67 protein-coding genes and 1 riboswitch (2 of these 68 cut by a window edge) are annotated in these 55,780 nt (G+C 38.0%); of the genes, 22 read left to right on the top strand and 45 right to left on the bottom strand.

Going from position 1 to position 55,780, the window contains the following annotated elements:
• Positions 1 to 1,103 carry the 5' portion of a glucose-6-phosphate isomerase gene (locus MKY06_RS25125; RefSeq protein ID WP_013059589.1) on the bottom strand. Its footprint begins 247 nt before the window's first position, so 1,103 of the gene's 1,350 nt are visible here — the first part of the coding sequence; it begins with the start codon at positions 1,101 to 1,103; its stop codon lies off the left edge, out of view.
• A 245-nt stretch (positions 1,104 to 1,348) separates the two neighbouring features.
• Entirely contained in the window at positions 1,349 to 1,597 is a 249-nt protein-coding gene (locus MKY06_RS25130; RefSeq protein ID WP_223269018.1) for a hypothetical protein, read from the bottom strand.
• 214 nt (positions 1,598 to 1,811) lie between these two features.
• Here MKY06_RS25130 and MKY06_RS25135 point away from each other — a divergent pair, with 214 nt between their 5' ends.
• Genes MKY06_RS25135 through mnhG form a run of 7 tightly spaced genes read left to right on the top strand, consistent with a single transcriptional unit; the run spans position 1,812 to position 7,565 of the window.
• Positions 1,812 to 4,217 carry a Na+/H+ antiporter subunit A gene (locus tag MKY06_RS25135; protein WP_025601276.1) on the top strand — a complete coding sequence of 802 codons (2,406 nt, stop codon included), beginning with the start codon at positions 1,812 to 1,814 and terminating at the stop codon, positions 4,215 to 4,217.
• Positions 4,214 to 4,636 carry a Na(+)/H(+) antiporter subunit B gene (locus MKY06_RS25140; protein ID WP_025601274.1) on the top strand — a complete coding sequence of 141 codons (423 nt, stop codon included), beginning with the start codon at positions 4,214 to 4,216 and terminating at the stop codon, positions 4,634 to 4,636. The genes MKY06_RS25135 and MKY06_RS25140 overlap by 4 nt, the downstream gene beginning before the upstream one ends.
• Positions 4,636 to 4,977 carry a Na(+)/H(+) antiporter subunit C gene (locus MKY06_RS25145; protein ID WP_025601272.1) on the top strand — a complete coding sequence of 114 codons (342 nt, stop codon included), beginning with the start codon at positions 4,636 to 4,638 and terminating at the stop codon, positions 4,975 to 4,977. Before MKY06_RS25140 ends, MKY06_RS25145 begins: the two co-directional genes overlap by 1 nt.
• The gene (locus MKY06_RS25150) at positions 4,967 to 6,451 is read left to right on the top strand and encodes a Na+/H+ antiporter subunit D (protein ID WP_013059593.1); all 1,485 of its coding nucleotides are present in this window, start codon (positions 4,967 to 4,969) and stop codon (positions 6,449 to 6,451) included. Before MKY06_RS25145 ends, MKY06_RS25150 begins: the two co-directional genes overlap by 11 nt.
• Positions 6,452 to 6,457: 6 nt before the next feature.
• Positions 6,458 to 6,934 carry a Na+/H+ antiporter subunit E gene (locus MKY06_RS25155; RefSeq protein ID WP_013059594.1) on the top strand — a complete coding sequence of 159 codons (477 nt, stop codon included), beginning with the start codon at positions 6,458 to 6,460 and terminating at the stop codon, positions 6,932 to 6,934.
• On the top strand, positions 6,935 to 7,219 hold the full coding sequence (locus MKY06_RS25160; protein WP_013059595.1) for a Na(+)/H(+) antiporter subunit F1: 285 nt from the start codon (positions 6,935 to 6,937) through the stop codon (positions 7,217 to 7,219).
• Positions 7,203 to 7,565 (top strand): monovalent cation/H(+) antiporter subunit G, encoded by a 363-nt coding sequence (gene mnhG / locus MKY06_RS25165; RefSeq protein ID WP_013059596.1) that lies wholly within the window; start codon positions 7,203 to 7,205, stop codon positions 7,563 to 7,565. The genes MKY06_RS25160 and mnhG overlap by 17 nt, the downstream gene beginning before the upstream one ends.
• A gap of 44 nt (positions 7,566 to 7,609) precedes the next feature.
• On the opposite strand, the gene MKY06_RS25170 is transcribed toward mnhG, so the two are convergent.
• Positions 7,610 to 8,773, bottom strand: a complete 1,164-nt coding sequence (locus tag MKY06_RS25170) for an iron-containing alcohol dehydrogenase (protein ID WP_013059597.1) — start codon at positions 8,771 to 8,773, stop codon at positions 7,610 to 7,612.
• Between the two features lie 220 nt (positions 8,774 to 8,993).
• Here MKY06_RS25170 and MKY06_RS25175 point away from each other — a divergent pair, with 220 nt between their 5' ends.
• The gene (locus MKY06_RS25175) at positions 8,994 to 9,224 is read left to right on the top strand and encodes a DUF378 domain-containing protein (protein ID WP_013059598.1); all 231 of its coding nucleotides are present in this window, start codon (positions 8,994 to 8,996) and stop codon (positions 9,222 to 9,224) included.
• 36 nt (positions 9,225 to 9,260) lie between these two features.
• Here the strand turns inward: MKY06_RS25175 and yugI are convergent, their stop codons facing one another.
• From yugI to MKY06_RS25190, 3 genes are all read right to left on the bottom strand, one after another.
• Positions 9,261 to 9,662 (bottom strand): S1 domain-containing post-transcriptional regulator GSP13, encoded by a 402-nt coding sequence (yugI, locus tag MKY06_RS25180; protein ID WP_013059599.1) that lies wholly within the window; start codon positions 9,660 to 9,662, stop codon positions 9,261 to 9,263.
• A gap of 207 nt (positions 9,663 to 9,869) precedes the next feature.
• Positions 9,870 to 11,030, bottom strand: coding sequence for an aminotransferase (locus MKY06_RS25185; RefSeq protein ID WP_340961531.1), 1,161 nt, complete (start codon positions 11,028 to 11,030; stop codon positions 9,870 to 9,872).
• Positions 11,030 to 11,530, bottom strand: coding sequence for an Lrp/AsnC family transcriptional regulator (locus MKY06_RS25190; protein WP_013059601.1), 501 nt, complete (start codon positions 11,528 to 11,530; stop codon positions 11,030 to 11,032). Before MKY06_RS25190 ends, MKY06_RS25185 begins: the two co-directional genes overlap by 1 nt.
• 158 nt (positions 11,531 to 11,688) lie before the next feature.
• Here MKY06_RS25190 and MKY06_RS25195 point away from each other — a divergent pair, with 158 nt between their 5' ends.
• The gene (locus MKY06_RS25195) at positions 11,689 to 12,537 is read left to right on the top strand and encodes an alpha/beta fold hydrolase (protein WP_013059602.1); all 849 of its coding nucleotides are present in this window, start codon (positions 11,689 to 11,691) and stop codon (positions 12,535 to 12,537) included.
• A 168-nt stretch (positions 12,538 to 12,705) separates the two neighbouring features.
• The gene (locus tag MKY06_RS25200; protein ID WP_098277580.1) at positions 12,706 to 13,878 is read left to right on the top strand and encodes a MalY/PatB family protein; all 1,173 of its coding nucleotides are present in this window, start codon (positions 12,706 to 12,708) and stop codon (positions 13,876 to 13,878) included.
• A 35-nt stretch (positions 13,879 to 13,913) separates the two neighbouring features.
• Here the strand turns inward: MKY06_RS25200 and MKY06_RS25205 are convergent, their stop codons facing one another.
• Positions 13,914 to 14,438: a superoxide dismutase family protein gene (locus MKY06_RS25205; protein WP_098277581.1), complete on the bottom strand. Its 525-nt coding sequence runs from the start codon at positions 14,436 to 14,438 to the stop codon at positions 13,914 to 13,916.
• Between the two features lie 103 nt (positions 14,439 to 14,541).
• Positions 14,542 to 14,739, bottom strand: coding sequence for a hypothetical protein (locus MKY06_RS25210; RefSeq protein WP_078082210.1), 198 nt, complete (start codon positions 14,737 to 14,739; stop codon positions 14,542 to 14,544).
• Between the two features lie 85 nt (positions 14,740 to 14,824).
• Between MKY06_RS25210 and MKY06_RS25215 the strand changes: the two genes are divergently transcribed.
• The gene (locus tag MKY06_RS25215) at positions 14,825 to 15,205 is read left to right on the top strand and encodes a kinase-associated lipoprotein B (protein WP_013059606.1); all 381 of its coding nucleotides are present in this window, start codon (positions 14,825 to 14,827) and stop codon (positions 15,203 to 15,205) included.
• Between the two features lie 36 nt (positions 15,206 to 15,241).
• On the opposite strand, the gene kapD is transcribed toward MKY06_RS25215, so the two are convergent.
• Both kapD and MKY06_RS25225 read right to left on the bottom strand, forming a co-directional pair.
• The gene (gene kapD / locus MKY06_RS25220) at positions 15,242 to 15,856 is read right to left on the bottom strand and encodes a 3'-5' exonuclease KapD (protein WP_013059607.1); all 615 of its coding nucleotides are present in this window, start codon (positions 15,854 to 15,856) and stop codon (positions 15,242 to 15,244) included.
• A gap of 344 nt (positions 15,857 to 16,200) precedes the next feature.
• Positions 16,201 to 16,584, bottom strand: coding sequence for a hotdog fold thioesterase (locus MKY06_RS25225; RefSeq protein ID WP_013059608.1), 384 nt, complete (start codon positions 16,582 to 16,584; stop codon positions 16,201 to 16,203).
• Between the two features lie 106 nt (positions 16,585 to 16,690).
• Between MKY06_RS25225 and MKY06_RS25230 the strand changes: the two genes are divergently transcribed.
• The 3 genes from MKY06_RS25230 (at position 16,691) to MKY06_RS25240 (ending at position 18,080) form a co-directional block, all read left to right on the top strand.
• Positions 16,691 to 17,059, top strand: a complete 369-nt coding sequence (locus MKY06_RS25230) for a hypothetical protein (protein WP_116299232.1) — start codon at positions 16,691 to 16,693, stop codon at positions 17,057 to 17,059.
• 176 nt (positions 17,060 to 17,235) lie between these two features.
• A complete protein-coding gene (locus MKY06_RS25235; protein ID WP_013059610.1) occupies positions 17,236 to 17,772 on the top strand; it encodes an HD domain-containing protein in 537 nt (178 codons plus the stop codon).
• A 116-nt stretch (positions 17,773 to 17,888) separates the two neighbouring features.
• Positions 17,889 to 18,080 carry a hypothetical protein gene (locus MKY06_RS25240; protein ID WP_013059611.1) on the top strand — a complete coding sequence of 64 codons (192 nt, stop codon included), beginning with the start codon at positions 17,889 to 17,891 and terminating at the stop codon, positions 18,078 to 18,080.
• A 51-nt stretch (positions 18,081 to 18,131) separates the two neighbouring features.
• Here MKY06_RS25240 and MKY06_RS25245 read toward each other — a convergent pair whose 3' ends face one another.
• Positions 18,132 to 19,451 carry a Na+/H+ antiporter family protein gene (locus tag MKY06_RS25245; protein ID WP_029319220.1) on the bottom strand — a complete coding sequence of 440 codons (1,320 nt, stop codon included), beginning with the start codon at positions 19,449 to 19,451 and terminating at the stop codon, positions 18,132 to 18,134.
• Between the two features lie 267 nt (positions 19,452 to 19,718).
• On the bottom strand, positions 19,719 to 21,212 hold the full coding sequence (locus MKY06_RS25250) for a leucyl aminopeptidase (RefSeq protein ID WP_098277584.1): 1,494 nt from the start codon (positions 21,210 to 21,212) through the stop codon (positions 19,719 to 19,721).
• A gap of 245 nt (positions 21,213 to 21,457) precedes the next feature.
• Here MKY06_RS25250 and MKY06_RS25255 point away from each other — a divergent pair, with 245 nt between their 5' ends.
• Entirely contained in the window at positions 21,458 to 21,934 is a 477-nt protein-coding gene (locus tag MKY06_RS25255; RefSeq protein ID WP_013059614.1) for a divergent PAP2 family protein, read from the top strand.
• Between the two features lie 42 nt (positions 21,935 to 21,976).
• On the opposite strand, the gene MKY06_RS25260 is transcribed toward MKY06_RS25255, so the two are convergent.
• From MKY06_RS25260 to MKY06_RS25270, 3 genes are all read right to left on the bottom strand, one after another.
• Positions 21,977 to 22,624, bottom strand: a complete 648-nt coding sequence (locus MKY06_RS25260; RefSeq protein ID WP_289920210.1) for a 3D domain-containing protein — start codon at positions 22,622 to 22,624, stop codon at positions 21,977 to 21,979.
• A gap of 81 nt (positions 22,625 to 22,705) precedes the next feature.
• Positions 22,706 to 23,029: a YuiB family protein gene (locus tag MKY06_RS25265; RefSeq protein ID WP_013059616.1), complete on the bottom strand. Its 324-nt coding sequence runs from the start codon at positions 23,027 to 23,029 to the stop codon at positions 22,706 to 22,708.
• A 122-nt stretch (positions 23,030 to 23,151) separates the two neighbouring features.
• Positions 23,152 to 24,366, bottom strand: a complete 1,215-nt coding sequence (locus MKY06_RS25270; protein WP_025752690.1) for an NAD(P)/FAD-dependent oxidoreductase — start codon at positions 24,364 to 24,366, stop codon at positions 23,152 to 23,154.
• A gap of 493 nt (positions 24,367 to 24,859) precedes the next feature.
• On the opposite strand from MKY06_RS25270, the gene MKY06_RS25275 reads away from it, so the two are divergent.
• Positions 24,860 to 25,852, top strand: coding sequence for an NAD(P)/FAD-dependent oxidoreductase (locus tag MKY06_RS25275; protein WP_013059618.1), 993 nt, complete (start codon positions 24,860 to 24,862; stop codon positions 25,850 to 25,852).
• Between the two features lie 26 nt (positions 25,853 to 25,878).
• Here the strand turns inward: MKY06_RS25275 and MKY06_RS25280 are convergent, their stop codons facing one another.
• The 4 genes from MKY06_RS25280 to MKY06_RS25295 all read right to left on the bottom strand — a co-directional run bounded on the left by MKY06_RS25280 (position 25,879) and on the right by MKY06_RS25295 (position 28,383).
• Positions 25,879 to 26,397, bottom strand: coding sequence for a hypothetical protein (locus tag MKY06_RS25280; RefSeq protein ID WP_013059619.1), 519 nt, complete (start codon positions 26,395 to 26,397; stop codon positions 25,879 to 25,881).
• Positions 26,398 to 26,546: 149 nt separating this feature from the next.
• Positions 26,547 to 26,912, bottom strand: coding sequence for a HesB/IscA family protein (locus MKY06_RS25285; protein WP_013059620.1), 366 nt, complete (start codon positions 26,910 to 26,912; stop codon positions 26,547 to 26,549).
• A gap of 75 nt (positions 26,913 to 26,987) precedes the next feature.
• Positions 26,988 to 27,842, bottom strand: a complete 855-nt coding sequence (gene dapF / locus MKY06_RS25290; protein ID WP_013059621.1) for a diaminopimelate epimerase — start codon at positions 27,840 to 27,842, stop codon at positions 26,988 to 26,990.
• Positions 27,843 to 28,143: 301 nt separating this feature from the next.
• A complete protein-coding gene (locus MKY06_RS25295) occupies positions 28,144 to 28,383 on the bottom strand; it encodes a YuzB family protein (protein ID WP_013059622.1) in 240 nt (79 codons plus the stop codon).
• A gap of 382 nt (positions 28,384 to 28,765) precedes the next feature.
• On the opposite strand from MKY06_RS25295, the gene MKY06_RS25300 reads away from it, so the two are divergent.
• Positions 28,766 to 29,830, top strand: coding sequence for an NAD(P)/FAD-dependent oxidoreductase (locus MKY06_RS25300; RefSeq protein WP_013059623.1), 1,065 nt, complete (start codon positions 28,766 to 28,768; stop codon positions 29,828 to 29,830).
• Positions 29,831 to 29,873: 43 nt separating this feature from the next.
• Here the strand turns inward: MKY06_RS25300 and MKY06_RS25305 are convergent, their stop codons facing one another.
• Complete coding sequence (locus MKY06_RS25305) at positions 29,874 to 30,200, bottom strand: YuzD family protein (protein ID WP_013059624.1); 327 nt, start codon at positions 30,198 to 30,200, stop codon at positions 29,874 to 29,876.
• A gap of 193 nt (positions 30,201 to 30,393) precedes the next feature.
• Here MKY06_RS25305 and MKY06_RS25310 point away from each other — a divergent pair, with 193 nt between their 5' ends.
• Complete coding sequence (locus MKY06_RS25310; RefSeq protein ID WP_013059625.1) at positions 30,394 to 30,624, top strand: NifU family protein; 231 nt, start codon at positions 30,394 to 30,396, stop codon at positions 30,622 to 30,624.
• 89 nt (positions 30,625 to 30,713) lie between these two features.
• Here the strand turns inward: MKY06_RS25310 and thrB are convergent, their stop codons facing one another.
• From thrB to yutH, 5 genes are all read right to left on the bottom strand, one after another.
• The gene (gene thrB / locus MKY06_RS25315) at positions 30,714 to 31,628 is read right to left on the bottom strand and encodes a homoserine kinase (protein WP_013059626.1); all 915 of its coding nucleotides are present in this window, start codon (positions 31,626 to 31,628) and stop codon (positions 30,714 to 30,716) included.
• A complete protein-coding gene (thrC, locus tag MKY06_RS25320) occupies positions 31,622 to 32,683 on the bottom strand; it encodes a threonine synthase (RefSeq protein WP_025752680.1) in 1,062 nt (353 codons plus the stop codon). Before thrC ends, thrB begins: the two co-directional genes overlap by 7 nt.
• Positions 32,683 to 33,984, bottom strand: a complete 1,302-nt coding sequence (locus MKY06_RS25325; RefSeq protein WP_013059628.1) for a homoserine dehydrogenase — start codon at positions 33,982 to 33,984, stop codon at positions 32,683 to 32,685. The genes thrC and MKY06_RS25325 overlap by 1 nt, the downstream gene beginning before the upstream one ends.
• A 241-nt stretch (positions 33,985 to 34,225) precedes the next feature.
• Positions 34,226 to 35,215 carry a 2-hydroxyacid dehydrogenase gene (locus MKY06_RS25330; RefSeq protein WP_013059629.1) on the bottom strand — a complete coding sequence of 330 codons (990 nt, stop codon included), beginning with the start codon at positions 35,213 to 35,215 and terminating at the stop codon, positions 34,226 to 34,228.
• Between the two features lie 117 nt (positions 35,216 to 35,332).
• Positions 35,333 to 36,334, bottom strand: a complete 1,002-nt coding sequence (gene yutH, locus MKY06_RS25335) for a spore coat putative kinase YutH (protein WP_013059630.1) — start codon at positions 36,332 to 36,334, stop codon at positions 35,333 to 35,335.
• A 176-nt stretch (positions 36,335 to 36,510) separates the two neighbouring features.
• Here yutH and MKY06_RS25340 point away from each other — a divergent pair, with 176 nt between their 5' ends.
• Positions 36,511 to 37,011 carry a phosphatidylglycerophosphatase A family protein gene (locus MKY06_RS25340; RefSeq protein ID WP_013059631.1) on the top strand — a complete coding sequence of 167 codons (501 nt, stop codon included), beginning with the start codon at positions 36,511 to 36,513 and terminating at the stop codon, positions 37,009 to 37,011.
• A 36-nt stretch (positions 37,012 to 37,047) separates the two neighbouring features.
• On the opposite strand, the gene MKY06_RS25345 is transcribed toward MKY06_RS25340, so the two are convergent.
• Positions 37,048 to 37,818, bottom strand: a complete 771-nt coding sequence (locus tag MKY06_RS25345) for a TIGR01457 family HAD-type hydrolase (protein WP_013059632.1) — start codon at positions 37,816 to 37,818, stop codon at positions 37,048 to 37,050.
• A 74-nt stretch (positions 37,819 to 37,892) separates the two neighbouring features.
• Entirely contained in the window at positions 37,893 to 38,330 is a 438-nt protein-coding gene (locus MKY06_RS25350; RefSeq protein WP_013059633.1) for a DUF86 domain-containing protein, read from the bottom strand.
• Between the two features lie 161 nt (positions 38,331 to 38,491).
• On the opposite strand from MKY06_RS25350, the gene MKY06_RS25355 reads away from it, so the two are divergent.
• Positions 38,492 to 38,758, top strand: a complete 267-nt coding sequence (locus tag MKY06_RS25355; RefSeq protein WP_013059634.1) for a DUF3055 domain-containing protein — start codon at positions 38,492 to 38,494, stop codon at positions 38,756 to 38,758.
• Positions 38,759 to 38,807: 49 nt separating this feature from the next.
• Here the strand turns inward: MKY06_RS25355 and MKY06_RS25360 are convergent, their stop codons facing one another.
• Positions 38,808 to 39,083 carry a YutD family protein gene (locus tag MKY06_RS25360; protein ID WP_013059635.1) on the bottom strand — a complete coding sequence of 92 codons (276 nt, stop codon included), beginning with the start codon at positions 39,081 to 39,083 and terminating at the stop codon, positions 38,808 to 38,810.
• Between the two features lie 196 nt (positions 39,084 to 39,279).
• Between MKY06_RS25360 and MKY06_RS25365 the strand changes: the two genes are divergently transcribed.
• Positions 39,280 to 39,921: a YhcN/YlaJ family sporulation lipoprotein gene (locus MKY06_RS25365; protein WP_340961546.1), complete on the top strand. Its 642-nt coding sequence runs from the start codon at positions 39,280 to 39,282 to the stop codon at positions 39,919 to 39,921.
• Between the two features lie 38 nt (positions 39,922 to 39,959).
• On the opposite strand, the gene lipA is transcribed toward MKY06_RS25365, so the two are convergent.
• Complete coding sequence (gene lipA, locus MKY06_RS25370) at positions 39,960 to 40,859, bottom strand: lipoyl synthase (RefSeq protein ID WP_013059637.1); 900 nt, start codon at positions 40,857 to 40,859, stop codon at positions 39,960 to 39,962.
• 316 nt (positions 40,860 to 41,175) lie between these two features.
• Between lipA and MKY06_RS25375 the strand changes: the two genes are divergently transcribed.
• Positions 41,176 to 42,177: a M23 family metallopeptidase gene (locus MKY06_RS25375; protein ID WP_013059638.1), complete on the top strand. Its 1,002-nt coding sequence runs from the start codon at positions 41,176 to 41,178 to the stop codon at positions 42,175 to 42,177.
• A gap of 30 nt (positions 42,178 to 42,207) precedes the next feature.
• Here the strand turns inward: MKY06_RS25375 and MKY06_RS25380 are convergent, their stop codons facing one another.
• The 16 genes from MKY06_RS25380 to MKY06_RS25455 form a co-directional block, all read right to left on the bottom strand.
• On the bottom strand, positions 42,208 to 42,324 hold the full coding sequence (locus tag MKY06_RS25380; protein WP_107918137.1) for a methionine/alanine import family NSS transporter small subunit: 117 nt from the start codon (positions 42,322 to 42,324) through the stop codon (positions 42,208 to 42,210).
• On the bottom strand, positions 42,324 to 43,838 hold the full coding sequence (locus tag MKY06_RS25385) for a sodium-dependent transporter (protein WP_013059639.1): 1,515 nt from the start codon (positions 43,836 to 43,838) through the stop codon (positions 42,324 to 42,326). The genes MKY06_RS25380 and MKY06_RS25385 overlap by 1 nt, the downstream gene beginning before the upstream one ends.
• A gap of 248 nt (positions 43,839 to 44,086) precedes the next feature.
• Positions 44,087 to 44,839 (bottom strand): sporulation protein YunB, encoded by a 753-nt coding sequence (gene yunB / locus MKY06_RS25390; protein ID WP_013059640.1) that lies wholly within the window; start codon positions 44,837 to 44,839, stop codon positions 44,087 to 44,089.
• 89 nt (positions 44,840 to 44,928) lie between these two features.
• On the bottom strand, positions 44,929 to 45,231 hold the full coding sequence (locus tag MKY06_RS25395; protein WP_013059641.1) for a YunC family protein: 303 nt from the start codon (positions 45,229 to 45,231) through the stop codon (positions 44,929 to 44,931).
• A 131-nt stretch (positions 45,232 to 45,362) separates the two neighbouring features.
• A complete protein-coding gene (locus tag MKY06_RS25400; protein ID WP_025601573.1) occupies positions 45,363 to 46,217 on the bottom strand; it encodes a DUF72 domain-containing protein in 855 nt (284 codons plus the stop codon).
• A 102-nt stretch (positions 46,218 to 46,319) separates the two neighbouring features.
• Positions 46,320 to 47,717: a Fe-S cluster assembly protein SufB gene (sufB, locus tag MKY06_RS25405; protein WP_013059643.1), complete on the bottom strand. Its 1,398-nt coding sequence runs from the start codon at positions 47,715 to 47,717 to the stop codon at positions 46,320 to 46,322.
• 45 nt (positions 47,718 to 47,762) lie between these two features.
• Positions 47,763 to 48,197, bottom strand: coding sequence for a Fe-S cluster assembly sulfur transfer protein SufU (sufU, locus tag MKY06_RS25410; protein ID WP_025601570.1), 435 nt, complete (start codon positions 48,195 to 48,197; stop codon positions 47,763 to 47,765).
• Positions 48,187 to 49,407, bottom strand: coding sequence for a cysteine desulfurase (locus MKY06_RS25415; protein ID WP_013059645.1), 1,221 nt, complete (start codon positions 49,405 to 49,407; stop codon positions 48,187 to 48,189). Before MKY06_RS25415 ends, sufU begins: the two co-directional genes overlap by 11 nt.
• The gene (gene sufD / locus MKY06_RS25420) at positions 49,407 to 50,714 is read right to left on the bottom strand and encodes a Fe-S cluster assembly protein SufD (protein ID WP_025601568.1); all 1,308 of its coding nucleotides are present in this window, start codon (positions 50,712 to 50,714) and stop codon (positions 49,407 to 49,409) included. The genes MKY06_RS25415 and sufD overlap by 1 nt, the downstream gene beginning before the upstream one ends.
• Positions 50,715 to 50,731: 17 nt before the next feature.
• Positions 50,732 to 51,517 carry a Fe-S cluster assembly ATPase SufC gene (gene sufC / locus MKY06_RS25425; protein ID WP_013059647.1) on the bottom strand — a complete coding sequence of 262 codons (786 nt, stop codon included), beginning with the start codon at positions 51,515 to 51,517 and terminating at the stop codon, positions 50,732 to 50,734.
• Positions 51,518 to 51,756: 239 nt separating this feature from the next.
• Complete coding sequence (locus MKY06_RS25430; RefSeq protein WP_013059648.1) at positions 51,757 to 52,122, bottom strand: carboxymuconolactone decarboxylase family protein; 366 nt, start codon at positions 52,120 to 52,122, stop codon at positions 51,757 to 51,759.
• A 122-nt stretch (positions 52,123 to 52,244) separates the two neighbouring features.
• Positions 52,245 to 53,081 (bottom strand): MetQ/NlpA family ABC transporter substrate-binding protein, encoded by an 837-nt coding sequence (locus MKY06_RS25435; RefSeq protein ID WP_013059649.1) that lies wholly within the window; start codon positions 53,079 to 53,081, stop codon positions 52,245 to 52,247.
• Positions 53,082 to 53,098: 17 nt separating this feature from the next.
• Complete coding sequence (locus MKY06_RS25440) at positions 53,099 to 53,767, bottom strand: methionine ABC transporter permease (RefSeq protein WP_013085342.1); 669 nt, start codon at positions 53,765 to 53,767, stop codon at positions 53,099 to 53,101.
• The gene (locus MKY06_RS25445) at positions 53,760 to 54,785 is read right to left on the bottom strand and encodes a methionine ABC transporter ATP-binding protein (RefSeq protein WP_013059651.1); all 1,026 of its coding nucleotides are present in this window, start codon (positions 54,783 to 54,785) and stop codon (positions 53,760 to 53,762) included. The genes MKY06_RS25440 and MKY06_RS25445 overlap by 8 nt, the downstream gene beginning before the upstream one ends.
• 131 nt (positions 54,786 to 54,916) lie before the next feature.
• A riboswitch (SAM riboswitch) is annotated at positions 54,917 to 55,024 on the bottom strand.
• A gap of 180 nt (positions 55,025 to 55,204) precedes the next feature.
• Entirely contained in the window at positions 55,205 to 55,504 is a 300-nt protein-coding gene (locus MKY06_RS25450) for a thioredoxin family protein (protein WP_013059652.1), read from the bottom strand.
• A 14-nt stretch (positions 55,505 to 55,518) separates the two neighbouring features.
• On the bottom strand, positions 55,519 to 55,780 hold the 3' portion of the coding sequence (locus tag MKY06_RS25455) for a toprim domain-containing protein (protein ID WP_013059653.1). 89 nt of this gene lie beyond the right edge of the window; 262 of the gene's 351 nt are visible here — the last part of the coding sequence; its start codon lies off the right edge, out of view — the gene reads right to left on this strand; its stop codon occupies positions 55,519 to 55,521.

Raw genomic sequence — 55,780 nt, forward strand, 5'->3', positions numbered from 1 at the left:
CCTTGGAAGGCTTTTTTATTTACAAAGTCAACTGTTTCACCAGCTAAGTAATTTAATCCATCTAAGTCCGCTGCATCTTCTTCAATTGTTAGCTCATGACGAGAATCTTGAACTTGTACAATTGTTTCAAAAATATCACGACGACCTTCTTGTACATATTGACCTAAAGAATGAAGATCCGTTGAGAAGTTAGCAGATGAAGGGTAAATACCTTTTTGATCTTTTCCTTCACTTTCGCCAAATAACTGTTTCCACCATTCAGCAAAGTATTGAAGAGCTGGCTCATAGTTAATCAGCATTTCAATTGTTTTTCCTTTATTATAAAGAACATTACGAGCTACAGCATATTGATAAGCTGGGTTCTCTTCTAGCTCTGATGATGAGAATGCTTCTTGAGCATCAGCTGCCCCTTTCATCATTTGTTCGATATCAAGACCCGCAGCGGCGATTGGTAATAAACCAACTGCTGTTAATACTGAATAACGGCCGCCTACATCATCTGGAATAACAAATGTTTCATAGCCCTCTTCATCCGCTAATGTTTTTAATGCGCCACGCGCTTTATCTGTTGTTGCATAAATGCGCTTGCGTGCTTCTTCTTTGCCATATTTCTCTTCTAATAATTTACGGAAGATACGGAAAGCAATCGCCGGTTCTGTTGTTGTACCAGATTTTGAAATAACATTAATAGAGAAATCTTTATCTTGTAAAACATCCATTAAGTCTTTCATGTATGTTGAGCTGATGTTGTTACCAGCAAAAATAACTTGCGGAGTTTTACGCTGTTCTTTTGATAATGTGTTATAGAATGAATGCTGAAGCATTTCAATAGCAGCACGAGCACCTAAGTAAGATCCTCCAATACCGATAACAATTAATACATCTGAATCAGATTTAATTTTTTCTGCACTTTTTTGAATGCGTGCAAATTCTTCTTTGTCATACTCCGTAGGAAGGTCGACCCATCCTAAAAAGTCGTTTCCAGCACCTGTTTTCTCATGAATTGAATGGTGAGCTACTTTCACGGCATCACGTAAGTATGTAAGTTCATGTTCACCAAAAAATGATAACGCGTTTGAATAATCAAAACGAACATGTGTCATAGTCTGTTCCTCCATTAAAATATCTTTATTTTTCACTTTATCGAAACTGTTAGGTGAATTCAAGTGAATCCACTTACAATTTGACACAATCATTATAGTTTGTTGAAACTGCAATCATTGTATGTACCCTTTTATTTAACGATAAATTCAGTTGTGAAGTCAACTAATGTTCTTTGATTACAGGACGTAATTCATGCACGATTACGCAAATAATAAGCAAATAAAAAACGACTACAGAGTGGTCTTCAATCGTTTTTTATTTGCTTATCGGGTGGTGCAATATAGTTCATTTCACCTATCTTCACATATTGTCTCGGTTTATAAGAGGCTTTTAAAAGGGAAAAGTCTATTGATATGGAATTTTCAGCTTGGTTTTTAGAAGTGAGTAGCATCCTGTTTTCTTCTTTCATTTCCAAGTGATTATTCAGCACAAATCCGCCCATACATAATGCGATAAAAATGAGAAAACTGATGGCTATTTGTTTCCTATACATTTCCATCACCTCACTCTTAGAGTGACAATTTCGAGTGATTTTTATACGTCCAAAAAAATTTTTTTATGTTTTTTTTATGGATTTTGTGACGAGTTTCTATTTATTTAATAAGGTTTGAAAAATCCGCTGATACTAAGAAATAGCATGGATGCATGCATAATTAAATTATTATATAATCGGTTACAGAATTGAATATCACAAGGAGGTTTGTCTTTTGTCGTGGTTGCACTTGGTGATTTTATCGCCTTTTTTATTAGCCTTTTTTGTCCCCCTTCTGTATAGGAAATTCCAGCGTATTCATACAGGGTGGTTCGTTTTACCTCTTCCACTTGTGTTGTTCATTTATTTCACACAATATATCAGTGGTGTTTCTAAGGGGGAAACATATCTACATTCAATGAAATGGATACCTAGTCTGGGCATTAACTTTGATGCCTATGTGGATGGACTTGGTCTTCTGTTTTCTCTATTAATCACCGGAATTGGGACACTTGTTATTCTTTACTCCATTTATTATCTTTCTAAGACAAAAGAAGCACTGCATTCGTTTTATGTCTATTTGCTTCTTTTTATGGGGTCGATGCTAGGAGTTGTATTATCAGACAACCTAATGAGCCTTTACAGCTTTTGGGAATTAACAAGCCTTTCATCTTTTTTATTGATTGGTTATTGGTACAAACGAGAGAAATCTCAATACGGAGCCTTAAAATCTATGCTCATTACCGTATTCGGAGGACTTTCCCTTTTAGCAGGAATTGTGCTTTTATACGTTATGACAGGTACTTTCAGCATACGCGAAATTATCTCAAACGTAGATGTAGTCACATCAAGTCATCTATTCATTCCAGCTCTAGTCCTCATTTTATTAGGGGCCTTTACAAAATCTGCTCAGTTTCCTTTTCATATTTGGCTGCCAGATGCAATGGAAGCTCCAACCCCAGTGAGTGCATACCTTCATTCAGCCACAATGGTAAAAGCAGGAATTTATCTTTTAGCAAGACTCAGCCCTGTTTTCTCTATAAGCGCCACTTGGTTTTTTACTATTTCAATTATAGGACTAATTACACTGTTTTGGGGCTCGTTTTCAGCAGTAAAGCAACAAGACTTGAAAGGGATTTTAGCTTTTTCAACCATTAGTCAGCTCGGGATGATTATGTCACTTATAGGAGTAGGTAGCGCAGCTATTCACTATAATTTTTTAGACGATAATATCTACTTAGTAGCTCTTACTGCAGCGGTTTTCCATTTGATTAACCACGCTACCTTCAAAGGCAGCTTGTTTATGGTAGTAGGCATTGTCGATCATGAAACAGGCACGCGTGACATTAGAAAGTTAGGCGGGTTAATGAGCTTCATGCCTGTGACATTTACCATTGCTATCATCGGGGGATTTTCAATGGCGGGTCTTCCTCCTTTTAATGGATTCTTAAGTAAAGAGATGTTTTTTACAGGCATGGTAAACGTGACAAAAATGGATATGTATAGTATGCAGACGTGGGGAATTTTGCTGCCTATCATCGCTTGGTTAGGAAGTATTTTCACTTTCGTCTATAGTATGATTCTTGTCTTTAAAACCTTTACAGGCAAATACCAGCCCGAAAAACTAGAAAAGAAGCCGCATGAAGCACCAGTAGGGATGCTTATTTCACCTGTTATTTTAGCATCACTGGTTGTTATTTTTGGCTTTGCTCCTAATTTATTAGAATCAACCCTTATTGAGCCAACAATGGCCTCTATCGCACCTAGCCTGCTAGCTGAAGGTAAAGAATATCAAGTGCATATTAAATTTTGGCATGGCTTTACCCCAGAATTATTTATGACGCTAGGGGTCATCATATTTGGTATTTTGTTATTTATGACGATTCAAAAGTGGTCAAAAATTTATACACGATTCCCTTCTTCTTTAACGCTTAATAACGGCTATAATTATGGAATTAAAGGGATAGAAAAAGGGTCAACACGTATCATGAAAACATTAATGACAGGATTTATTAGAGACTATCTTTTAATCATTTTTACTTTCATAGGCATTTTACTTCTCGTGACGCTCTTTTCTCAGAATGCCTTTGCGATTGATTTAAAAGATACTGCTTCTATAGGCGTTTATGAAGCCATATTAGCAGTCGTAATGGTTGCGGCTACTATTACAACTTTATTGGCAAAATCACGCCTCACAGCCATTATTTCGCTCGGAGTTGTCGGGTATACGCTCTCTTTATTTTTCGTATTATTCCGAGCTCCTGACTTAGCTTTGACTCAATTAGTGATTGAAACTGTATCGGTATCCCTGTTTTTACTATGTTTCTACTACTTGCCGGAGTTTCGGAAGCGAAAAGTAAGGGTGAAGTTTCAGCTGCCAAACTTACTGGTTGCTCTTCTTGTAGGAACGACTGTTACACTGCTTGGCATATCAGCAAACAGTACGAAACTATTTGAATCGATTTCACATTACTTTATTGAAAACAGCTATGAAAAAGCAGGCGGCGAAAACATGGTGAACGTAATTCTTGTTGACTTCCGCGGATTTGATACATTATTTGAAATTACCGTACTTTGTATAGCAGCTCTTGCTATCTATGGCATGATTCGTCTTCGGTTAACAAAGGAGGAAGAAGAGTGAAAAAAAATGATTTGATACTACAAACCACAACGAAAGTAGTCACGTTTATTATTATCATTTTTGCCATTCATCTTTTCTTTGCAGGTCATTATACACCGGGGGGAGGGTTTGTTGGGGGACTTACTACCTCAGCAGCCCTTGTATTACTACTGCTGGCTTTCGATATAAAAACCGTATCCAAAGTCATCCCATTTGATTATAAGAAGGTCGCGGCTTCCGGACTGCTGCTAGCTATTTTAACGGGGCTTGGGTCATTTATTTTCAAAGTTCCATTTCTAACTCATACATATAACTACTTTAACCTTCCCCTTCTCGGGAAAACATCTTTAGCTACCGTTGTACTGTTTGATTTAGGTGTATATCTAGTAGTAGTTGGTGTTACGATGACCATTATTCAAACGATTGGAGAGAGTGAATAGTGGAAATATTAATGTCCATAGTGGCAGGGATTCTATTCACTGCCGCTGTATATCTCATGTTATCCCGCAGTTTACTGCGAATTATTATTGGAACAGGTTTATTAAGCCACGGCGTTCACCTGTTGATTTTAACGATGGGCGGATTAAAAGGGGGGAGTGTTCCCCTTCTGGGAGAAAAGGCTTCTGCTTATACAGATCCTTTACCTCAAGCCCTAATTTTAACTGCCATTGTCATAAGCTTTGGCGTCACTTCTTTTTTCCTTGTACTAGCTTACAGGGCTTATCAAGAACTCGGAACAGACGATATGGACAAGTTAAGGGGAAATGAACATGACGAGTAATTTTGTAATCATCCCACTGCTTATCCCGTTTGTTGTAGGTGTTGTGCTCATTTTTTTCAAAGACAATATTAAACTTCAAAGGATAATCAGTGTTTTATCATTAATCACCACCACTGCTTTTGCTTCCTATTTAGTACAACTGGTTCAATCAAAAGGTGTTTTAACTCACGAGCTTGGGAACTGGAAACCTCCTTTTGGAATTATTCTAGTAGCGGACATGTTCGCGTCCCTTCTCGTACTTACTGCTAGTGTGGTAACACTATGCTGCGTTCTTTTTGCTTTTCATACAATTGGGGAAAAGCGTGAACGTTTTTACTTTTATTCATTTGTGCAATTTTTATTAGTAGGCGTATTCGGAGCCTTCTTAACAGGTGATATCTTTAACTTATTTGTCTTTTTTGAAGTCATGCTTATGTCTTCGTACGCTCTTATTGTAATTGGCGGTACAAAAGCACAGCTTCGAGAGTCACTTAAGTATATTTTAGTCAACGTCATTTCATCCGCTTTGTTTGTCATTGCCGTTGCTTATTTATATGCCGTAACAGGAACTCTCAACATGGCGGACCTTTCACAGCGAATTGCTGAGGCGAACCAGCCGGGAATTTTAACAACCATTGGCATGCTTTTATTTATCGTCTTTGCCTTAAAAGCAGCTTTATTTCCAATGTATTTCTGGCTTCCAGGTTCATATAGTGCGCCTCCACCCGTTATTATCGGGTTGTTTGGTGCTTTGCTCACAAAAGTAGGCGTTTATTCGATTTTCAGGACTTTCACTTTACTGTTTTACCATCATCCTGAATTTACTCATCAAATTATCGGCTACGTTGCGCTTTTGACTATCGTTGTTGGTGCAGTAGGCGCCATTGCTTATTCTGATGTAAATAAAATCTTAATTTATAACATTATTATTGCTGTCGGAGTCATAGTCTACGGAGTGACCTTGACAACAAACGCAGGTTTTGAAGGAGCTATTTATTATTTAATTCACGACATGATTATTAAAGCAGCTCTATTCCTTCTTGCTGGAAGCATCATTCGAATAACTGGAACAACAAAATTAAAGAAAATGGGTGGGTTAATTAAAGACTATCCGCTGCTTGGCTGGATGTTTTTTATCGCTACTATTTCGTTGGCAGGAATTCCTCCCCTAAGCGGCTTTATTGGCAAATTCCTTTTAGTTCAGGGCGGCTTAGAATCAGAGAGCTACACGTTTGTAGGAGTTTTACTAGTTTCAAGCCTGCTTGTTTTATATTCTGCCATTAAGATTTTCATGAGCTGCTTCTGGGGTGAACCTAAGCTTTCTTCTGAGCATGGAAAAGTATCCCTTAAAGGTATTCTATACCCATCCGCTATCTTACTTGCTGTTTCTGTCTTTTTAGGACTAGGTGCAGAAGCTGTTATTCCTTATGTGTCAACAGCCGCTCAAACGCTTATGGATCCTTCAATTTATATCCAATCGGTGTTAAAGGAGTAGATCTGCATGTCATTTCAACTATTATTAAACGTAATCATTGCATTCACATGGATGTTTTTGAGAGGGATTTGGACACTCCCTTCCTTTATTATAGGTTTTTTCTGGGGAGCGGTATTGCTGTTTGTTTTCCGCCGTTTTTTTCACAGGCGTTTTTACTTGCATAAAGTGTATGCGATCATTAAACTGCTGTTTATTTTCATACGAGAATTATTCAAAGCCAATATTGCAGTGACTAAGGACGTATTGCGCCCTAAATTAAATATTCAGCCAGCCATCTTTGCAATGCCAACCCGTCTGGAGAGTGAATGGGAAATTACCATTCTTTCTCTTTTAATTACGCTAACGCCAGGCACACTGGTGATGGATGTGTCAGATGATAATTCTACTATCTATATTCATGCAATCAATACAGACGATATTGATGACATTATTACAGATATTCAGCAAACATTCGAAAAAGCCATTATGGAGGTGAGTCGTTAAATGCTCGATATTTTTTTAAACGTTTCGCTCATTCTCATTTCTGCTTCAACTATTGGATTTGTTTATCGAGTGGTAAAAGGTCCGTCAACTGCTGATCGAGCAATGGCCCTTGATGCTATTGGAATTAACATCATTGCCATCACGGCCATCATCTCGATTATTTTTCGAACGCAGGCTTTTTTCGAAGTCATTTTACTGCTAGGCATCATAGCCTTTGTAGGTACCGTTGCTTTTTCTAAGTTTTTAGAGAAAGGAGAAGTGATTGAATATGAACGTGATCAGTGAAATCATTGTAGGAGCTTTGGTACTAATAGGGTCTCTTCTGACAGTTGTGACCATGATTGGGCTTATTCGCTTGCCTGATACGTATACAAGAAGTCACGCTGCCTCCAAAAGTGCTACCTTAGGCGTCCTGTTTATATTAGTGGGCTGCTTACTCTACTTTTGGATTGACACCGGCCATATTAGTGCACGGTTAATTTTAGCGATTGTCTTTGTGTTTATCACCTCTCCTATTGCTGGGCATTTACTAGGAAGAGCGGCTTATTACAGCGGAGTTCCTCTTTCTGATAAAACCGTTCGGGATGATTTGAAAACCAAACAGCAGAAAAAGCTTACCCATGATGAATAGAAAAAAACGCCGTGCGGTTTGCACGGCGTTTTTTATCGAGAATCTTATAAAGAAGCGCGTAGGATTGCTAGTACATCTTCTCTGTTTAATTTTTTAAATTTACCAAATTCACCTTTAGCCATTGCACGATCAGCCATAAGATCTAATTTGTCTTCACCAATATCATAATCAGCTAAGCGAGTTGGTGCACCTAGGCTTGACCAGAATTCACGAAGCTTATCAACACCTTCAAGTGCTACTTCTTTATCCGTCTTGCCTTCCGTATCTACGTTAAATACGCGTACAGCTACTTGCTTGAAGCGATCTACGTTCTCATCCATTACGTGTTTCATCCAGTTCGGGAATAAAATTGCCAATCCACCTGCATGTGGAATGTCATATACAGCTGATACCGCATGCTCAATATTGTGAGTAGCCCAATCGCCTTGGTGTCCCATTTGTAACATACCGTTTAATGCGATTGTCCCATTGTATAAAATCGTTTCACGTAACTCGTAGTTCTCTAAGTCGTTTAATAATTTTGGTCCCGTTTCAATAACCGTTTGCAGTACTCCTTCACACATGCGATCTTGAAGCGGCGTATTTGTTGCAGCATGGAAATATTGTTCAAATACGTGGCTCATCATGTCGACCATGCCATAAACTGTTTGATTTTTTGGTACAGTAAATGTATTAACGGGATCTAAAATAGAGAATTGAGGGAATGTTGCCGGACTGCCCCAGCCGTATTTTTCTTGTGTTTCCCAATTTGTAATAACAGAACCAGCATTCATTTCTGAACCTGTTGCTGCTAATGTCAGTACTGTTCCAAATGGAAGAGCTTCAGCTGCGAATACGTCGCGGTTAATGATGTCCCATACGTCTCCATCATATTTTGCGCCTGCTGCGATTGCTTTTGTACAATCGATTACGCTTCCTCCACCAACTGCAAGTAAAAATTCAATACCGTTTTCTTTACAAATATCGATTCCTTTGCGAACAGTTGTCAGACGAGGATTCGGCTCTACTCCCGCTAACTCATGTACTTCTGCATTCATGTCATTCAGTACATCCATTACTTGATCGTATAAACCGCTGCGTTTTACGCTTCCTCCGCCGTATACTAATAATATCTTTTTACCAAAGCGCCCTGCTTCTGTTTTTAATTGCTCTAATTGACCTTTACCAAAAATTAATTTTGTAGGATTATAAAATGTAAAATTGTTCACTATAAACTCCTCCTTACGAGCTTGATTACATGCATCATTATGAAGAACAACTTTTTGATTGTAAAGAAAATTGACTTCCTAAAGATTATTCCCTGTTGACTAGACGCTCAGCCCATCCAAATCAACGTTCATTTGTCTGTATCTTCCAAAAGTAAATATGCATATTTCCCTCAAAAAAAAGCAGGCTAATAAGTGAACTACAAAACAAGGAGGGTTCATCATGAGTGGTATTCAACGTATTGCGCTCGTATTAACGATTATTGGAGCAATTAACTGGGGACTTATTGGCTTTTTTCAATTTGATTTAGTAGCAGCAATCTTCGGCGGTCAAACATCTGCTTTCTCCCGCATTATTTATGGATTGGTTGGAATCGCAGGACTGATTAACCTAGGTCTATTATTTAAACCTTCTGCTGAAGTAGAGCGTACAGAACCTAGAACGGAACATTAAAAAAAGAAGGATAGCTAAGCTATCCTTCTTTTTTTCTTATTTCTTAATTAGATCTTCGCGGTTTGATTGCTCAATCCACTCTTCTAATTTTTCTTTTAATGTGTTGAATCCTTGAGTAGATTCAGTGTGAACTGTTGCTTGACCTTGACGCTTTTTAGCAGGTTTTTTAGGTGCAGAAGCTTCAGTTTTTTCTGGAGCTGGCTCAGTAGCACGAATAGATAAACCAATTTTACCAGTTGACTCATCAACAGATAAAACTTTAACGTTTACTTCGTCTCCTACTGATAAATGTTCGTTAATATCTTTAACGAAGCCATGTTTCACTTCTGAGATATGAACTAATCCTTGAGTTTCTTCATTTAATGCAACGAATGCACCGTATGGTTGAATTCCTGTTACTTTACCTTTTGTAACAGTACCGATTTCAAATTTTGACATATAAACACTCCTAGATACCTTATTATTTTCACCATTATAGCCAATTTAAAATTATAGCACAGTTCATAGATTGAATCAAAAAGTAGTTATACTATATTTATTATTTACCAATTTCGTCACAAATATAAACTAACACTACATTTCATCATAGCAAAAAAGATATTATATCAAACCGTCTATACGATATGACATAATATCTTATTTTTATTATAACTTATTTTCAACAAAACGGCTAATCCGTTTTATGGATTCTTCTAATGATTCCATTGAAGAAGCGTATGAACAGCGAATATGTCCCTCTCCGCCTTTTCCAAATACATTGCCTGGCACCACGGCTACTCGCTCTTCAAGCAAAAGCTGCTCAGCGAATTCTTCCGATGACAATCCAGTTTTCTTGATAGACGGGAACACATAAAACGCTCCTCCGGGAGAATGGCATTCCAGACCAATTTGATTTAATGACTTCACCATATAGTTCCGTCTTCTGCGATAGCTTTTTCTCATCTCTTCTACGTCATGCTGCCCATTTTGTAGTGCTTCAATTGCTCCATATTGTGCCATGGTAGGCGCACACATCATTGTATACTGATGAATTTTCAGCATTGCTTTAGCAATCTCAGTTGGTGCACATATGTATCCAAGACGCCATCCAGTCATAGCAAACCCTTTAGAAAAGCCAGAAATAATAATAGTTCGTTCTTTCATTCCTTCTAAAGAAGCAATAGATGTAAATTCTTCATCATATGTTAATTCTGCATAGATTTCATCCGTGATAACAAGCAAGTCATGCTTTATGACAATATCCGCAATAGCCTGCAGCTCTTCTTTAGAGAGTGAGCTTCCTGTTGGATTATTAGGAGAGCATAAAAGAAGGGCTTTCGTGTTCCTTGTAATGACTTCTTCAATCTGTCTAGGCTGCAGTTTAAACTCTGTTTCTGCCGTTGTTTCAATTGCCACAGGAACTCCTCCTGCTAGCGAAATTAACGGACTGTAAGACACAAAATTTGGCTCCACGACAATAATTTCATCTTCAGGGTTAATCAAAGCTCGCATTGTAATATCTAGAGCCTGACTTCCTCCAACGGTCACAATAATATCATCTTTATAATCATACGAGACGTTAAAATTTCTTTTCATATACTTCATAATTTCAAAGCGGAGCTCTAAAAGCCCCGCATTTGCTGTATAAGAGGTATATCCTCTTTCCAACGATAAAATACTCGCTTCTCGAACAGCCCAAGATGTGACAAAATCAGGTTCACCTACTCCAAGAGAGATGACGTTATCCATACTTGCTGCTAAATCAAAAAAGCGGCGAATACCTGAAGGTTTCAGCTGTTGTACAGTTGTTGACAAGCGCTCTTTCATTACGGAGACACCACGATTCTGCGATCTTCATCGCCTTGGTCATAGATGGTACCATCGTGCTTGTATTTTTTCATGATAAAGTGAGTCGTTGTAGATAAAACAGAGTCTAGCGTAGAAAGCTTTTCAGAAACAAAAAACGCTACTTCAGACATTGATTTTTCTTCAATAATAACAGACAAATCATATGCTCCTGACATTAGGTACACGGATTTCACTTCTTGAAAACGATAGATGCGCTCCGCAATCTCGTCAAAGCCTACTCCTCGCTTTGGTGCAACTTTTACATCTATCATAGCCGTGACGCCCTCATGTCCATCTACTCGTCTCCAGTTAATATCAGCTGAATATTGCACAATTACTTTTTCTCTCTCTAGCTTTTTAACAATATTAGAGGTTTCTTCAAATGTTAAATCCACCATTTTTGAAATACTATCTATTGAAATACGGCTATTTTTTTCTAGAATTTCTAAAATTTCTAACTCTTTTTCTTCTAAGAACACCGTGTTCCCCTCCTACAACGATTAAATTTTTTCACTTTTTCCATTATATCAAATTTAAACACATCTTTAATGTGAAATCTATACCGGTAATTGAGTTTCATTTTATAGATTGCTGGAAATTAGGACAGACTAGAAAGAAAAAGATGGAGTGAAACAAATTGACTGAATCTAAAATTACTTGTCACCAGCGTACTTTTAATGGAGTCAATGTTTACTACGAATGCCATAACTATCACCCTGATAAACCAGCCATTGTATTTATTCACGGCTTTTTATCATCGAGTTTTAGCTTTCGACGTTTAATTCCTTTATTTGAAGATACGTTTTCTATCATTACGCTGGACCTTCCGCCATTTGGGCGAAGTGAAAAATCGTTAACCTTTCAATACTCGTATAAAAATTTAGCCAGAATTGTCATCGAGTTGATTGAATATTTAAAGTTGAAAGATGTTGTACTATCGGGACATTCAATGGGAGGACAGGTTTGTTTAAACGTAGCAAAGTTAAAGCCTTCTTGCGTATCAAAACTAGTTCTTCTGTGCAGCTCAGCTTATTTAGGCCCCTCACATTATGGATTGGTCATGTCTTCTTATGTTCCCTTCTTTTATCTGTGGGTAAAAACGTGGCTGTCTCGCAAAGGTGTATTAGGCAACTTGCAAAATGTCGTATTTGATCATAAGTTAATCGACGAAGAAATGATTGATGGCTATACTGAACCATTTTTGGATGACCGTACGTTTATGGCTTTAACAAGAATGATTCGTGATCGAGAAGGAGACCTATCCTCAAAGGATTTGCAGCACATAAAAAAACCCAGTTTACTCATTTGGGGAGAAGAAGACCGGGTTGTTCCTTTGCATCTCGGACGTAAGTTAAAAGATGATTTAACAGACTCTACCTTTATCTCTTTAAAGGAAATTGGACACCTTTTACCAGAAGAGTGTCCCGACATTGTGCAATCTCATATGGTCGATTTCTTGTACGGTGAAAAAGCCCTGTCTCAATAATGACGGGGCGAGTTCGTATATTTCACACGAGGCGCTAACTTTAATAAAAAATTTATTAGTCGTGCTTCAGCAATTTTTTCACTTTCTTTATTGACTTCACAAGTTAACTTCGTTGACAAACGTATTAAAAATAAGCAAACTATTATATTAAAAAAGGGGGTACTTTTATTGTCTACTTATTCTTTTGATCAATTAATTAACCGTACAGGTACGCAGTCCGTAAAGTGGGACAAAACTGATCTTGTTTTTGGAGCAAAAGATGTTCTGCCTTTTTGGGTAGCTGATATGGATTTCCAAGCGCCGCCTAATGTTCTTCAAACCATTAATGAGCGTGTCAAACACGGTATTTTCGGCTACACTTCCCCTACTGAATCTACGGCAAATGCTTTATCATCTTGGGTAGAAAAAAAGCATCAGTGGACCATTGATCATGAATGGATTACATACAGTCCAGGAGTTGTATTTGCCCTGAGTATGGCTATCCAAGCATTTACGGAACCTGGAGATTCAATTTTAATTCAGCCTCCAGTCTATACTCCATTTTTTAACATGATAAAGGTAAATGATCGAGAAGTTGTTGAAAATCCGTTAAAACTTGCGGGCGATAAATACGAAATTGATTTTGCAGATTTAGAGCAAAAATTTGCAGAAGGCGTAAAATTAATGATTCTTTGCAGCCCTCATAATCCAGTAGGACGCGTGTGGACAAAAGAAGAACTGAAGAAGCTTGCCGATCTTTGTGAAAAATACAATGTATTAATTGTTTCAGATGAAATCCATTCTGATCTAATTTACCAGCCTTATAAACACATTCCCATTAGCATGGTGAATGAAGATGCAGCCAATCGAACCATTACGTGTATGGCCCCTAGCAAAACATTTAATATACCGGGACTTCAAGCTTCAGCTATTATTATTCCAAACGAGAAACTGCGCACACAGTATGTTCAACAACAGCAAAAACAAGGGTTTTCTAATTTAAACACATTCGGAATAATTGGGTTAGAGGCGGCTTACAGTGAAGGTGAGGAGTGGCTAGAAGCACTGCTTGTATATCTGAAGAAAAATGTAGATCTCGTGACGCGTTTTATAAGTGAAAACTTGCCTGAACTGCGAGTGGTTCAGCCCGAAGGAACTTATTTACTATGGATTGACTGCAACAAGCTGCATTTATCAGAAGAAGAATTACATGAACGCTTATTAGAAAAAGGGAAAATTGCCGTAGAAAAAGGCGAAAAATACAGTTCCACATATGGAAAAGGTTTTATCCGCTTGAACATTGGCTGTTCACATGAACAGCTTCAAGAAGGATTAAATCGCTTAAAAGTAGCTTTAACGTAAAAAACAGCGTTCTTTCCCACGAAAGAACGCTGTTTTTAATGTTTTTTTGAAATAACTCCGCAGGCGATTCGCTTGCCAGAATTACCTGATGGCTCTGTCATTCCGTCATCACCTTGTTCGGTAATAATAAGGGATGAGCCATCCATACGCTTAACGAGCGATGTCTTTCCTTCTTTTAACGTGACTTGAGGAATCATATCTGTTCCTGTATACGTCTGATCGTCTTCTACCACAATATTTTTCATATCGCCTAAATGCGGTCCTTTTGGATTTAACAGTCCGTGTTTCTTTTTATCAGGATCAAGGTGATTGCCCGCACTTTTAAAGTTAGGAGCTTTGCAAATTCCCATTTCATGAATATGTACGCCGTGTTCGCCAGGTGGAAGTCCGCTTAAATTGTACGTAAACTCAATTCCATCGGCCTGTTCTTTCAACTTGACTGTACCGATGCTATCTCCATCTGCGTTATAGACTTTGACTTCTTTATTGGATATTTCTTTTTCCATACACCCCGTTAACAAGAAAAAAGGCACGGTTCCAATGAGTAGTAGTTTTTTCATGTTGCCCTCCAATCGCATATGCACTAGCGAAAGTTTTAGATGTCTTTCCATAGATTGTCCAGCAACATATTATTTTAAACGCTTACATTTTATTTGCATTTCATTACAGTGATTTCTTATTATCCTGTTCTTTTAGCTTTGCTTCTAACTCCTTCGTTTTTTCTTCTTCTTTTTTCGAAATCTTAATGATTAAACGCCATACTGCAACTGCTGCTAGTACAAAAATCGCCATAGTAGCAAAAGCAGGAATATATTCTCTTTTATCTTCCGGAAAATAAAGCAAAAACATTAAATACATCATGTACAACATCCTTTCATAGAAACGGTAGAGGGTTTTGATTTATACTGGTGATAACAAACACTTTACTTAAAGGAGATCTGGCAATATGACATTTACAATTGGTCAAACCGTTACGGCACTTTATAAAACTGGGAAATACATCGGTGAAATTACACAAGTTCGAGACCTGCATTATGTTGTGCGGATTCAAGCTGTGTTAAAGCATCCAGAACAAGGTGACTTACATAACCCTGGACAAGTGGACGTACCTTTTTTTCACGAGCGAAAAGCACTTGCATTTCGAGAGCAGGCCAATATTCCTCAAAAAATGGTTCATCTCTATGAAGACAGCGTTCCCGATTATAAAAATTCACTAAAAAAAGCGCTTGAATTAAAGATAGCTGAACAACAAGCCAAAGATAGCCCTTTTGCTCAAGCAAGTATTGCCTGTTTAGAAGAGTTAAAAAAAGAGTACGGTATTCATTAAGTAAAAAGCCAAATTCACGTAGAAGTGATTTGGCTTTTATAATGCAAATTTATTTAATACTTTTGAAAAATCGATTCGATCTCCTATGGTCGTTGGCTCTGGTTTTTGAAGGTACCGCTTATCTTTTTCTACAAGCTTAAAGATATTGAGTGTCGTCATCGCATCATCAAGCGCGCAGTGGTGCTTTCCAGTTCCTTCTTTACCATACTCTTGCACAGCTTTCCAAAGGCCAGTTTGATTTTGATCTCCAAAAAAGCGCTTATACTCCATTGAAAGATCAATTTCTTTACCTGCAAAAGGAAATGGCACCTTATTTTTTTGACAGCACTGCCTTAATACTTTCATATCCATGTTCCCCCATGTAATAATCGTGCTGTGTTTATACATGCCCAGTCGCTGTACAAGCTGCTCTAGCGTAATGCCTTCATTTACTTGATTTTGTTCGATATGGAGAAATGATTTACAGCGCTCAGTTAATTTTGTAAAGTGTGTAGGCTGTACGTAAGAGGAGAAACGATCAATGATTTCTTGATTTTTAACAAACACCAAACCAACTTCAATGATTTCCGGAAAAAAGCCTTTTGGAAAACCCTTATACTCTGGCATTGTAAATTCAAAATCAATGAATAAATACTGAGAGTTCTTATCCAATATTATCACCCCTTTGTAAAATAAACCGCCCTACTATATTAATGCTATTATAGCACGATTGAACAATCGGAAGGTCTATTTTCTGTTCTTATTTTTAATATTATGAATATTCTAGTTGTTGAATAAAAAGAATACTTTACTACTACTATATTCTAGAGCATGTCTCTATGCGCAGGGTAACTGTCACGAATAGACATAATTTCGCTTATTTTTTTACCTATTTTTTCACTTTTTTATGTATCCGCTCTTCCAAATTCTCTTTAAACTCTAACATGAGTGTGTGAGGTGGCTCCTTCTCACTCCAAAAGCATACCTCACACCTTCTAGACTAAGCATTCTTATGTTTAAGCTTTAGGTAGAATAGCAAGCGTACATCTGGATATACAGATTAAATTCTCTTCTTCATCTTGAATTTTCACTTCCCAAACCGCTGTTTTTTTTCCTTTATGTAAAGGAACGCCTATAGCTGTAACGATTCCGTCTTTTTTCCCTTTGATATGATTGGCATTAATTTCTAAACCTACGCAGATTTCTTTTTCGAGATCTACACTTTTAATGGCACCTAGACTAGCCACAGTTTCAGCTAACGCCACCGATGCTCCTCCGTGTAAAAGCCCGAATGGCTGACGCGTTCGCTCATCAACAGGCATCGTCGCTTCGACTCTTTGTTCACTCGCACTAATAATCTCAATTCCTAATGCTTCTAACAGCGTATCTTTTGTTTTCATATCCATACCTCCCTTTGTATCTAGTATACAATAACGGTTTTGCTACAACATATACGAACCCTCTACATATACATAATAAAAATCCGTTTTCTAGGAGGATTCTTATATGAAATCATTTGCTCCCTTGCCTTACTATTGGCCACCGTACTACATGCCTCACCCTTATACATACAGGGTACCTAACTTACCTGAGGCGGACATCGCGACATTTCAGCAATCTCTTAAAGTTATTCCCTCTACCATGCAAAGCGCTACTATATTTATTCAAAGAGCTAATACTTCGCCAAATTTAATAAAAAAAATAAAAGCTGCTGCTCAAGAATCCAAAATGAGTGAAGTAAAAAGACTCATTCTTTCCACTGGTGTTAAGACAAAAATCGATGTTTTTTATACTCCAGACTATATTAAAATTACGTTTATTCATCCCAATAACCAATTTGACTGCTGTCACGTATCGTTAAATATTAGATGGTAAAATACAAGGAAAAAAGTCTTATTTTCTTCAAAAAAAGATGTACATGTTGTTTCGTTCCGAATATTATAATATATGCCATTTTTGTATGTAAAAACAAATTACACGATAATTGTATTTAGGATACAAATATGATATTGTATTTGGAAATATATTTTTTCTTTAGGAGGGATGACATGATGAGACATGTTACGCTAGTAGAAATTTTCACGCATCCTATCGCTCAAAAATATTTAACTCGATCTGGCGTTGCGCATGCTGTATCCGTCGCCTATCATGCGTTTCGTCTATCCGTACAGCATAATGTAAACCCCGATTTAGCTACAAAAGCAGCGCTGCTTCATGATATTGGCCACTACGAATGGTACACAAATGGTCAGTGGGATTATGAGAAGTATCGTCAAAATGATATTCACGCTATTAAAGGGGCTGAACGTGCACATAAATTACTCATTCGTTTAGGTGAGGAACCTCAGGCGGCAAAAGAAATTGCTTTAGCTATTTTACTACACACAGACTCATATTTGCCTGAAGGAACAATTCAACAACGCCCTCTTCAAAAAGTAGTCAAACTAGCTGATGAAGCTGATGAAGAGCCAGGCGGCAAACACCATTACCGTGAAATGGAATATAATCTGGCTGTAAAGAAAATTAAGGAGCTTGATAAGAAAGTGCTTGAACTTCTACATTCCAACCAATTTAAACAGTTAGGCTGACAGGATTAACTCCTTTCATAAGAGTTAATCCTTTTTATTATTTCTCCTCATAATTCCCTGCAAATTACTCATACTACTTATTGATTCTCATTTTTTGTTAGTTAGGAGGAAGAAGAATGTCTAAAAACGCTAGAGGTTACGTGCAAGATTCTTGCACATCATTAAATCAGGCAAAGGCAAGCCTTGAACAAGCTCTTCAAACAGTAGAGAAAGATTCAAATCGTGAACGTATTGAACAATCTCTTCAGGCTGTAGAGCAAGCATTAGGAGCTTGTGACAGCACTGCTTCTACTCTTTCTCAAGCATGAAAAAAGCAGCCGGTTTTGATCGGCTGCTTTTTTTCATTATAGGGCCTCTATTTACAAGATAACCGAGGCAATCCACCCAAAAATAATAAGTGGAATGTTATAGTGAAGAAAAGTTGGTACACACGTATCCCAAATATGATCATGCTGACGATCGACTGCTAATCCAGATGTGGGTCCAAGCGTACTGTCTGAAGCTGGTGAACCAGCGTCTCCAAGCGCTCCCGCTGTACCAACAATACAAATCGTTGCCATTGGACTCATACCAAGTTCTAAGCAAAGAGGAACAAAAATCGTCGCGATAATTGGAATGGTAGAGAAAGAAGAACCAATGCCCATTGTCACTAAAAGCCCGATGACAAGCATAAGAAATGCACCTAGCATTTGGTTGCCGCCAATAAGAGCAACAGAGCCTTTTACAAGCGCTTCTACATCTCCAGTTTCTTGAAGAACTTTTGCAAAACCAGAGGCAGACAGCATAACAAATCCGATGAAAGCCATCATTCTCATTCCGTTCGTTAATACTGGATCTGCTTCATTCCACTTCAAAGCCCCGCTGAAGTAAACGACAACAATCCCTGCAAGCGCTCCGAAAATCATAGAATCTACTAAGAGCTGCACAGTTAAAGCCGCTACAATCGCAAGTAAAGCTACAATAATTCCTCTTGTTGTGTAACCTGTACGCTCCTCTGTGCCTTGGTCAATGTCAATATCTTCATAAGTGCGCGGCTTGCGGTACGAAATAAACACAGCAAACAATAAGCCCACTACCATTCCTAAAGCTGGAAGAGCCATCGCCGTGGTAATATCTCCTTTATCAATTGTTAATCCACTTTCTTTGATGTTAGTAAATAAAATGTCGTGATAAATCTTACCGAATCCTGCCGGCAAATACATATAAGGTGTAACCAATCCAAATGTAATAACGGTTGCGACTAATCGGCGATCGATTTTTAACTGATTAAATACTTTCAATAGAGGTGGAATTAAAAGCGGAATAAATGCAATGTGAACCGGAATAACGTTTTGAGAAAAACATGAAATAATAAGGATGATCAATAAAATCAGTACTTTTGACAGTGACTTCTTTTTCGTTTCTCCTTCTTTCCCTACTATTTTTAACGCTAGCTGAACAACGGCATCAGGCAGCCCTGTCCGCGAAACAGCCATTGCAAATCCTCCAAGCAAAGCATAGCTTAATGCAACAGAAGCACTGTTTCCAAGACCATCTGTGTATATACTTACTGTATCTGTGAGGCTGATACCGCCAACAAGTCCTCCAATTAGCGCTCCGACTGCTAAAGAAAAGACAACGTTGATACGCAATAAGCTCAAAATCAGCATCACGAGCACAGCTATTAATACTGCATTCATTTTGAAACCTCCATTTTTCTTTTCACTTTATCTCATTAAAACATTAGAGAGATAAACAACATGTTCATTATATTAGGTATAGAAAAAAAGTCAATCATCTTACTAAATAAACGTTTGTTTAACTTCTCTACACCCTTAACAATATAAGGATTTTTCTAAGTAATCTTTTCTTACTAAAAAGAAAAAACATTATGTAAACATATTAAAAAAGAAGCATCATCGATGCTTCTTTTTACGTTTCTTTCTATCACTGCTATACTTTTTTCATTAATTGGCTTCAAATGAACAAACCATTGTAGCTAGTGTTCGCACCATCACGCCTGTTGCACCTGAAGGTCCTAACTCATGAGAAGCAGCGGATGTTGCAGTTCCAGCAATATCCAAGTGAACCCATGGTGTTTGCTCTGCAAACTCACCAATAAAAGTTCCTGCCATAATTGCGTGCCCCTCTCGTCCAGGAGAGTTATTTAAATCTGCTACCTTACTTCCCCGAACACGCTTTTTGTCTCGTTCTGTAATAGGCAGCTCCCAAATCGGTTCGCCTGTCTCAATGCTCGCTTTCGCTATTTGCTGCAATAAAGCAGAATCATTCGTCATTGCCCCAGTTGTATGTGTACCAAGAGCTACAATTACACCACCCGTTAATGTCGCCACGTCTACTAAATAATTTGCTCCGTGGTATTTGGCATAGGAGATACCATCAGCTAACGCTAAACGCCCTTCAGCATCTGTATTCAGTACTTCTATTGTCTTTCCATTCATTGCTGTAATTACGTCATCTGGCTTAAAAGCACGCGCGCTAATAACGTTGTCAGTTGATGGAATGACAGCTACTACGTTTTGATGAGGTTTTAATTCTCCAATTGCTTCCATTGCACCAAGAACAGATGCAGCTCCGCCCATATCTGTTTTCATACCTACAATCCCGTCTTTAGATTTAATAGAGTAACCACCTGTGTCAAAGGTAATCCCTTTTCCTACCAACCCAATAACGTCTTCCCATTTTTCTTTTCCTTGATATTTCAGGACAATCATTTTAGGAGGCTCTGCGGAACCTTGATTAACTGCTAACAGTGCGCCCATTCCCAATGTTTCCATCTCTTCTTTTTCTAAAATTTCATATTCAAAACCATATGTATGTGCCATTTCTACTGCATAATTAGCTAAATCTGTAGCCGTTAGCATATTGCTTGGTAAGTTAACAAGGGTGCGCGCTGAGTTTGTTGCTTTTCCATACGTATATCCAACCAAAGCAGATTGTACAACGTCTTTGTAAAAAGAAAACAGTTCAATTTTCTCAAGCTGCTTGTCAGGTTCGTTTGATTTCTTTTTGTAGTTTTCAAACTCGTACATAGCAAGCTGTTGAGCTTCTCCTAATAAAGCTGCAGTTTCTTGCTCTGACCACACTCCTGTATCAAATGTAGAAAGGGCGACCGATGCGTTTGAAATCTTCGCTTCTTTTAACTTTTTAAATAACAGTCCAAAGCTCTCTTTGAGTCCATTTTTAGTTAGCGCTTGCTTTCGTCCGAGTCCCACAAAATAAAGACGTTTTGCTCCTAATTTTCCTAGTGTATGAATCGTTGATGTACGTTTTTCTTGTACACGTATATCCCCTTCTTTAATCAAATGAATGAGCTGTCCACCTAAAGCTTCATCAATTTCTTTTAGAAGGCCTTCAAATTGTTGGTTTTGATTAAATAACCCGATTACGAGCGCTTCTGTTTGATGATCAACACCAAATGTTTCTACATGCGAAAACATAAAATTCCTCCCTTTTACGTATAGAGATTTTATTTTTATTTATCATCTGCTTTGTTTAATCTATTCAGCAAGTGGAATATATATCATATTCACCACTGTTTTCATCTATATACATATGATAGCAGAAATACAATTTTTAATCACAGTTCAAAAACCTTAGTTTCACACATATACTTTCATCTACCGCTTTTTTCATCATACGGGTTTAGCTTTTCAGACATTTTAAGTTGAGGGAGGACGTCTCAATGGATTTATTCTCAAATTTTCCACTTTGGAGTTCATTAATCGCTATTTTCTTTGCTCAATTTATTAAGATTCCCCTTTCTTTTGTAGCTACTAAGAAAATAGACGGCAGCTTATTTTTTAGTACGGGAGGCATGCCAAGCTCTCACTCCGCAGCAGTAACTTCCTTAGCAACTGCCATTGGGCTAGCAGAAGGTCTTAAATCCCCCATTTTTGCTCTCTCCGCTATTTTTGCCATTATTGTCATGTTCGATGCTAAAGGAGTAAGAAGACATGCAGGAGAGCAAGCAACGGTTTTAAATCGTTTGGTTGAAGACTTTCAGCGCGCGGTAAAAGAGGCAAAGCTGTGGACGACCAATGAAGAAGACGAAAAACAAGTGAAGCTAAAAGAGCTGCTTGGACATAAGCCTATTGAAGTTTTCTTTGGGGCCTTAACAGGGATAGCAGTTGCTTTTGTAACGTATTATGTATGGCCATAAAACATAAGAAAACACATGAAGAATTCTTCATGTGTTTCTCGTTTATTTTACCTGCTGTCGAAAAACCTGCATCGACTTCTTTTCATTCAGCATTGTTAACTCTTCTTCAGTTAAGCGGCCGCCCCCTGATTTCACTACATAGACGTTTAATTCTTTTTTACCCCATATGTTGTACACATCGGAAACAGTCTCAAAATATAAATCAAGATGATTGCCTTTAATAGCCCCACCTTTATCTGCTACCACTCCATAGCCATAGCCCGGAATAAACAAGATCGTGCCGATTGGAAATATGGTTAAATCAGCAGCGATGGTTGAATACAAGTCACGTTTTACTTTAACGCCCGAATATGTAATACCATACCCTGGATGATTGGGATTTTTCCCAGTTGATTCGTAACCAGCTGTGTAACCCGTAGCCAATACATTCTTAGTTGGATAACGCGACCAATCAAATGCTTCTTCAATCGTCAGACGCTCTTTGTCATTGCTAGCCGCTTCAGCTCTTAGTGGTTTTAGAAATGATGGCAAGAGCCTTTCATTCATTAGAGGATGCCCTGTACGGTTTATAAAAGGCATATATTTGATGACTGTGGTTATTGGGACGCCAGTAATTGCTTCATATGTTGTAAACAGCGCTCCGACCAGTAGTAGGCACATAATGAATCGCTTTGCTATTTTTCCAATCATTGTGATTTCCACAACTCCTCTCACGAATCTATTTGTTTCCAACATAAAAACAAATTATTCGTTTGCGAGAAGAATTTACATTTAAAACATTTGGTACCCTCTTGTTCGTAAAGATTTAATGGTAATGCCTGAAGCTAGTGCACCTATAAAACCAGCCATTAAAATCGCAATGTCAGCTGTGGCTAAAGAGAGCACTTTTGTCCCTAGCTGCTGAAAGGAGTGAGCGGGATGTTGAATGTAATCAACCGCTCTTACATCATCAATAATAAAAATAAAAATCACGGGATAAATAATGGCCATAATCCAAGACATGCGAAGCAGCATATTCAATAAGAAACCGATTCCAAAAAACAAAACAAAAAACAACAAGATGGAGATAATTAGTACAGGCACACTCATTTCCATTGCTTTTCGCCTCCGTTACTCTTTATACTCTCAGTTTACTTAAGAGTAATGAAGGCGTCAATCACAGAAAAGTAAGTTAATACCAAAAAAGCAAAAGGCTTAAAGACCTTTTGCTTTTTGTTTTAAAAGAAATTAAATTTTCCTTTTTTCAATACAAGACCTGCTCCGCCTTGAAGGAAAAGCGAGCGATTATCAACAACTTTTTTCATAAAAGATGCGCTTGAACCAAATAGTTTTCGACCATATACAACGCCAATTGCGTCATCATGCCCTAACGAACATACCGTTCCTTTAATATCTGGTTTGAACTCGCTTAATTCTTTTTGACCTTTCATCAAACGGCTAATATTTTCAGCGCAGGTACCGCCTTGCTGCATAGCAATTTGAGCTGTTGGCGGATAAGGACGTTCTGTTTCAGGGTTAATCATTAGTGAACAATCTCCAATAACAAACACATCTTCATGCCCTGGTGCCAGCAAGCTATTGCTTACTTTTACACGCCCGCGCATGTTTTCAAATCCAGCTTTTTCAATCACGTGACTGCCTCGAACACCCGCAGCCCATACAACTGTTGCTGATTTGATTTCTTCTACTTGGTCATCTTTTGATACAATAATCCCTTCTTCTGTACACTCTTTAATCGCTGTTCCGATCTTGAACTCGATTCCTTTTCGTTCTAGTTGTGTTACCGCATATTCTACAAGTTCTGGATCAAAACCTGGCAAAGCCGTAGGCGCTGCTTCTACACAAATAACGCGTACTTTTTCACGCGGAATATCAAACTCTTTGCAAAGCTGAGGGACTCGATTTGCTAATTCTCCCACAAATTCAATGCCGGTAAAGCCAGCACCCCCAACAATAATTGTCAGAAGTTCGTCTCTTTTTTCCACTTCATTGTTGTACGTCGCAAACACATAATCAATATGCTCACGAATTTGACGTGCTGCATTAATGCTCGTAATGGTAAATGCATGTTCTTTTAAACCTTTAATTCCGAAAGTTTCTGCTTCATACCCTAAAGCAACAACTAAATAATCATACGTTAGCTCACTGTTTTCAAGAAGAACACGCTTTTCATCTAACTTAATATCTACGACCGTGTCTTTGATAAATGTAACCTTATTTGTGTTAATTAAATTTTTAACGGGAACACGAGAGCGATCTTGATGAATTGTACCTGCTGATACTTCATGAAGCCATGTGGTTTCGTAATGGTAATCGTTTTTATTTACCAAAACAATTTCCGCATCACTAGCACCCAGTTTCTTTTGTAAATTAACAATTGTCATAATGCCGCCATACCCGGCACCCAAAATGACGATTTTAGGCTTTTTCATAGGAATGTCATCCACCTTTTTTAGTTATAGTCACAAGTATGTCTTACAAATATAATGATAAGAGCAATTTTATTTGGTTTGCTTTTTTATGTTAGTTTGAGCAAGAACGATCATCGCTATCCATTTATTATTCATATAAGAAAAATAATGTGAATCACTTCACGTTCTTTTTTAAAAAAATACATTTTTTCTGTTTCAAAAAAATGTAAGCATAAGTCCTAGCTTGATTTACACAAACATCTTATGCTTTTTTAATCGGTTTTTCAACCCTTCACTTTGTATTTACAAGCTTTTAAATTTTCAATTACTTTCCTGTATACCCAGTTTTATATTTGACCAAAACGTGTGGTTATGTTAATGATTACAAATACTGATCTTTAAGTTGAGAAAGTTTCTCAAACATTCCAGCGTGTTTTAATAATATTTTATAATTTACTATGCTATCATAAAGTAGAATATGCATTGGCACAGAACAATCTAGAGGTGATTATAAATGAAAGAAGATAAACAAGTATATGATATTACCATCATCGGAGGCGGCCCTACAGGCTTATTTACAGCATTTTATGGCGGTATGCGTCAAGCGAGCGTAAAAATTATTGAAAGCTTGCCACAGCTTGGTGGGCAGCTTTCTGCTTTATATCCTGAAAAATATATTTATGACGTAGCTGGTTTTCCAAAAGTACGGGCTCAAGAATTAGTCAATAACCTAAAAGAGCAAATGGATCAATTTAAACCTGCAGTTGCGCTAGAGCAAGCCGTAGAAAAGGTAGAAAAACAAGCGGACGGTGTATTTCGATTAACTACTAATTCTGAAGTCCACTATTCAAAAACAATTATTATTACGGCTGGAAACGGTGCATTTAAGCCCCGTAAAATCGAGCTAGAAAACGCAGAACAGTTCGAGCAAACGAACCTTCATTATTTTGTGGATGATATGAATAAATTCAAAGGCCGCAAAGTACTAGTATGCGGGGGCGGGGATTCTGCTGTAGACTGGTCTCTTATGTTAGAGCCGATCGCAGAAAAAGTAACGTTAACGCATCGCCGAGACAAGTTCCGCGCTCATGAACACAGCGTAGAAAACTTGCATAATTCATCAGTTGATATTAAAACGCCTTATGTACCGGTTGAATTTATTGGAGATGACCGTATTACACAAGTTGTGTTAGAAAACACAAAAGGTGAAGAAAAGACAGTAGTAGACGTAGATGATGTTATTGTAAACTTTGGATTTGTTTCTTCTCTAGGTCCAATTAAAGAATGGGACTTAGATTTAGAGAAAAATGCAATTGTTGTTAACTCAAAGCAAGAAACAAACATTCCTGGCATCTATGCAGCAGGTGATGTCTGCACATATGATGGAAAAGTAAAACTCATCGTGGCAGGATTTGGCGAAGGTCCGACTGCTGTTAATAACGCTAAAGCATACATTGATCCAAAGGCTCGCTTACAGCCTATGCACAGTACGTCAATGTTCTCATAAAAAAAGCAGGCTCTCGCCTGCTTTTTTCATTGCTGGATTGGTGTAACCATTCGATGAATGATTTCACTCATCATTTCCGCATCACTGCTTATTAAACAGATTTCATAAAAGGAATGGTTTCCTTCTTGACTAGTTACGCTCATCCTGTAGGCCTTCAAACCTTCGAGCTTGCTTAAATATTTTACTACCTCTGATTGACCGGCAATACGTTCAATCAGCAGAATATGCTCTCCTTCAACTGCTCCGTAGCTTTCAGCCAGAGAGGCGTTAGCATTTTCATAATAGCGAATGTAAGGTTCAGAATGGTTAAGAGGCGCAGAGGACGAGTTTTGATAACAGGCTTCACCTGAGGAAAAAGGCAAATGTTGAACAAATAAATGCGATTCACTGAAGTGAATACTTTTTGCATCCTTAGACTCCATTTTCCTACTTTCAAGTTTTAACCAGTTTATAAACCCCTTCCATAGAATAGGCAGGGTGTTTTTTTTGCGAAAACTTCCGTAACCTCCTACTTGTTCCGCGTCGTAACGAGTCGCATCTATCAAATCCGTTCATCTCCTCTTTTTTATTGAGTATAAAAAAGACTGATTATTCAGTCAACATGTTTGGCAGATGATGTAACATACAAAAATTTCTCACTAAAAAAGCTTTCTTCACCAGATGAGGTGAAGAAAGCTTCTTTATAAAAATATATTTAGCACTCTTCAGGAGCACCTGCGTTGCTTGCTGTACGGAAAGAAGAGCCGCAGCCGCATGCTGCAATGGCGTTCGGGTTATCAATTGTAAACCCTCCGCCTAGCATAGATTGCTTGTAATCAATTTTTACATCTTTTAAAATTGGAGCACTTTCGCTATCTACAAGAATCTTAATGCCATGTTGTTCAAACAGCGTATCGTTTTCATTTACTTCGTGAGCAAAACCCATACCGTAAGAAAGACCTGAACACCCTCCTCCATTTACATTAACACGTAAATAAGCATTTTCTTCTTCATGTTCTTTCATCATATCTTTTATTTGAAAGCTTGCAGCTTCTGTAATTGTTAGGATATCTTGACTCATTTTTAAACAGACCTCCTTTTTTGTTTAGTATACGACGAAATGGCTGTGACGACAAATCGTCTGCTTCTTCATTTCTTAATAATAATACGTGCCGTCACAAATCACATTGGCTGGACCTGTCATTAATACATTGCCTTTATTTTGCCAAACAATCGTTAAATCTCCTCCAGCGAGGTGTACGACAGTAGGAGCATCTTTTTTCGTCTTCTCATTTAACACAGACGAAACAACAGCAGCGCATGCTCCTGTCCCACATGCTTGAGTGATACCCGAACCTCTTTCCCATACACGAAAGTTCAGCTCTCTTTCGTTCACTACCTCGACAAATTCAACGTTCACTCCTTCTGGAAAACGCGAATCTTTTTCAACCACGGGTCCTAATGTAGTAAGAGGCGCTTGTTCAATATCATTTACGTAAAAGACGACGTGAGGATTTCCCATTGATACAGCCGTCCCTTTTAACCGTTCTTTTCCAAATTCCATCTCTTCATTAACGACCTGGTCTTGGCTTGCTCCCGTCATTGGAATTTGTTCTCTAGCTAAAATAGGCGCTCCCATATCGATTGTCACTTCTGGAACTTCATTTCCCTGCGGATGCACCGTTGCTTCTACAACTCCAGAAAGCGTTTCGATAAAAAATCTTTCGCTTGTTACTAAATTATGTTCATATGCATATTTAGCTACACATCTTAAACCGTTTCCGCAGTTTTTTGCTTCCGAGCCGTCATTATTAAATACGCGCATTTTTACATCTGCACGTTCAGATGGACAAATAAGAATCATTCCATCCGATCCAATTCCCGTATAAACATTTGAGACTTTTACAGCAAGCGGTGCTAACTCTTGCTCTTCTATATGTTCTTCAAACATATTTACGTAGATATAGTTGTTGCCAAGTGCATGCATTTTTGTAAACTGAAATTTTTTCATATTATCACCCATTATTTTTTTATGTAGCTCTAGTATAAAGTGATTCTCTTTTGTACACAATAATATCATCCCCCGTTTTTTTAGCTCCTTAATCATAAAGATTAAGGGGTTTTTTATTTTGTCCTCCTTTGGAGTATTAAAAAACAAAAGAAGCATTATGATTGTAAAGAGGATGGTTAAAGCGCAGATATTTGCGCAAAAACGCATAAAAAAGCACGGCAAGACAGCCGTGCTTACATCATCTATTCTATTAGCCTCATGTCCCTCTTCTGATAAAAAGAGATACGACAGCGGGGATAGTTTAAAACATTGGGTTTTCTTCTAAATGAATGTAAATATTATCTACTAACTGTTCAGGTGTTTCCGCTGTAACAATCTCTCCGTTTACCAAGGCAAATAAAGATTGTGAACATTTCCCGCAATAACCTAAACATCCGTATTCAATAATATCTAGATTTGGATCTTTTTCAAGCTTTTCTAAAGCTGTTTGAGAACCACTGGCTAAATTGCTAACGCAAAATTCAATAATTGGCTGTATCACGTTTTTCACCTCTCTACTATTAGTTTATCCTATCTCCTTTCATTTTCAACGTCAACTTTGGAAATTCACGTTCATTTTGCGCACGCTTCTTAGCTTCACAGACTTTTTCAACAAAACGTATAAATAAAGCTTTATTACAGGGATAGCTTGAAATTATGTTGAAACATATTGTGGTTTTTTATTAATTTAGTTATACTTTTATGTATAGAAAACCAAACGAGGTTATATTAAATTATTATTTAAGTAAAATATGTTATCTTATATAGCCTTTCATATCTTTTTGGCAACCATCCTTATTAACGGTAATTTGTACTCTCCTATTCTTAAAAGCAAGAATAATAGAGAGAAAACAAAAATGCATGAAGCTAAAGGGGAAATTCACATGAAGAACCTTGTCATACTGGGCGGCGGATACGGTGGTATGCGCGTTTTGCAGCGCCTTTTTCCGAATCAATTGCCTAACGATGTAGAAGTAACGCTTATTGACAAAGCACCTTATCACTCACTAAAAACTGAATTCTATGCACTTGCAGCTGGAACAATCTCTGATCAGCATGTTCGTGTTGCTTTTCCTGAACACCCTCGCTTAAAAATTCGCTACGGCTGTGTAAAACGCATAGACCTGGAAGAGAAATGCGTCTATGTGGATGATCAAATGATCGCTTACGATGACCTGATTGTAGGACTCGGATGCGAAGATAAATATCATGGAGTTCCCGGAGCTCTTGAGCATACATACAGCATTCAATCCATTGATGCTTCACGAGCAACTTATCAGACATTAAACAACTTGCCGGCCCACGCTACTGTTTCAATTGTAGGAGCTGGATTAAGCGGAGTAGAACTAGCAAGCGAGCTAAGAGAAAGCCGCCCGGATTTAAAAATCATCTTATTTGACCGCGGTAAATTAATTTTATCTGCTTTCCCAGAACGTTTAAGTAATTACGTTCAAACTTGGTTTACTTCAAACGGTGTTGAAATCGTAAATAGTGCTAATATTACAAAAGTAGAACCGAACATTCTTTATAATCATGATGAGCCCATTCAAAGCGATGCAATCGTGTGGACAGCAGGTATCCAGCCAAATAAAGTGGTACGCGATTTAGACGTAGAAAAAGATCCTCAAGGACGCGTCGTATTAACGAAATACCATAACTTGCCTGACGATGAAAATGTCTACATTTTAGGTGATTGTGCAAGCCTACCGCATGCACCAAGTGCTCAGCTTGCAGAAGGTCAGGCTGAACAAATTGTGCAAGTACTTCTTCACCGCTGGAAAGGCGAAGCGCTTCCAGATGAATTACCAACTATTAAATTAAAAGGCATACTTGGTTCATTAGGCAAAAAGCATGGATTTGGCTTAGTTGCCGAACGTCCAATTACAGGACGCGTAGCTCGATTATTAAAATCAGGTATTCTTTGGATGTATAAACACCACAGTGGATAAAATAAAAGCCGTTAGATGACTGACAATCTAACGGCTTTTTTCATTATGATGCGCAGAAACCATACTTCTCCATTTCCTCAAATACGCGCTTTAATTTCGGATTGCCTTCCCCAACAATTTCTCCATTAATAACCACTACAGGATAGAATAAATCTTCTTCAATCACACGCTTGGCAAAGGCTGCTTTTTCCGGATCCGTATGCGGCTCGTTTATATCTACATATGTGATAGCAAACGGTTGGTTCGGATATTTGCGAGAAATCGCTGCCTCTAGCCAATCATAGGTGTCTTTTGAAGACGGCAGATTAACACAGCTTGCACAAACAATTTCAGCTCCATAAATACACACTTCTACCTCAGTTGATTGCATAGCACATCCCCCTTGAATCTTTACATACAAACTGTACGATTATTCACACTTTTACTTCATTATGAATACTATTTTACACAAAACTGATTCATTGCACATCTTTTTCTTTTAAGGTAACATTACGATGTATACTCCGATAGATTTTTCATGAAAGACCGTTTATAATAAGAGTAGAAGAAAGGAGTCGATAGTTATGTCAGAAATGCACGAGCAAGTTCAAGAAGTATTAGAAAAACTTCGTCCGTTTTTACTTCGCGACGGTGGAGACTGTGAGCTAGTAGACGTAGAGGATGGTATTGTAAAGTTACGTCTTTTAGGCGCTTGCGGAAGCTGCCCAAGTTCAACAATCACGCTAAAAGCTGGTATCGAACGTGCCCTTTTAGAAGAAGTACCTGGTGTAGTTGAAGTAGAACAAGTATTCTAATCTCTTTGATTTTATTATAAAAGCAACCTCCCATTTTATTGGGGCTTGCGAATGAAAAATCCTCATTCAAATGAATGAGGATTTTTTTATTAACTCGTTGTGACTTCAGCTTCTACAAATACACCTTTGCGATCAATTTGTAAAACATCTATTTCGCAGTTCGGCAGTAAAGCATACATATGTTCAGCAATCGCTTTTCCTTTTCCTTTTGGTGCTAAACATAATACACTCGGACCGGCTCCGCTTAGTGACACACCGTATGCGCCGAGAGCTTTTGCTTCTTTTCGCACAAGAGAAAGCTCTGGCACGAGCCTCATACGATAAGGTTCGTGATATAAATCTTTCTCCATAAATTCGCCTACCAGAGGTAAATCTTTATTTAACAGGGCCGCTACTAGCATGTTCCCTATTGCCCCAGCTTCTACTGCGTGGCGATAATTAATATCCGAAGGCAGCACATCACGAGCATCGGTTGTTTTTAATTCATATTCTGGAATAGCCATCACGATATCGACATCAAATTCAGGTATTTGAGCAATATATGTTTCATTTTCATGATGGTAACCAACAACGATTCCGCCGTAAATAGACGGGCTGACGTTATCGGGATGTCCTTCCATTAAGCTGCTGATGCGAAGCTTTTCTCTTTTTGATAAACGCAAGTCGCACAGTACATTAGCCAGCTCGATTCCAGCTACGATAGCCGATGCGCTGCTTCCAAGTCCCCTTGCTAATGGAATGTTGCTCCAAACAGAGACCTTCGCACTTGGAAGATCAATGTTAAATTGACGAGCCACGTCTTGTGCCACTTCATACATTAAGTTATCTGTACCTGTAGGAATACTTTGCACTTCTTTCGTTTCAGGGATAAAAATCCATTCCTCATGACGCTCTACTGTTAATCTTAAGTAACGAGATAAAGCCACTCCAATGGAATCAAATCCTGGCCCTAAATTAGCAGAGCTAGCTGGGACCGTAATGACAAAACGCTCATTTTCTAGCATGAAGCAACGACACCTTGGATATACTCAAATACCTTTTCTTCATCATTTGGTAAAACCACTGGCTTTACATTATGAGCATCGATTGCTACGTTTGGATCTTTTAATCCGTTACCTGTTAATACAGCTACAACCGTTGAACCCTTTGCAATTTTACCAGAAGCTACATCTTTAAACACACCAGCTATTGAAGCGCAAGAACCTGGCTCTGCAAATACACCTTCTTTGCGTGCAATTGTACGATATGCTTCTAAGATTTGTTCATCTGTTACTTCATCAATTTTTCCGTTTGATTCTTTTGCTGCGTTTACAGCATAATCCCAGCTTGCTGGATTTCCGATTCGAATAGCCGTTGCAATTGTTTCTGGATTTTCGATAACTTGATTACGCACGATCGCGGCTGCACCTTCTGCTTCAAACCCGTGCATGTGAGGAAGAGACGTTTGGTGACGCTCACTGTATTCTTTGAATCCTTTCCAGTAAGCTGTAATATTCCCTGCATTCCCCACTGGGATAGCTAAAACGTCAGGCGCTTTTCCAAGCTGTTCACAAATCTCGAAAGAAGCTGTTTTTTGCCCTTCAATACGATATGGGTTTACAGAGTTTACAAGTGCAACCGGTGATGTTTCACTCAGCTTACGAACCATAGAAAGCGCTTGGTCAAAGTTTCCTTCAATTGCTACAATTTCTGCACCATACATAACAGCTTGAGCTAATTTCCCCATCGCAATTTTTCCATTTGGAATAACAACGATACAGCGCATGCCAGCGCGTGATGCATAAGCTGCTGCAGCTGCGGATGTGTTACCTGTAGATGCACAAATAACCGTATTGCTTCCTTCTTCTTTGGCTTTTGCTACAGCCATTACCATTCCGCGGTCTTTAAATGACCCCGTTGGATTTAACCCTTCTACTTTCACATGTAAATCAATGCCTAGCTCTTTTGATAAATGAGCAAGATGAATTAAAGGTGTATTTCCTTCATGTAGTGTAAGCATAGGTGTTTTCTCTGTTACAGGTAAAAACTCTTTATATTCAGCTAATAGACCTTTCCACATCATACTGTGCCAACTCCCTCTACGCGGTAACTGCTTTTTACATTTTCTACAATTGGTAAATCCCGAAGCTGCTGAAGGATTTCCTCATAATCTTTTTGAGATGTTTTGTGTGTAACAACAACAATCTCAGCTAATTCGCTTCCTTTCACAGGAAGTTGAATAATTTTTTCGAAGCTCACGCCACGCTCTGAAAATAGTGTTGTTAATTTTGCAAATGCTCCAACTTGATCTTTAACATGAATACGTAAGAAATGCTTCGAGAACATTTCATCTTCTGCTTTTAACTGTTTTGGATACTGAGGCGTTACCGCACTTTTACCATTCACACCTAAACGCATGTTTTTCATAACACCTACTAAATCTGATACGACAGCAGTGGCAGTTGGCAGGCTTCCTGCCCCCGGTCCATAAAACATCGTTTCTCCAACAGCTTCTCCGTATACATATACAGCATTGTACTCATCGCTTACTGAAGCAAGAGGATGTGTGTCTGCTAAAAGAGTTGGCTGAACACTAACTTCTACATTGTCGCCGTCACGATGTGCATATCCAATCAGTTTCATCGTATAGCCTAATTGTTTACTATATTGCAAGTCTTCTTCCGTTACTTCTGTAATACCTTGAACACGAACATCGTCCAAGTCAATTTTCATTGAAAATCCTAGTGTAGCCAAGATTGCCATTTTGCGAGCAGCATCTAAACCACCTACGTCAGAAGTGGGATCAGCTTCAGCATATCCTAAATCCTGCGCTTCTTTTAACACTTCATCATAAGCGCTTCCTTCTTTTGTCATTTTCGTTAAAATGAAGTTTGTTGTACCATTTACAATTCCCATCATTTTGGTAATACGATCAGATGCTAATCCATCTGCTAATCCACGAAGAATTGGAATACCGCCTGCTACACTTGCTTCATAAAATAAATCACAGTTATTTTCAGAAGCTACTGTTAACAATTCTGAGCCGTAAACTGCCATCAAATCTTTGTTTGCCGTTACAACATGCTTTTTATTACGAAGGGCTGTTAAGATATAATCTCTTGTTTCTTCAACGCCACCCATTACTTCAATGACAACGTCAATCTCCGCGTTATGTAAAACGTCTTCAACATTCGTTGTTAATTTATCTTCACTGATTTCTACGTCACGTTTCTTATCAATATCTTTAACTACTACTTTTTTAACTTCTACAGGACACCCGACTTGATGACTTAATTTATCCTGATGATTTTCAATAATTTTGACTACTCCGCTTCCTACCGTTCCTAACCCTAATAATCCTACTGAAATACTTTTTGTCATATTCCTCACCTCTGTGTTCTTTCTACGTATACATTTGTTCTCTTATAGAGGACATTATAGACCTTATTTTTCTTTTTTACAAGGTTTACTTGCCATCTTTTCTCGTAAACTCGTTAAAAAAATTGGTATATAAAGATAAATGTAAATTTTTAAAATATTTCATTTTATTATCATAACATGGCTCTCACTGTTTTTTAATAAAAAAAAGACAATTTCACCGAAATGAAATTGCCTTTTTCTGTTATGATTTTTTCGCAAACGCTTCTTTATTTACAATTGTAATGGGAGACTCATTTGTAAGTACTGCTTTAATGTTTTTAACACATAAAGAAATCATTTCCGTGCGCGTTTCGATACTCGCACTGCCGATATGAGGAAGAGCTACAACATTAGGCAATTGAAGAAGAGGGTGAGAAGCAGAAATAGGCTCTTGATCGAATACATCCAAGCCAGCTCCAGCAATTTCCCCGGATTGAACCGCATGTAACAATGCTTGCTCATCAACCACTGCTCCTCTTGAAGCATTAATAAAAATCGCAGTTGTTTTCATCTGTTCAAATGCTGAAGCATTAAATAAATGTTTGGTTTCGTCCGTTAACGGTGTCAAACAAACAACAAAATCAGATCGTTCAAGCAGCTCATTTAACTCACAGTAAACTGCATTGAGCTTTTTTTCTGCTTGAAGGTTGCGGCTTCGATTGTGGTACAAGATTTCCATATCAAAACCTGTAGCACGTTTCCCAAGCGTCTCTCCAATTTTCCCCATTCCAACAATACCTAATGTTTTATGATGAACATCTCTACCCGCTAACAAAAATGGACTCCAGCTTTTCCACTGATTTTCTTTCACATATCCAGCAGCTTCTACTAAACGTCTAGCTACACTCATTAATAAACCAAACGTTAAATCTGCTGTTGTATCAGATAAAACATCGGGGGTATTAGAAACGATAATTCCTCGTTCAGTTGCCGCTTCTACGTCAATATTATCAAATCCGACCGCCAAGTTAGCTACAAGCTTTAAATGAGGAGCTTGGGTAAGCAATTCACTGTCAATACGATCTGAAAGCATTGTTAATAGAGCATGTGCGTGCTTAGCTTTTTCACAAAGCAGCTCATGAGGGACTGCCTCATCTTCTTTATCCCACATTTCCACATTCGCTACTGCCTTTAAAGGTTCGATTAATTCATTCGGTATTTTTCTCGTAATAAATACAAACGGCTTGTCCATATGTACGCCACCTCTTTATCCTTTTTAAACTGCATGCACAAAAACAAAATAGAAAAACAGGTTTGGATTATCCAACACCTATTTTTCTATTTTATCATATTCTATAGTAATCGCTTTTTAATGAATCCATGTTAATTCAGGAATGTGATAACGAGACGTTGAGATACCCACCGACTGGTAAAAGCGCTTCAGAAAAGCTTCGTAGTGAGAAGAATGAGCTAATACTCCTTCCAGCTTCTCATAATACTTTTGTTTTTGCCGCTCATCTTGTACACTGTAATACCCTTCAATGACCTCAAAATAATGAACGGGAAAAAGAAGTCTAGCATATAACAGTCTCCATGAAAAAGAAGAAAGCGGATTTACCTTTTCGTATTCACTTAAAAACTGATGCATGTGCCTTTCATCGACAGCGTATGTTAATAAATATTGTTCCCTTATATATTCAGCTATATCTCTGCTCGGATGATCAAAGACCCAATCTGCTGGGAGCTTGTAAACGTAGTCTTCCCCCCATGTTTTTTGCCCGAACCGATGATGACAAATCGTCGCAGCGTCAACTGAACGAGGCAAATCGTCAATTTCCGTGTCTACTAGGTATTGAATAGCATTTTCCGTTAATCCTAGGTAATAAGGAAAAGTTTCTAAAAAACGTTTTTCCATCTCTTGATTAGGCAAAGCACGTAATCTTCCATACCAAAATTGCTCCATCTGGTCGAGACGCTTCTCCCACATGGACTTCCATTGCCCTAGCCGGTTTGCTTTTTCCACTTCATAAGGAAACAGCCTCCCTTTTTGATGAAAAACAGCTAGCTCGTGCCCAGGTGAAAAGTTGGGGTTTTTCTCTTCCGCAAGACAGCGGCAAATGATAAATTTTTCAGTTTCAGTTTCTGTAATCATTTCACCATTCAAATTAGGCATAAATGTTGCCACATGGCGATCACCTTGGCCCATCAGAAATTGACTCATTTGATATAGTTCATTTAACTCGTCTTGTTCCATTTGCTTTACATTAATGATTGTATATAAAATATCTCGATACTGGAAACCTTCAAATTTACCAACGGGCATAAATTCATTTGGACGTAATCCGTAATGCTCATAAATGGTTTGTATCATTTTAATCCCTCTCTTCATTCATTCAAGAAATTATATGATGGAAAACAACATTACTTGTCATAATATTTACGGAGGAATGAATAGATTAGAAATACACCATTTATAGTTATTTACTCCGGGTTAGTAGTATGAAACAACTTTAGACTTAAAAATATATAGAAAACAGGTGATGATACTTGGAGAAAAAACATACACAAAGTGAGTTAGAAAAAAAAGCAAGAGAATGGTTAATAGAACGCGGCGTGGCTCTTACAGACATTGCTGAACTGGTCTATTACTTGCAAAAAAAGTATCACCCAAACTTAACAATTGAAGACTGTTTATATAACGTTGAGCGCGTCATTTCTAAACGAGAAGTTCAAAATGCTATTTTAACGGGTATTCAACTAGATGTCCTCACAGAAAAAAAAGTGATTGAGCCGCCTCTGTTGGATATTCTTGAGAAAGACGAAGGTTTATACGGTATCGACGAGATTTTAGCATTATCGATTGTAAATGTGTACGGATCAATCGGCTTTACCAATTACGGGTATATTGATAAACAAAAGCCGGGTATTCTAGAACGATTAAACGATAAATCGACTGGAGAGTGCCACACTTTCTTAGATGATTTAGTAGGCGCAATTGCCGCTGCTGCTTCTAGCCGGTTAGCGCACCGGGCTGCCAGTCAAGAATAGGTTAAAAAACAAAAAAAGCTGTCAATTGACAGCTTTTTAAATTCTCTCCATCCACTCTTTTAGTGAATCTACCGTATAAGTTGGCTTTTTCTCATATCCTTCTAGTAACTCTCTTGTTGTTACCCCTGTATGGACTAATAATGTATCTAAGCCTGCATTCATCCCTGCTAAAATATCTGTATCATAGTAATCACCAATCATGATTGTTTCTTCTTTTGGCGTACCGATGACTTCAAGGGCTTGCTCCATAATAATACTTTCTGGTTTGCCAATAAATACTGGATTTGTTTGAGTAGAAACCGTAATAACGGACGTGATAGATCCATTACCAGGCAGTAAGCCTCTTTCAGTAGGAATCGCAATATCTCCGTTCGTTGAAACAAAAAAGGCGCCGTTTCGAACGTTTAAACATGCTTTTGCTAATTTTTCATATGTAATTTCCTGATCCAAACCAACAACTACGAAATCCGTATCTTCCTCTTCAATGGTAAATCCTTTTTCAAGCAGCGCATGTCGGATTCCTTCTCCACCAATTACATAAGCTGAAGCGTTTGCTTTGCGTTCGTGTAAATAATTAGCTGTTGCCTGGCTCGTTGTAAAAACTTGCTCTTCTGTTGCAGGAATGCCAAATGCCTCTAGCTTTTCAGCTACTTTATCGGGCGTTTTTGTAGAGTTGTTTGTTACAAATAAATAAGGAATTCCTTTTTCCTTTAATTTAATAACAAAATCACGCGCCTCGGCAATTAGCTCTGTTCCTTTGTACATTGTTCCGTCTAAATCAATCAAATATCCTTTATATTCCTTCATGTTGTGTGATCTCCTTTCAAGTCTCATACTTGAAATCATAGCTTATTTTTTATACAACTACAACTTGCTTGCCTTTAGTTACGAAAAGCAGACACAGGCCCTAACTCTGTCTCTAGATATGTCCTTACGCGCTCTGAAAATGCTGCCAGTACGTCTTTATGCTGCATCACTTTTTGATAAATATCCTGATGATTAACATCCACATATTCTTGAACAAGGGTTTTACGCAATTGAACGATCTCTTTTAATGGCGTTTCTTCCTCTTTTTTAACCACTTTCTCATCAACTAAAATGTCAATGATATCGTCGTAACTGCCTGGATCTCTCATAATAAACCCATCAATCATTGCATTTCCTACATCTAAAACGTTTTCAATTAAAAGGTGTACAATTCTCTCTAATGCCTTTTTCTCTATTTCTGTGTTCCAGCTCGAATGCTCAGCAAACAAGCGAACGTGTTCATCAAAAAAAACAAGCGTGGCTTCTATTTTTTCACGATCTACAAAGTACATATTATTTCCTCCCTAGTTGTCAGCTCTCTATAAATCTTTTTCATAAACAAACGGGGTTCCTGTTCTATTTTATCATGACCCATTATCCATTTGATAAATTCATTTTTGTTTTTGACCTTATTTGATATGATACAAATACAACCTATGAAAGGAGTATACCTATGAGCGAACGCTTTTATCTATATGACGATGTTGTATCTACAAAGACCCGATTTGTCAGCTTTATGGGCGAAAACCAACGATTTGATTTAGCTATTATCCAAACCGACCGTTATTATGGCAAACAAGTTGTTCTTGATATTCAAGGAGGACGCTTTGCCATCATTGGACAAGATGACCTTGAAGAACCAAACTATCTTGAAGAAGTATTTAAATTAAACAGTGAAGACGGTCAGGAACTTCGCGAATTTTTATATGAAATCATCTAAAAAAAAAAGGCAGCATGAAGGACAATTAGTGTCTTCGGCTTGCCTTTTTTTACTTATGGACTTTTTTTAAGACAAAATACGCACAGCCAAAATTACAATATTCATGTAAATAGTCTTGAAGCGTACTAATCTTCGTATCATACGTTGCCTTTTGATTTCGGTCATCAAAAAAGCCTCGCAGCCGAAGCTGATTGTATCCCCAATCTCCCACAATATAGTCATAGCGGCTCAGCACGTCAATAAAGCGACCTCTAAACGCCTCTTCATTAAATGCCTCGCGCTCATCTTTTAATACTTCATAACAAATATTATTGATACAGACCATTGCTCACACCTCTTCTCTTAAAATTTACCATACCATAATTATGATGATGAAACCATCAATTAACATGAAATTTTTCACGTATAAGCAGCACTCTAATCCTGTAGGAGTTTTATCGGTATACCTACTGATCTTTTATGCTCCACATGAAGGTTCGCCGGTTTACCTGGCGTACGATATTTAACTACAGGAGGTGGAAATGGTGAAGAAATCTATTCTTGGAATCGCTTTGATAACAAGTATTTTAACCATTGGCTGTCAAAATAAAAACACAGCTGAAAATGAAAATTTATCACCAAACAACCCAGATGCCATTAATGTAAACGAGCCTAATCATTATTATAATCCAAATAATAATAGCGGCACAAATTATGGATATGTTCGATACACTAAAAACACAAATGAACAAAATTCCAATATGAACCAAGTAGGAACATTTAATCGAGAAGAAGCAGCCGACAATATTAGTAAACTGAGCACCGCTATACCAAATATTAAGCAAGCCGCTACGCTAGTAACCGATAAAGATGTGCTTGTTGCTTATAAAACAGATGCTAAAAACCGGAATAACGCAGCCGATCAGGTAAAACGTACAGCTATGTCTGTAGTTCCTCGTTATTATCATGTATACGTCTCAGATAATCCGAAACAGATGGACCAAATCGAAAATATCAGTGAAATGAATACGCAAACGAATGATGCTAGAAAACGAATCGATGCTGTTATTCAACAAATGCTGAAATCTCCCCAAGGGCGTAAAATGAACGGCGGAGAAGATGCAAATGGAATAGAGAAAAACGAATTGAATGAACCGATGACGGACAAAGATATGGTGGAATAAACAAAAAAGGTGATGAGCATATCATCACCTTTTTTACCTTATTTGCTTTCTTGCGCTTTGTTTTTTGCAGCAGCGTTAACTTGCTCATCTGCATGGTAAGAAGAACGTACAAGAGGACCTGCTTCAACATGGCTGAATCCTTTTGATAATGCAATTTCTTTTAGCTCTTCGAACTCATTTGGATGGTAATATTTTTGAACTTTTATGTGCTTTTTAGTTGGCTGTAGATATTGGCCTAGCGTCATAATATCTACATTATTCGCACGCAAATCATCCATCGTTTCAATAATTTCTTCTTTTGTTTCTCCTAGACCAAGCATGATACTTGATTTCGTAGGGATATCCGGCTGCATTTCTTTTGCACGGCGAAGGAACTCAAGAGAACGCTCATATTTAGCACGAGCACGAACACGAGGTGTAAGGCTGCGTACTGTTTCAATATTATGATTTAAAATATCAGGACGTGCGTCCATTACAATACGTAAGTTCTCTTCCACACCGCCCATATCAGAAGGCAATACTTCAATTGTTGTGAATGGATTTTTACGACGAATCGCACGAATTGTTTCAGCTAATACGCTTGCTCCTCCGTCTTTTAAATCATCGCGAGCTACTACTGTAATAACCGCATGTTTTAAGTTCATTAGCTGAACAGAATCCGCTACGCGTTCTGGCTCTTCTAAATCTAATTCTGTTGGTAAACCTGTCTTAACCGCGCAAAAACGACAGGCACGTGTACATACTTCTCCTAAAATCATAAAAGTTGCCGTACGACGAACAGCCCAACACTCATGAATATTCGGACATCTTGCTTCTTCACAAACTGTATGAAGGTTTTTCTCACGCATCATTTTCTTTAAGCCTGTGTAATTTTCGTTTGTGTTTAGCTTAATCTTCAGCCACTCGGGTTTGCGGACATGCTCTTCTTTTGTTGCCATATTATCAACTCCACCAATCTAGAAAATGTCTATAACCTATATGCTTAATTTTAACTACATATTAAAAACATAACTATATGTCACTTTATCATAAAAAAGTGAGATTCGACAAGTTGTCTGCTCTTTATTTTCCTCAGTTTTCTTCTATTTTCCATTCAAATGTGTGCGTTTTCATCCTCCGTATAATTTCCATTTATCTTCTGAATAAAATTCTTTAAAAAAGTTTTGAAGCGATTTCCATTAATTAATATTTATGAAATCTTTTTTCTCGCTGCAAACTAGTATTACACACTATTTTTAGAAAGGGGGAAACACGATGCGCAAAACGATTATCTTACTTTTTATGTTCATGTCTATATTCACAGGATGGCACCACGTAACAGCTGAATCATCAGCAGATCAAGAAAAAATACTTATTCAAAAGAGATTAGAGCTGTATAAACAAATGGAAGCCGCTACTACGATTCCTTGGTATTACTTTGCAGGGATTGACCAGTATGAACGAAATATTCGACGCTCCCATAAAGATATTCCAAGAGAAAAAGGCTCGATCGCCATTTACTATCCTCCAGAAAAATGGTCAGGTTCTTTAAATCCGAATTTGGAAGATACAAACCCACTTACTATTTCTCTGCTCGGGGGAATGGGCAAAGATGGGAACGGAGACAAAAAAGCAGACCAATTTAATGATGAAGATATGCTTTTTACAATGGCAGATTATATTCGGACGTTCGGGGTGTCCGAAGACTATATTAAAATTGCGCTTTGGAACTATTATCACCGGGCTAAAGCAGTTGATATTATTTTAGGGAATGCCAAAATTTTTCGCCATTACGGTCGCATTGATTTAAAAGGTTCTTCATTTCCGGTGCCTCTCCGTGCGAACTACAGTTACAGGAGTACATGGGGAGATGCGCGCGGCTGGGGTGGCAAACGAATTCATGAAGGAACAGACATTTTTGCAGATTACGGAGTTCCAGTAAAATCCCCTTGCTATGGCATTATTGAGCTTAAAGGATGGAATAAATATGGAGGCTGGCGAATCGGTATTCGTGACCTTCATAATAACTATCACTATTTAGCTCATTTAAGCGGATTTGCAAAAAATTTAAAAGTAGGACAAATTGTAGAACCAGGAACACTCATTGGCGGAGTAGGAAGTTCCGGTTATGGACCTCCTGGAACTTCTGGGAAATTCCCTCCTCACTTGCACTATGGAATGTATAAAGATAACGGCAAAAATGAGTGGTCGTTTGACCCATATCCTCAGTTAAGAACGTGGGAACGAAATGATCGTTTAGAACTAAAGAAAAAATAAAAAAACAGGAAGCTGATGCTTCCTGTTTTTTTATCCTGATGCTTTACTTTCTTTTGCTTTTTTCACAGCATGAGCAATACTTGCGGCCAAGCCGCCCCATATGATGACCATCCCTACAACCATCATTGTCATTGAACTTCCATCCATTATTTAGAAACCCCCTTCTCTTTAACTGACAAACGAAGCGTCCCATCTTCCCATCGTGCAAAAGAAAAAGCAATTCCCAAAATAACAGCAAGAGCTGCCACACCCCAACCAAAAGGACCTACAAAAGTCGTTGCATACTGTTCGTAATTTTCCGAAATATTTTTCCGGAAGTTATCAAACATCATGTATCCAAGTACAAGTGGTGTAACTACTCCTAAACATATTTTCCACCATGAACCGATTCGGATATCAGAAACTTCGTTTGCATGCTGCTGAAGGCTGCTCAACTGCTTAAATACCCAAGCAACTAATACAACTTCTACTAAGCCTGCTAGAGCAACTCCGAAGTTATTAATAAAATAGTCGACCACATCTAAGAAATAAAGTCCTCCTTGTGTTGCAAATAATAGCGAGCAAATTGAAGCGATTCCTCCACCTATTAATACAGATTTTGTACGTGAGATAGTAAATTTATCTTGAATGCCTGCTACGAAGGTTTCAATAATTGAAATAAGTGACGTTAATCCTGCTAATGTCAAGGAAGCAAAGAATAACATTCCAAACAGCTGTTTAAACGCTGGAAATTCATTAATAATTTGCGGGAAAACTACAAAGGCTAGTCCTACCCCTCCCTGAACTACTTTATCGATTGGGATACCTTGCTGAGTAGCCATAAAACCTAGTGCGCTAAACACACCGATTCCTGCTAGTAATTCAAACGCTGAATTACCAAATCCAGTAATAAACGCATTATTAGTTAAATCAGATTTCTTTGGAAGGTAACTGGAATAAGTGATCATAATAGCAAAACCAACAGATAAACTAAAGAAAATTTGACCATATGCTGCGATCCAAACCTTTCCGTCTCCAATTGCGCTCCAGTTTGGTTTAAAAAAAGCATGCAGACCTTCCATTGCTCCGTCTAACGTAACTGCTCGAATGACAATGATTAAAAATAGAATAATTAGCGTTGGTAGAAAGATTTTGTTTGCGGCTTCAATTCCTTTTTTGATTCCTTTTAATAAGACACCTAATGTCACAATCCATACAAGTACAAGCGGAATTAAAACGTGTAATACGAGGCTTCCTGTTTGTCCTGGTGCTTCAGCTAACTTTAAGTAATCTCCATATAAAAACGCTTCCGTATCGTTTCCCCAGCTTAACTTAAATGAAAAGATAAAATACGACATTGCCCACGCGATAATGACGGAATAGTAAACCGAAATAAAAAAGGAAATAGCTACTTGCCACCAGCCTAGCCATTCAGCCTTGGGGCTTATTCTTGCTAATGATAAAGGAGAGGAACCTTTATATTTATGTCCAATAGCAAATTCCATGATTAAGATAGGAATTCCTGCCGTCAACAAAGCAAATAAGTAGGGGAGAAAAAATGCCCCTCCTCCATTTTCATATGCAGTGGCTGGAAATCTCCATATATTCCCTAGTCCAATTGCTGAACCTGCTGCTGCTAAAATAAACCCTGCTCTTGATCCCCACTGCGGCCTATTTTCCACTGTAATTCCCCCTCTTTTCCTCTCCCTACTCTCTTTTTATCATAGATCAACGAGAATTTTTATAATTTTTAGATTATTCTTTCTATAACTTCCTATCTCAAATTATAGAAGGGAGAAGATAGTATGTCAAAATATTTTTTATAGAAAATTCAGACAAATGTTCCAATGAATAAAAGCAGATATGAAAGTATTTTTGAACTTCCGCACCTGCTTTTTAAATAATACTTTATCACGTTAATATAATATTGTTAATTTTTCTTCGGAAGTTCAATTGCCGGAGAAGATGAATTTCCACCGTTAAAATAATCAGGAACATTTCCAGGGATAACAGTTCCTCCTACAGGAATTGTAGCCGTAACGGTTGTTTTTCTCGTTGCAAACGGGATAATGATTTGCATGTTTACTTTTACTTTGATGGATACTTCAAGAAACGCATTATTTATTCCATATTCCTCGATTTTTCGCACTACGTCTGTTTGAACGTCACCAATAGCATGAAATTTAACCGGAATCAGCGGACCTAGATTTCCAAGCAGCGCATTATTAGTTGCTTGCCCAAGAGGAACTTGGTATACAATTCCTTGATTGCGCAGCTTTTCATTTTTTTCAATACGAATATCTGTTGGAAGTTCAAGTGCATCTAAATTCCCTTTCTCTGCCTCTTTTAAATTAGCTTGAACAAATGACGTAGTCTGAGCTCTAACCCGATTTACAAGCGCTGTGTCAATTTTGGCTACTTGACCGTTAGGTGTAGATTCAACTTTAATAACATCTACGTCCAGTTGATCAAGTACCTGTTTATTCACCGCTTTATTAATAACTAAAGTTGCAATCTCTTTTGTTTGTGCTTCAGCATATTTCATTAACGTCGGTTCAATCCCTCTATTAATTAGCCATAATCCTACCCCTGTGGAAAGCATAAAAAAAAGAAAGGTGAGCAACAGAACGTAGCGAAAAGGAAGCGGGCCTTTTCTTGTTAATTTCCGACGAAGTTTAACCAAAAAAAATCCCTCCTTACAAGCTATATGTATGCATGTATAAGGAGGTTCACGCTTCTTTTAAAAAGTTTTATCTTAAATTCCCCACTATATTAAAGCATTTTCAATAAAGCATCTTTGCCAATTGTTCCTTTAAAAATTCCTCTTTTTTCAGCTTCAAGCGTTACAGATTCAAGAGGCGCTTCAAGAAGCTGCTCAATTGTACGTACACCTACAGCTCTTCCAGCTATTATTTGACGATCAGCTAATTTATCATTTAATAGACCTACGTCTAGTGCTCCGCACATAATGTACCCTTTATCTGATGAGATTGTTAACAGAGTTGTTTTTGGCAGCAATACGGTAACTGCATTAAACGTATGACCTTCAATTACGATAGGCGCTAAGGTAATCATAGTAACTCACTCCTTTCTTAATCAATTTATGATTTTGAAAGAAAAAAGTGAGGTTTTACATATACTTTTCTACCTATTTGACGTTTATATTCCTTCTTCCTTATTTATATAAACTTTTATAGGACTCAGTGCTAAAATTCATTAAAAAAATCTAATTGTTTAGGAGCTAAATTTTCATATTCAATATTTAATAAACTCATGAGCTGTTTGGCATTATGTACAGCATCTCCGCCGGAGTTATTATTAAATAACAGGTAAATGTCCTTCGTTTGTTTTTGTAGCTTTTCAAGCCGTTCTTTCCACTCTAGGAGCTCTTTTTCATTGTAACGATACAAAAACCTTACTGCTCGCCAATTGCCTTCTGCAGGCTTATTCCAACCGTGTACGTTTCGTCCGTGAAAACGGATAAGTGTTTTCTGTTTATCTGTAGCATGAATCACAATTGGAATAGATCCTTCTCCTGCCTGCGGTTCATCACAAATACCGTGAATCCACTTCTCTTGTTCCATAAACGTCAGCGTTTTATCATAGAAAAATGGCTTAAACCAAGATTGATTTCGAAACTCAAGCGCTACTGGCAAATCTCCAAACTTCTCGCGGCTATATCTCAAATAGGCTACATTTTCTTTTGTACAGTCAAACCAGGGCGGCATTTGAAATAAAATCATACCAAGCTTATTCGATGTTACGTAAGGCTTCACTGATTCTAAAAATGCATGAAACATTTCTTCTTTGCTATCAAACGGATTTCCTTCTCTCATATGCCCTGTCATACCTTGATAGGCTTTTACCACAAAACGAAAAGATTCCGGTGTATCGTTTACCCATTTTTTTACATTTGATGTTGGTTGAATTGCATAAAAAGATGAATCGACTTCAACAATTGGAAAATGGCCTGCATATACGGCAAGCTTGTCTCTTGATGAAACCCCCGCTTCATATAATGAATCATGATCTCCCCAGCCTGTGACTCCAATATAAATCATGCCACTCCTCCTCTATGTTCTTAGCTTCGCTTTTCTTTATTTTAATACAAACGATACAAAAAAACTCGTTTGCATAAACAGCAAACGAGTTTTGATCTATTATTAACCGATTGAACCTTCCATTTCAAATTTGATTAGACGGTTCATTTCTACTGCATATTCCATCGGAAGCTCTTTTGTAAATGGCTCAATAAAGCCCATTACAATCATTTCTGTTGCTTCTTCTTCAGAAATACCGCGGCTCATTAGATAGAATAATTGTTCTTCAGATACTTTTGATACCTTCGCTTCATGCTCAAGTGAGATGTTGTCATTTAAAATCTCATTGTACGGAATTGTATCAGAAGTTGATTGATTATCCATAATCAGCGTATCACACTCAATGTTCGCACGTGCACCTTCTGCTTTACGGCCGAAGTGTACGATACCGCGGTATGTTACTTTACCGCCTTGTTTTGAAATTGATTTTGATACGATCGTTGAAGATGTGTTCGGTGCTAAGTGAATCATTTTTGCACCAGCATCTTGGTGCTGTCCTTTACCAGCAAGGGCAATAGATAATGTCATACCACGTGCACCTTCACCTTTTAAGATAACAGCTGGATATTTCATTGTTAACTTAGAACCGATGTTTCCATCAATCCATTCCATTGTTGCATTTGCTTCACAAACCGCGCGTTTTGTTACAAGGTTGTATACGTTGTTCGCCCAGTTTTGAATTGTTGTATAGCGGCAATACGCATCTTTTTTGATGATGATCTCTACAACGGCACTGTGAAGGGAGTTTGTTGTATAAACAGGTGCTGTACAGCCCTCTACATAGTGAACGTGTGAGCCTTCATCAGCAATAATTAACGTACGCTCAAACTGTCCCATATTTTCAGAGTTAATACGGAAATAAGCTTGTAATGGTGTATCTACTTTTACGCCTTTTGGTACGTAAATGAATGATCCACCAGACCAAACCGCCGAGTTAAGTGCAGAGAATTTGTTATCCGTTGGCGGGATAACTTTTCCAAAATGCTCACGGAAAATATCTTCGTTTTCTTTTAGCGCCGTATCCGTATCTTTAAATACGATACCTTGTGCTTCAAGATCTTCTTTCATATTGTGATAAACAACTTCAGATTCGTACTGAGCTGATACACCCGCAAGATACTTTTGCTCTGCTTCAGGAATACCTAGTTTATCAAACGTTTGTTTAATTTCTTCAGGAACTTCATCCCAAGAGCGTTCAGACTTCTCAGATGGTTTTACGTAGTACGTAATTTCATCAAAGTCTAAGCTTGCCATGTCTCCGCCCCACTGTGGCATTGGCATGTTGTAGAAGTGCTCTAGAGATTTCAAACGGAAGTCAAGCATCCATTGTGGTTCCTCTTTCATACGAGAAATTTCTTCTACGATTTCTTTTGTTAAACCGCGTTTAGAGCGGAAAATTGATACGTCTTTATCGGAAAATCCATATTTATAATCGCCGATTTCTGGCATTTTTTTAGCCATCTTTTATTACCCCCTACTTGATAGGATTGGGAATGAATGAAGGTCCTATTCTTGTTCGTTAAGACCTTTTTCCATCGCTTTCCACGCTAGTGTTGCACATTTAATACGCGCAGGAAATTTTGCTACACCTTGAAGTGCTTCAATATCTCCTAAATCTATACTATCATCATACTCTTTACCTTGCATCATGTCAGAGAAGATATGGGCCATTTTAAACGCTTTGTCTACTTCTTGACCTTTAATTGCTTGTGTCATCATTGAAGCTGATGACATTGAAATTGAACATCCTTCACCTTCGAACTTTGCATCCACCACTTTGCCGTCCTCTACTTTTAAAGAAAGTTCAATGCGGTCTCCACATGTCGGGTTATTCATATGAATGTTCACAGTATCTTCATTCAACGTTCCACGATTACGCGGGTTTTTATAATGGTCCATAATTACTTGACGATAGAGAGTATCTAAATTATTAAAAGCCATTTGTAAAATACTCCTTCGTTTTTATTAATGATGATACCAATTTATCTACTTCTTCTTCCGTGTTATACAAATAGAAGCTTGCACGTGCAGTAGAAGATACGTTTAAATATTTCATCAGCGGCTGCGCACAGTGATGACCTGCACGAATCGCAATTCCATCAGCGTCTACTACTGTTGCAACGTCGTGCGGATGCACATCTTCAATATTAAACGTCACAACACCCGCTCGCTCTTTCGGTCCGTAGATCGTAATTCCATCTACTTGCGATAAGCGATCCAGTGCATACTGCGCTAACTTGTGTTCATGTGCTTGAATATTATCTAAACCAACTTCTTCTAAGAAATCAATCGCTGCACCTAAACCAATTGCACCTGCAATGATTGGCGTACCCCCTTCAAATTTCCAAGGAAGTTCTTTCCACGTTGATTCGTATAGGTTTACGAAGTCAATCATTTCGCCGCCAAACTCGATTGGTTCCATTTTTTCAAGAAGCTCTTTCTTTCCATAAAGAGCGCCGATTCCAGTCGGCCCGCCCATTTTATGTCCAGAGAAAGCAAAGAAATCACAGTCTAAATCTTGTACATCCACCTTCATATGAGGCGTACTTTGTGCACCATCCACAACCATTACTGCACCGTTAGCATGTGCAATTTCTGCAATCTCTTTTACTGGGTTAATTGTACCCAATACGTTAGATACTTGCATGATCGATACAATTTTGGTGTTGGATGTAATCGTGCTTTTTACCTCTTCTAGTGAAAGTGCATGATCTTCTGTTAATGAAATATATTTTAACGTTGCACCTGTTTCCTTGGCAACTTGCTGCCAAGGAATGATGTTGCTGTGATGCTCCATATAAGTAATCACAATTTCATCACCAGGTTTGAGATTAGCACGGCCATAGCTTGCAGCTACTGTATTAAGAGCTGTCGTTGTACCGCGCGTAAAGATAATCTCTTCCGTTGATTTTGCATTAATAAACTTACGAACCTTTTCACGAGCGCCTTCGTATCCGTCTGTTGCTCTTGTACCAAGCGTGTGAACACCTCGGTGTACGTTTGAGTTATATTCTTTATAATACTTCTCAATTGCTTCAATTACAGCAAGCGGCTTTTGTGAAGTTGCTGCACTGTCTAAATAAACGAGTGGGCTGCCATTTACCTCTTGGTCTAAAATAGGAAATTGTTTACGAATATCAGAGATATTCATTATCGAACTTTCCTTTCAATTAAATCTGTTAATTGCTTTTTAACCGTTTCGATTGGCAACTCGTTTACAACTGGTGCTAAGAACCCGTGGATAACTAGACGTTCTGCTTCTGTTTGCGGAATACCGCGGCTCATTAAGTAGTAAAGCTGAATTGGATCTACGCGTCCAACAGATGCAGCGTGCCCTGCTGTTACATCGTCTTCATCAATTAGAAGAATTGGGTTTGCGTCTCCACGTGCTTTTTCACTTAACATTAACACACGAGATTCTTGCTCAGCGTTTGATTTAGACGCACCGTGTTCAATTTTACCGATACCGTTAAAGATTGAAGACGCGCTTTCTTTCATAACGCCGTGTTTTAAAATGTAGCCTTCAGAATGTTTTCCAAAATGTACGATACTTGTTGTTAAGTTTTGAGACTGCTCTCCACGTCCAACTGTTACCGTTTTTGTATCTCCATATGAACCGTCGCCCATTAGATACGTTGTATTTTCTGAAACTGTATTTCCTTCACTCATTAAGCCTAAAGCCCACTCAATGCGACCATCTTTGCCCGCTACGCCGCGGCGGTTCACATAAGTAGTTGTACCTTTAGCTAAGTAGTCAACAGCCCCAAATGTTACTTTCGCATTGCTGTTGGCAAATACTTCCGTCACGATATTGACAACACCGTTTGACTCTTCAGCAGTAGCAATGTAGTTTTCTACATATGTTACTGAGCTGTTGTCTTCAGCTACAACAATCACATGGTTGAATAAAGCAGCTTCTTCATCTTCACGGACAAATACAGCTTGAAGCGGCTCTTGTACTTCTACATTTTTAGGAACGTATACAAATACACCGCCGTTTAATAACGCTGCGTTTAATGCAGTTAAACGGTGCTCATCTACTTTAACTCCTTCTTTCATGAAGTACTTCTCAACAAGGTCGCTATGCTCTTTAGCAGCTGTTTGAATATCTGTGAAGATAACGCCTTGAGACTTTAGCTCTTCTGTTAATGTTGAATATGCTGCTGTTTGGTCACGCTGAACATATAGATTTTTAACAGCTTCTGTATCAATCAATGCTTTAACCACTTCTGGAAGCTCGTCTACAGATGAGATTGTGCTTGCCTGTGAAGTGTGCTTGTCAAATGCAGTAAAGTTCCATTTCGAAATGTTTGTTTTATCTGGCTTTGGAAGTGCAAGATCTTCTGCTTTCGCAAGAGCTTGTAAGCGAAGATCTAGCAGCCAACTTGGTTCATTAGCTTCTTTTGAAAAGCTGCTGATGTACTCTTGATCAAATGGTAATTTCGTATCAATAGTCATAGAGATCCTCCTAACTCTTAAGCTTCTTGCTCTACAGTTTCGTCTTCAATACCTAATTCTTGTTTGATCCAGTCATAACCTTCTGCCTCTAGACGCTGTGCTAATTCTGGTCCGCCTGATTTTACAACGCGACCTTGCATCATAACGTGAACTTTATCTGGTGTAATGTAGTTTAGTAAACGTTGGTAGTGAGTAATCATTAAACAACCAAACTCGCTGCCGCGCAGTTCATTAATACCTTTTGATACAACTTTTAACGCATCGATATCTAAACCAGAGTCGATTTCATCTAAAATTGCAATTCCTGGTTGAAGCATCATTAATTGAAGAATTTCATTACGTTTCTTCTCACCGCCAGAGAAACCTTCGTTTAGGTAACGCTGAGCCATGTCTTGATCCATTTCTAAGAAATCCATGTTTTTGTCTAATTGACGGATGAATTTCATTAGTGAAATTTCTTCGCCTTCTTCACGACGAGCATTAATTGCTGAACGTAAGAAGTCTGCATTTGTTACCCCGCTGATTTCACTTGGATATTGCATAGCTAGGAATAGACCTGCACGAGCGCGCTCATCTACTTCCATCTCAAGTACATCTTCGCCGTCTAGCGTGATGCTTCCTTGTGTAACCTCGTATTTAGGATGTCCCATGATTGCTGAAGATAATGTTGATTTACCAGTACCGTTTGGTCCCATGATTGCATGGATTTCGCCGCCCTTAACTTCTAAATTAACACCTTTTAAAATTTCTTTACCTTCAATTGCAACATGAAGATCTTTAATTGTTAAAGTTGACCCTGCCATATTAAAACCTCCAGTTATAGACGTATATAGTAAAAAACGATATACCTATATCTTTTTAATTATTCTCATTTTATTCTCATTACAATCTTATAACAAATGAAAACTTATAGCAACCTTTTGACCCAAAAGGTTTTAAACCATTATGTACGTTTTTCAAGACTAAATCCACTCATAAAAAAGTTGCCTTAAAAGACTCCATAGAGCCTTCTAAGACAAGCTTTTTTACCCACTTTATTTACTTAGTGCGTGTGGCTAGTCAGTTCTGAAATACACTCTTGGACAAGCGTAACGGACTGACTCATCGCTGCGCCTCCGCCAAATGCTGCTGACACTCCGCATGCTTCTAAAATTTCTTGCTCAGTTGCACCTTGATCAATGCAGCCTTTTGTATGATAAATCATACAGTACTCGTCTTGAGCTACTACGCTGATTCCTAACGCGATTAACTGCTTTTCTTTTTTAGAAAGAGAACCTTCTCCAAAACATGCTTCAGTAAACGCATTAAACGTTTTTGTTACTTCCGGCAATTTTTCGCTAAATTTCCCAACACCCATTTTATAATCATGAAGTGCTTGCTCAGTTGAATGACGTGCTTCTTGCTGCATAACGTCAGCTCCCATCATCAGTAAAGTTTTCACGGTTAGTATGCGTGAGAAAAATAAGAGTTATTCGTTTTCCCGCATACAAAAAAAGCACTTGCCCAGAGTGGGCAAGCGCTTTTCTTCTATTATTTATTTACCGGCAGTACTCCGCCTTTGTATTTTTCTTTAATGTAGTCTTGAATTTCTTTAGAGTGAAGAACTTTCACTAAAGCTTTCACTGTATCTTTATTTTCGTCGCCTTTGTGAACCGTAATGATGTTTGCATAAGGGTTATTTTCTTTACTTTCCACTGCGATTGGATCTTTTACTGGATCTAAGCCAGCATCGATAGCATAGTTAGCATTGATAACAACAGCGTCACCTTCATTATTTTTGTACATTTGAGGTAACAATCCGCCTTCAACATCGGCTTTAAATTTTAAATTCTTCGGGTTTTCTACGATATCTTTAATTTGTGCATCTATTTTCTTTACGCCTGGTTTTAATTTGATTACGCCGGCTTTTTCAAAAATCGATAAAATACGTCCTTGCTCTGCTACTGCATCACGCATAATAACTGTGCCGTTTTTCGGAAGATCTTTTAAGCTTTTGTATTTTTTAGAGTAGATACCGATTGGTTCAATGTGAATGGCACCGGCACTTACAAAATCATACCCTTTTTCACCCTTGTGATCTTTTAGCACTGAATTCATATAAGGAACGTGCTGGAAGTAGTTTGCATCAATTTCATTGTTTGCAAGAGCTGTGTTCGGTAAGATGTAATCTTGGAATTTTTTAATTTCCAAGTCGATTCCTTGTTTTTCTAAAATCGGTTTTGCTTGTTCTAAAATTTCAGCATGAGGCGTATTAGATGCACCCACAACAATTTTCTTTTCATCTTTTGATCCATTGTTAGATCCACATGCAGCTAATCCTACTACTAGCGCAGATGTTAGTGCTAAAGCCGAAAGCCATTTTTTCATAATAAATAATCCTCCCTTTATCTTTTATCAATTTTTGCAGTAATCGCATCTCCAATAAGTTGGATAATAAATACAATAATCAAAATTAAGATCGTAGCAGCTAGCGTTACATCATTATGACTGCGCTGGAATCCTTCTAAATATGCAAGATTCCCGAGACCTCCAGCTCCAATCACACCCGCCATTGCCGTATAGCCGACTAACGCAATTGTCGTTACCGTCAAACCAGAAATTAAAGCTGGCAGCGATTCAGGTAACAGCACTTTAAAGATAATAGTGCTTGTTGTTGCTCCCATTGATTTAGCAGCTTCAATAACACCTTTATCAATTTCACGCAGACCAATTTCTACAAGACGCGCGTAAAATGGTGCTGCTCCAACAATTAAAGCAGGTAACGCTGCATTAGCGCCTAAAATACTTCCTACCAATGCTTTGGTAAATGGAATCAGTAAAACAATTAAAATAATGAATGGAATGGAACGAAAGATATTTACAACTGCTGACACAATGGCATATAAAGGTTTGTTTTGCCAAAGCTGTCCTTTGGACGTTAAAAATAAAAGCAAGCCTAATAAAATACCTAGAACAAACGTGGCTATAACTGAAATAGCTGTCATATATAGTGTTTCATTTGTCGCTTGAATAAAATCATCTAAAATAACGTTTGGAAATAGTTTCTCAAGCATTTGTCATTACCTCCACTTCTACCTGCTGCTCATGAATGTATGCAATGACTTTTTCAACTTCTGTTAATTCTCCGTCTAAATGAACGAACAACGTTCCGTATGAACCTGTTTGTGTATGAGAAATCTTTCCTTGCAAAATATTAATCGTTACATCAAACTGTTTTAAAATCGTTGTAATGAGCGGTTGCTCTGCTTTTCCGCCAACAAACGTCAGCTGAATAATTTGCCCGCTTGGATATAACTCCTGTACTTGTTCAATTGTTTCAAACGTTTCTTCTGGTTCAGAAATCTGTTGAACGAATCGTTTTGTAATCGGCTGCTTAGGTTTTCTGAATACTTCTAGCACTTGTCCTTCTTCTACCACTGCCCCATTTTCCATAACGGCTACCCGATGACAAATTTTACGAATAACGTGCATTTCATGAGTAATCAATACAATGGTTAACCCTAGCTTCTCATTAATATCTACTAACAGATCTAAAATGGAATCTGTCGTTTGAGGATCAAGCGCTGATGTTGCTTCATCACACAGCAATACTTTTGGGTTATTGGCTAGCGCTCGAGCAATACCAACACGCTGCTTTTGTCCACCGCTAAGCTGTGATGGATAAGCATTTTCACGCCCTTCAAGCCCGACTAGCTTGATAAGCTCGTCTACTCGTTTCATTCTTTTTTCTTTTGAGATCCCTGCTATTTCTAACGGAAAGGCAATATTTTCTCGCACCGTACGCGACCACAAGATATTAAAGTGCTGAAACACCATACTAATTTCTTGTCTAGCTTTTCTGAGTTTTCCGCCTTTAATTTTTCCAATATCATTACCTGCTACTTCGACCGTTCCTGTCGTTGGTGTTTCTAACCCGTTTAGCAAGCGAATTAAAGAACTTTTCCCCGCTCCGCTATAACCAATAATTCCGTAAATTTCACCTTGGTTAACGGTTAGATTCACATTATCAACAGCTGTTACTTGACCGCTTTTAGCCTGATAAATTTTTGTAACGTCTGTTAATGTAATCATATTTCTTCACCTTCTTTAGTAAAAACTTAATTATGTTAGGTTGCCCTATAGGATGAAAAAGCCGTAAAACAATTTTCCTCATTAAAAAAGCCTCTCTGCGCATGACAGAAAGGCTCGATATTTAATCCTTTCTCTCATCTTTCAAAGCGCATAGCTTTGCAGGAATTGGCACCATTTCAGTTAGTCTGACGGTTGCCGGGTTTCACAGGGCTCAGTCCCTCCACCTCTCTTGATAAGAGTTCGCAACAATTATTTTGTTTTTGGGAAATATTCATTCATTTATGAACATTCATGAGTGTGATTTTAGCATGTGTCAGATAGGCTGTCAACAGATTTTGTTCTTGGGATAATATCCCAAGATTTCAACAGCCCCAACGGTTTGCTCTCTTTCAATTTCTTCATTTTAAACAAACGTTTGATTATCGAAGCTCTTCAAGTACGTGCTCGATAGAATGAAACGCATAGAGTTTTTTTACCATTTCGCCATTTTTCACTTCAATCAAACAAGGTACACTTTCAATTGAAAATACTTCTGCTTTTGAAGGCATATAATTTAAATTGCTCATTCCGATAGTTACACCAGGCAGCATCGCTTCTGCTACGGTTAACATTTTTTTTGCCAGCTGACATGTCCCGCAAAAAGGTGTATGGAAAAAGATAAACGCTCTTTGTCCTTCTTTTAACTGATCGTCAAGCTGTTTTTCGCTCCATTCTTGCATGTTGCTCATTCCTTTTATGTTAAAAATTCTGCATTAACATCGATATTGGCACTCAGTAATACTGTTGCTATGTGATGTCTAGGGGCGGCAGCAACCTCTCGGTACATTTTATCAATATATAGATGCTCTGCTTCCGGAAGCTCTCGTTTAAATTGTTTTCTTAGCTTATTCCCTGAATCATCAGAGTCAACGAGTATGTATACCTCTTTGTTAAACGTAAAGTCAATAATTTCATCCAGCTTTGATAAACTAATCGTACCGTTTGTACAGATAATT

This window comes from Priestia sp. FSL P4-0332, assembly GCF_038005845.1.
In the GTDB taxonomy this organism is placed as follows: Bacteria; Bacillota; Bacilli; order Bacillales; family Bacillaceae_H; genus Priestia.

Excerpts from the sequence above, each read along its gene's own strand:
- MKY06_RS25130 (WP_223269018.1), bottom strand. The coding sequence starts at position 1,597 with ATGTATAGGAAACAAATAGCCATCAGTTTTCTCATTTTTATCGCATTA.
- MKY06_RS25150 (WP_013059593.1), top strand. The coding sequence starts at position 4,967 with ATGACGAGTAATTTTGTAATCATCCCACTGCTTATCCCGTTTGTTGTA.
- MKY06_RS25155 (WP_013059594.1), top strand. The coding sequence starts at position 6,458 with ATGTCATTTCAACTATTATTAAACGTAATCATTGCATTCACATGGATG.
- MKY06_RS25160 (WP_013059595.1), top strand. The coding sequence starts at position 6,935 with ATGCTCGATATTTTTTTAAACGTTTCGCTCATTCTCATTTCTGCTTCA.
- mnhG (WP_013059596.1), top strand. The coding sequence starts at position 7,203 with ATGAACGTGATCAGTGAAATCATTGTAGGAGCTTTGGTACTAATAGGG.
- MKY06_RS25175 (WP_013059598.1), top strand. The coding sequence starts at position 8,994 with ATGAGTGGTATTCAACGTATTGCGCTCGTATTAACGATTATTGGAGCA.
- yugI (WP_013059599.1), bottom strand. The coding sequence starts at position 9,662 with ATGTCAAAATTTGAAATCGGTACTGTTACAAAAGGTAAAGTAACAGGA.
- MKY06_RS25185 (WP_340961531.1), bottom strand. The coding sequence starts at position 11,030 with ATGAAAGAGCGCTTGTCAACAACTGTACAACAGCTGAAACCTTCAGGT.
- MKY06_RS25205 (WP_098277581.1), bottom strand. The coding sequence starts at position 14,438 with ATGAAAAAACTACTACTCATTGGAACCGTGCCTTTTTTCTTGTTAACG.
- MKY06_RS25210 (WP_078082210.1), bottom strand. The coding sequence starts at position 14,739 with ATGATGTATTTAATGTTTTTGCTTTATTTTCCGGAAGATAAAAGAGAA.
- MKY06_RS25215 (WP_013059606.1), top strand. The coding sequence starts at position 14,825 with ATGACATTTACAATTGGTCAAACCGTTACGGCACTTTATAAAACTGGG.
- MKY06_RS25225 (WP_013059608.1), bottom strand. The coding sequence starts at position 16,584 with ATGAAAACAAAAGATACGCTGTTAGAAGCATTAGGAATTGAGATTATT.
- MKY06_RS25230 (WP_116299232.1), top strand. The coding sequence starts at position 16,691 with ATGAAATCATTTGCTCCCTTGCCTTACTATTGGCCACCGTACTACATG.
- MKY06_RS25235 (WP_013059610.1), top strand. The coding sequence starts at position 17,236 with ATGAGACATGTTACGCTAGTAGAAATTTTCACGCATCCTATCGCTCAA.
- MKY06_RS25240 (WP_013059611.1), top strand. The coding sequence starts at position 17,889 with ATGTCTAAAAACGCTAGAGGTTACGTGCAAGATTCTTGCACATCATTA.
- MKY06_RS25245 (WP_029319220.1), bottom strand. The coding sequence starts at position 19,451 with ATGAATGCAGTATTAATAGCTGTGCTCGTGATGCTGATTTTGAGCTTA.
- MKY06_RS25250 (WP_098277584.1), bottom strand. The coding sequence starts at position 21,212 with ATGTTTTCGCATGTAGAAACATTTGGTGTTGATCATCAAACAGAAGCG.
- MKY06_RS25255 (WP_013059614.1), top strand. The coding sequence starts at position 21,458 with ATGGATTTATTCTCAAATTTTCCACTTTGGAGTTCATTAATCGCTATT.
- MKY06_RS25260 (WP_289920210.1), bottom strand. The coding sequence starts at position 22,624 with ATGATTGGAAAAATAGCAAAGCGATTCATTATGTGCCTACTACTGGTC.
- MKY06_RS25265 (WP_013059616.1), bottom strand. The coding sequence starts at position 23,029 with ATGGAAATGAGTGTGCCTGTACTAATTATCTCCATCTTGTTGTTTTTT.
- MKY06_RS25270 (WP_025752690.1), bottom strand. The coding sequence starts at position 24,366 with ATGAAAAAGCCTAAAATCGTCATTTTGGGTGCCGGGTATGGCGGCATT.
- MKY06_RS25275 (WP_013059618.1), top strand. The coding sequence starts at position 24,860 with ATGAAAGAAGATAAACAAGTATATGATATTACCATCATCGGAGGCGGC.
- MKY06_RS25285 (WP_013059620.1), bottom strand. The coding sequence starts at position 26,912 with ATGAGTCAAGATATCCTAACAATTACAGAAGCTGCAAGCTTTCAAATA.
- dapF (WP_013059621.1), bottom strand. The coding sequence starts at position 27,842 with ATGAAAAAATTTCAGTTTACAAAAATGCATGCACTTGGCAACAACTAT.
- MKY06_RS25300 (WP_013059623.1), top strand. The coding sequence starts at position 28,766 with ATGAAGAACCTTGTCATACTGGGCGGCGGATACGGTGGTATGCGCGTT.
- MKY06_RS25305 (WP_013059624.1), bottom strand. The coding sequence starts at position 30,200 with ATGCAATCAACTGAGGTAGAAGTGTGTATTTATGGAGCTGAAATTGTT.
- MKY06_RS25310 (WP_013059625.1), top strand. The coding sequence starts at position 30,394 with ATGTCAGAAATGCACGAGCAAGTTCAAGAAGTATTAGAAAAACTTCGT.
- thrB (WP_013059626.1), bottom strand. The coding sequence starts at position 31,628 with ATGCTAGAAAATGAGCGTTTTGTCATTACGGTCCCAGCTAGCTCTGCT.
- thrC (WP_025752680.1), bottom strand. The coding sequence starts at position 32,683 with ATGTGGAAAGGTCTATTAGCTGAATATAAAGAGTTTTTACCTGTAACA.
- MKY06_RS25325 (WP_013059628.1), bottom strand. The coding sequence starts at position 33,984 with ATGACAAAAAGTATTTCAGTAGGATTATTAGGGTTAGGAACGGTAGGA.
- MKY06_RS25330 (WP_013059629.1), bottom strand. The coding sequence starts at position 35,215 with ATGGACAAGCCGTTTGTATTTATTACGAGAAAAATACCGAATGAATTA.
- yutH (WP_013059630.1), bottom strand. The coding sequence starts at position 36,334 with ATGATACAAACCATTTATGAGCATTACGGATTACGTCCAAATGAATTT.
- MKY06_RS25345 (WP_013059632.1), bottom strand. The coding sequence starts at position 37,818 with ATGAAGGAATATAAAGGATATTTGATTGATTTAGACGGAACAATGTAC.
- MKY06_RS25350 (WP_013059633.1), bottom strand. The coding sequence starts at position 38,330 with ATGTACTTTGTAGATCGTGAAAAAATAGAAGCCACGCTTGTTTTTTTT.
- MKY06_RS25355 (WP_013059634.1), top strand. The coding sequence starts at position 38,492 with ATGAGCGAACGCTTTTATCTATATGACGATGTTGTATCTACAAAGACC.
- MKY06_RS25360 (WP_013059635.1), bottom strand. The coding sequence starts at position 39,083 with ATGGTCTGTATCAATAATATTTGTTATGAAGTATTAAAAGATGAGCGC.
- MKY06_RS25365 (WP_340961546.1), top strand. The coding sequence starts at position 39,280 with ATGGTGAAGAAATCTATTCTTGGAATCGCTTTGATAACAAGTATTTTA.
- lipA (WP_013059637.1), bottom strand. The coding sequence starts at position 40,859 with ATGGCAACAAAAGAAGAGCATGTCCGCAAACCCGAGTGGCTGAAGATT.
- MKY06_RS25375 (WP_013059638.1), top strand. The coding sequence starts at position 41,176 with ATGCGCAAAACGATTATCTTACTTTTTATGTTCATGTCTATATTCACA.
- MKY06_RS25380 (WP_107918137.1), bottom strand. The coding sequence starts at position 42,324 with ATGGATGGAAGTTCAATGACAATGATGGTTGTAGGGATGGTCATCATA.
- MKY06_RS25395 (WP_013059641.1), bottom strand. The coding sequence starts at position 45,231 with ATGATTACCTTAGCGCCTATCGTAATTGAAGGTCATACGTTTAATGCA.
- MKY06_RS25400 (WP_025601573.1), bottom strand. The coding sequence starts at position 46,217 with ATGATTTATATTGGAGTCACAGGCTGGGGAGATCATGATTCATTATAT.
- sufB (WP_013059643.1), bottom strand. The coding sequence starts at position 47,717 with ATGGCTAAAAAAATGCCAGAAATCGGCGATTATAAATATGGATTTTCC.
- sufU (WP_025601570.1), bottom strand. The coding sequence starts at position 48,197 with ATGGCTTTTAATAATTTAGATACTCTCTATCGTCAAGTAATTATGGAC.
- MKY06_RS25415 (WP_013059645.1), bottom strand. The coding sequence starts at position 49,407 with ATGAATATCTCTGATATTCGTAAACAATTTCCTATTTTAGACCAAGAG.
- sufD (WP_025601568.1), bottom strand. The coding sequence starts at position 50,714 with ATGACTATTGATACGAAATTACCATTTGATCAAGAGTACATCAGCAGC.
- sufC (WP_013059647.1), bottom strand. The coding sequence starts at position 51,517 with ATGGCAGGGTCAACTTTAACAATTAAAGATCTTCATGTTGCAATTGAA.
- MKY06_RS25430 (WP_013059648.1), bottom strand. The coding sequence starts at position 52,122 with ATGCAGCAAGAAGCACGTCATTCAACTGAGCAAGCACTTCATGATTAT.
- MKY06_RS25435 (WP_013059649.1), bottom strand. The coding sequence starts at position 53,081 with ATGAAAAAATGGCTTTCGGCTTTAGCACTAACATCTGCGCTAGTAGTA.
- MKY06_RS25440 (WP_013085342.1), bottom strand. The coding sequence starts at position 53,767 with ATGCTTGAGAAACTATTTCCAAACGTTATTTTAGATGATTTTATTCAA.
- MKY06_RS25445 (WP_013059651.1), bottom strand. The coding sequence starts at position 54,785 with ATGATTACATTAACAGACGTTACAAAAATTTATCAGGCTAAAAGCGGT.
- MKY06_RS25450 (WP_013059652.1), bottom strand. The coding sequence starts at position 55,504 with ATGCAAGAATGGAGCGAAAAACAGCTTGACGATCAGTTAAAAGAAGGA.